Genomic DNA, 56,907 nt, shown 5'->3' on the forward strand with positions numbered 1-56,907 from the left:
GCGAAGGCGCAGACCCGGAGCCTGCGAGCGCGAAGGCGCGGTCCGAGGCCTGGGAGCGCGAAGGCGCAGACCCGGAGCCTGCGAGCGCGAAGGCGCGGTCCGAGGCCTGGGAGCGCGAAGGCGCAGACCCGGAGCCTGCGAGCGCGAAGGCGCAGACCCGGGGCGGCCCTGGAACGCCTGGAACGCGTGGCCCGCGGGCGCGGGCGACCGAGATCCGGGGGCGACCTCTGACCATCCGGGCGCGACCCCCGACCATCCGGGGAAGCCCGGCGGCCGCTCGCCCGGACCGCATGCCCTCCTTCATCCGTTCCTGGGGGCTCGGTGCCGGTGGTGCGTCTGTCTGCGCCGCCCGCCCGTACCTGTAAGAAATCTACGACCGGTGGCTGTCCAGATAGGCCTCCATGCGCTCGGCCGGCGCCGGGCGGGCCAGGACGAAGCCCTGGCCGTAGTGGCAGCCGGCCTGGCGGGCGCGATCGATCTGGTCCTGGGATTCGAGGCCCTTGGCGACGATCTCGAGGCCGAGCCGGCGGCCGAGGCTGACCACGACGTCGATCACCGCCGGGGTCGTGCCCTGCTCGGCGGGCTGGTTGATCAGCGACTGGTCCAGCTTGAGCATGTCGACCGGGAGCCGGCGCAGGTGGGCGAGCGAGGCGTGGCCGGCGCCGAAGTCGTCGAGGGCGGCGCGGACGCCGAGCTTGCGCAGGCCCGCGAGCGAGGCGACGATCGCCGGCACGTCCTCGGCGATCCACGTCTCCTGCACCTCGACGACCAGGCGTTCTGGTTCGATGGCGTGCCGGCGGAGGATCTCGGCGACGCGTTCGGGGAAGCGGGCGGTGAGCAGTTCGCGCGGGGCGACGTTCACCGAGAGCCAGAAGTCCTTGCCGCCGGCTCCCCATCCGGCGAGGTGGCGGCAGGCCTGGTCGAGCACCCACTCGTCGAGCTCGGCCGCGCAGCCGACCGCGCGGGCGATCGGCAGCAGCTCCGCCGGCAGGATCGTGCCGAGCTTCGGGTGACGCCAGCGCAGCAGGGCTTCGACGCCGACCGGCTGGGCGTCACGCAGCGAGACGACCGGCTGGAAGACCACGTCGAGCTCGCCACGGTCGGCGGCGTCGAGCAGCTCGCGTTCGAGGTCCATGCGCCGATGCAGCTGGATCTCGACGTCGGTGTCGTACCACTCGACGCGGTCCTTGCCGAGCTGGCGGGCGCGGCTGCGGGCCAGGTCGGCGTGGCGCAGGACCTCCTCGGAATCCTTGCCGCCGGTGAGTTCGGCCAGGCCGACGCTGGTGTGCAGCTCGACGATCATGCCGGGCAGCTCGTACGGCTCCATCACCGACGTGACGATCCGGGTGGCCAGCGCGTACGCCAGAACCGCGCCGTCCGGGGTGAGCACGGCGAACTCGTCACCGCCCAGCCGCGCCGCCACGTCGTCCTCGCCGAGCAGGCTCTTGATCCGGCGGCCCACCTCGATGAGCACGGCGTCGCCCGTCTCCCGGCCGCGGCTGTCGTTGATCTCGGCGAGGCCGTGCAGGTCGATGACGAGCAGGGTGCCCTGCTGGCCCGCGCGCCGCCGGAACTCGAGCAGGTCCCGCATGAGGGCCCGGCGGTTGGCGAGCCCGGTGAGCTGGTCGGTGTACGACAGGCGGTGCAGCGTGCGTTCCAGGTGACGCCGCTCGCCCACGTCGCGGACGTGCACGACCAGCGCGGCGACCTCGGGGACCGAGCGCTGGTCGGCCACCGTGGACTCGGTGTCCCGCCAGATGCCGTGGCCGTCCCGGAGGCGAGCGTTGATCAAGGCGGGCGGCCCGTCGGCGTGCTCGCCGGCGATCAGCGCCTCGATGCCGGCCCGGGCACCCGGTACGTCGTCGGGGTGGATCAGCTCCAGGAATGTCCGCCCGACCACCTGCGACTCCGCGAGTCCGAAGAGGCGCGCGGCGGCCGGCGACTGCCACCGGATGGTCAGGTGGTCGTCGAGCACGAGCGTGAGGTCGGTGGCGCCGGCGACGAGCGACCGGAAGTGCGCCTCCTTGACCCGCAGCTGGGCGGTGTAGCGGCGGATGTCGCTGACCACGAGCAGCTCGCGCATCGTCAGCACGGCCACCATCGAAACGCCGAGGACGATCGCGGTGTTGTCGAAGGAGCCGACCGCGATCAGGTGGATCAGGGCGGCCACCACGCCGACCCCGGCCGGGACTGCGAGCAGGGGATAACTCGACAAATACTGGTCCGGCTCCTTGAGCTCGAGGCGTTCCGGCAGGTTACGCCGGGAGCCGCCGTCGGCCGCCAGGGTGAGCCCGGCGGCGATGACCAGGCCGAAGAGCGGCTGAAGCCAACTCTCGCTGCCGGAGATCTTCAGGTTGACCACCGTGCAGAGCGCGCAGATCACGATCATCACGCCGAACCCGCAGCGCAGCGCGGCCGGCCGGTGCAGCCGGGCCCGGAGCACGATGACGGTGACGATCGAGACGCCGGCCGCGGCCAGGAGCGTGCTGGCCAGGCCCTCCCAGGGTGAGCGGTGCATCGGGGTCATCAGGTACGCCGCGAAGCCGAGGCTGACGCCGAGCCCCAGCCCGTCGAAAGCGCGCCGCAGCCGCACGGCGACCGTGGCCGCGGCACCGGGCAGCATCATGGTGCCGAGCACGGCGAAAGCGCCGGTGACACCGACCCCGCCCGCGGCCCAGATGCCCGCGCCCGGCGGATCAAACAGCAGGACGCCGCAGGTCAGCGCGGTGGCCACGGCGGACATGCCGAGGAAACCGGCGCCGCGGCAGGCGGCGAAGGCGCCCTCGTCGTGGTGGATGGCCAGGGCGGTGTGCCACAGCACGGCGGTGGCGAAGAGCGCCACGATCCCGACGCCGGCGAGCAGCGCGGGAAGCGGTGGCACCAGCCCGGCGACACCGGCGGCCAGCACGAGGCCACCGGCTGTCGGGGCGAGCAGGAACGTCACCCGGGTGCCGGCCCGGGTGGCGAGGCGTGCGGGGGGCGGCACAGCCACGTCGGCGGGATCCTCTACGGACGGTGTGGGGGTGGAGCACGGGAGCGGCACAGGGGACGCAGCTTCCACAGCGGACAACGATCGTCCCCCGGACAGGTTACGTGCGGCCTGTCGTGCTTCGCATCCGCGGATCGTCGGGTATGGGGTCGCCGCGCCCGGCGCGCCGGTCGAGGGCTTCCGGGGGGTCACCGCCCGGCGCGTCTCACCCTCCGGCGACCGACGGCAGGACCTGGATCTCCGCCCCGGCCGCCACCGGTGTCTCCAATCCACCCGAACGACGGCAGTCCTCACCGTCCACGTAGACGTTCACATAGCGCCGCAGCACCCCGCTCTCGTCCCGGATGCGCCGCTCGAGCCGGGGCCACCGCTCTGCCACCTCCTCGAGCACGGCCCGCAGGCTGCCCTCCGCCGTCACCTCGAGCCGAGCCGCCCCGCCCGCCTCGGCGCGCAGCACGCCGGGAACCAGCACCGTGGGCATCAGACCTGCACCGCCCGCACGCACAGCACGTCCGGCAGGTGAGCGGCCACCGTCGACCAGGTCTCCCCCTCGTCACGGCTGGCGAACACCTCTCCGGCCCGGGTGCCGAAGTAGACCCCGGCGGGCGAAGCGTTGTCCGCGCACATCGCATCGCGCAGCACGACCGGGTAGTAACGCCCGTCCGGCAGTCCCGCGTGCAGCGGCTGCCAGGTGCCGCCGGCGTCCGTCGACCGGAAGACCTGGCACGTCAGGTCGACCGGGTGGCGTTCCCCGTCGCTGGTCAGCGGGAAGCTCCAGACCGTGCCGCCGCGGGAGGGATGCGCCACCATCGCGAAGCCGAAGTCGGTGGGCAGGGTGTCCGCGATCGACTGCCAGGAGTCACCCCCGTCGGTCGAGCGGTAAACCCCGTGGTGGTTCTGGGCGTAGTAGTGGTCGGGATTCGCGGCGTCGCGGGCGACCTTGTGCACGCACTGGCCGAACTCGGGCCATGGATCGGGCAGGAAATAGGCCTTGATGCCCTGGTTCGCCGGCGCCCAGCTCGTGCCGCCGTCGGAGGTGCGGTAGACGCCGCCGGTCGACATCGCGACCAGGATCCGCTCGGGGTCCTCGGGATGCGGCAGGACGGTGTGCACGGCCTGCCCGCCGAACCCGGCTCCCCAGTCCGGCCGGTGCGGGTGGTCCCACAGCCCCCGGACCAGCTCATAGGTGCGGCCGCCGTCCTCCGAGCGCCACAACGCGGACGGCTGGGTGCCCGCGTAGACCACTCCGGGCTGGCCGGGGCCGGCGGGGACGATCTGCCACACCCGCTCGACCGCCGCCCCGGCGTCCGCCGGGAAGGCGAGCGGCGCTGTGTCGGGCTCCTGCCAGGTTTCGCCGAGGTCGTCGCTGACGGCCACGCTGGGGCCGAAATGGGAGCTGTGGACGCCGGCGAGCAGGCGCGGAGCCGGCCCGCGGGTGTCGAACGCGGTGGCGTACACGGCTTGCCCGGGAAAATGCGCAGAGCTGACCTGCCAGCTCTGCCTGTCGTCGTGACTGATGGCCAGGAACAGGCCCTTCTGGGTGCCGATGGCGAGCAGTTCGGTCATGCCGAGCAGTATGGCCGCCGGGTCCGACAAAAAGCGGGGGTACGGCGGGTGCGAGGATGACGATCGTGAGTCGAAAGCCCGTCCTGCGCGTCCGCAAGCCCGGCGCCCTCGTCGTCGCGGCCCTGATCGCGCTGTTCGGCACGGTGCCCTTCGCCGGCGCCCGCTGGCAGCTCGCGCCGATCCTGCTGATCCCGCTGGCCATCCTGGTCTGGGCGTGGCGGGCCGGCACCGACGTCGATGCGGAAGGGCTCCGGGTCAGGGCGCTGGCCGGCTCGACGTTCGTGCCCTGGTCGCGGGTGGCCGAGCTGGCGCCGGACCCGCGCGGGCGGATCTCGGCGCTGCTCACCGACGGCAACGTGCTCCGCCTGACCGGCGTCACCACCTCGAACCTGCAAGCCGTGCTCCGGGCCGGTGGCCAGGAGGTCAATAACCCTCCGACACCTGATTGATCAGCGGCTCCCCCGCCGCGTACCGCCGGATCTGCGCCCCGGCCAGCCCGTACGCCCGCGGCAGCAGCCCTTCGACGGACCCGGCGGTGTGCGGGGTGAGGAAGGCGCCGGGCAGCTGCCACAGCGGGTGACCGGCGGGCAGCGGCTCGGGGTCGGTGACGTCGAGGGCCGCCTCGATCCGCCCGGACGCCACCTCGGCGACCAGCGCATCGGTGTCCACGACCGGCCCGCGGGCGACGTTGATCAGCAACGCTCCGTCGGGCATCGCGGCGAGGAACGCCGCGTCCACCAGCCCGCGGGTCTCATCGGTGAGCGGCACCACGACGACGACCACTTCCGCGTACGGGAGCAGCCGGGCCAGCTCGTCCACGCCGTGCACGTCCTCGTCCGGGCGGGCCGTACGCGCGACCCGGGTGACCGACACGCCGAACGGCGCCATGTGTTCCTCGATGGCCCGGCCGATCGACCCCGCCCCCACGATGAGCACCCGCTTGCCGGTCAGCTCGGGGGTCGGCGTGTACTGCTTGATCGCCCAGTCCTCGCACTCCTGGGCACGGACGAAAGCGGGGAACCGCCGCAACACCCCGATGGCGGCCCCGAGAACCCATTCGGCCACGGGTTTGTCATGTACGCCCCGGGCATCGCAAAGCTGGACGCCCGCAGGGACACGCCCGGTCCACGCGTCCGCGCCGGCCGACAACAGCTGCACCACGCGTACGCCGGTGAGCTGCGACAGCTGATCCGCGGCGCGTACGGTCGCGAGGAACGGCGGCACCCAGAAGTCGACCTTCGCGGGGTCGGACGGCCAGGTCGCCGCGTCGGTGCAGACCTCCACCTCGACGCCTGCCGGCAGCTCCCCGAGCAGCTCACGGCCCGCTTCGTGAGCAATCCATACCATCACGTCACCAAACTAGTCGCGAGCCCGGAACCCCGCCGCTCCGCGGCTACCCTGGGTCTGGTGAACGAGGAGGTCCTGTGATCATGCGCCCTCGGCTGATGGAGCCCCGTCGGCCGATGGAGCCCCGTCGGCCGATAGAGCGCAGTCGGCTCAGCGTCCGCCGCCGGCTGGCCATACGCGGTGGCCGCGCTCGGGCGTGCGCCGTGGCGCTCGGCGCCGTGCTCACCTTGACCACCGCGTGCAGCTTCGGCCCGCCGGACCCGGACGTGGCCGGTGAGCCGCCCAACCTGCCGACGCCGTCGGCGTCCGCGAGCGCCTCGGGCGGCGAGCGTGAGGTGGCGGTCACCGTGCTGGCGAAGGGTCTCGAGGTGCCCTGGGGCATGGCCTTCCTCCCGGACGGGTCCGCCCTGGTCACCGAGCGCGACACCGCCCGCATCCTGCAGGTCGGCCCGGACTCGGACGCCGACGGCCTCAAGGTCGCCGAGGTCCAGCGGCTCTCCGAGGTCACCACGGGCGGCGACGGCGGCCTGCTCGGCATCGCGGTCTCCCCGAAATACCAGACCGACCAGACGGTCTACATCTACTACTCGACGCCCAACGACAACCGCGTCGCGAAGCTCAAGCTCAAGGGCAAGCCGCAGCCCATCCTCACCGGCATCCCGCACTCCCGCGACGCCGACGGCGGCCAGGTCGCGTTCGGTCCGGACGGCCAGCTCTACGTGACGACCGGCGACGGCACGACCGGCACGCAGGCGCCCGACCCGAAGAGCCTGGGCGGCAAGATCCTGCGGATCACCACGGCCGGCAAGCCCGCACCCGGCAACCCGGTGAAGAACTCCCCGGTCTGGTCGTCCGGCCACCGCAACGTGCAGGGCATCGCCTGGGACTCGGGCAAAAGGATGTACGCGACCGAGTCCGGCCAGAAGGTCACCGGCGAGCTCAACCTGATCCAGAAGGGCAAGAACTACGGCTGGCCCAGGGTCGACGGCGAGGGCACCGACCCGAAGTTCACCAATCCGCTGGTGAGCTGGCCCGCCGCGGAGTCCTCGTGCTCGGGGGTGGCGGTGCTGGAGCGCATGATCGCCACCGCCTGCCTGCAGGGCCGGCGGCTGTGGATGGTCGAGGTCACCGGCAACGGCACGATGATCGGCCAGCCTCAGGAGCTGCTGAAGGATGAGTACGGCCGGCTGCGCGCCCTCGCCGCCGCCCCGGACGGCTCGTTCTGGGTGACCACGTCCAACCAGGAGGAGGGCGGCGAACCGGCGCCGGACGACGACCGCATCATTCGGCTGGTCTTCTCGGACGGGGGAGCCGGACGTAGCTGACCGGCGTAGACCGTTTGACGACCGGCGCACGGGGGCAGGTGAGCCGTTGACCATGACAAACAAGATCTCTCGACTGACGGCTGCGGCCGGCCGGGTGTGGCAGCACCCCTGGGGCCACCGCCTCCGGATCTGGGCCGCGGTGCTCCTCGTCAGCCTCGCCGGCGTGGTGATCGGCACCATGCTGCTAGCTCAGTCCGAGATCGCCGTCGGCCCGTTCCGCGCGGACATGTCGATCAGCCCGTCCATCCAGGGCGGCACCGAGGTCGACATCCCACCGCTGGGCTCGCTGCACCTCGACAGCCACGACGGCCCCATCCACCTCAAGGTCGACCTGGGCTCGCTCGACCAGCAGCGCACCGAAGCCCTGATCGAGGACCCCACCGCCATCAGCGCGGCCGGCCAGTCCGCGGTCGACGACGTGACCAAGGGCGTGCTCCAGCTCGGCCTGCGCGCACTGGGCGCGGCCATCGGATGCGCGCTGCTGCTGTCGGCGCTGATCTTCCGCAACGTCCGCCGGGTCGCTTCGGCCGGCGTACTCGCCCTGGTCGTCACCGGCGGCAGCCTCGGTCTCGCCGCGGGCACGATCCGCCCCGACTCGATCAGCGAGCCACGCTACGAGGGGCTGCTGGTGAACGCCCCGGCGGTGGTCGGTGACGCCCGCCGCATCGCCGACAACTACGGCCGCTACGCCGATCAGCTCGCGCAGCTGGTCAGCAACGTGAGCCGCATCTACACCACCGTCTCCACCTTGCCCGTCGAGCCGTCCGGCAACACGACCCGCATCCTGCACGTCTCCGACCTGCACCTGAACCCCGCGTCCTGGAACGTCATCAAGACGGTGGTGAAGTCCTGGGACATCGACGCGGTCGTGGACACCGGCGACATCGTCGACTGGGGCAGCAGCGCCGAGACCAACTACGTCAACTCCATCGGCCAGATCGGCGTCCCATACATCTACGTGCGCGGCAACCACGACTCCTCGGCCATCCAGGCAGCGGTCGCCCGGCAACGGAACGCCGTCGTCCTGGACAACTCGATCACGACGATCAACGGCCTCACCATCGCGGGCATCGGCGACCCGGAATTCACACCGGACAAGAGCGAAACCCCGCCGGCGGCCGACGACGCCAGCCCCGCGGGCACTCCCCTCCTCGCCAGCGGCCAGCGCCTCGCCACCACCATCGGCCAATCGAAGACCAAGGTGGGCGTCGCCCTCGTCCACGACCCGGCCATGGCCCCACCCCTGTCGGGCGTCGTACCGGTGGTCCTGGCCGGCCACACCCACAAGCGCGAGGTCAGCCTCCTGTCCCCGCCGCCCCCCACCATCGACGGCGCCTCGGCCTCCCCCACTCCGTCCGCCCCGCCGGCCAAGCCGCTGGAGAAGACGCGCCTGCTGGTCGAGGGCTCCACGGGCGGCGCCGGCCTCCGCGGCCTGGAGAAGGAGGCCCCCACCCCCCTCCAGCTCTCAGTCCTGTACTTCGACGAGAACCAGACGCTCAAGGCGTACGACGACATCCAACTGGGCGGCACGGGCGAGTCGAACGTGGAGATGCAGCGAAAAGTCATCGGCCTCGAGCCGGAACCGACGACGGCGCCCTCGGTCTTCAACGGCGTCACGCCGGGCATCGTCCCGAGCCGCTGAAAAGGTCATAGGTACGGCCACAGCCCCGCACCGCCGCAGCCCGGCAAGCCCGTGCCGTGCCCGACCCTGTGCCGCCCGCATCCGGGCTGACCTGCCAGGCCAGCCCGCTGCGCCCTGCCCGCTGGAGCCTCAGCCCCCACCGAGCCACCGCGCCGACCAAGCCACCGCCTCGACGGAGCCCACCGCACCGACCGAGCCGGGCAGACCCACATGCCGACCTGCCACGCCCCGCCGACAAACGAAGCCGACGCCCGCCGCGGGTTCCTCACCGCATCATGGCGACCTCGTCCGGGCCCGGGAACCGCACCGACGGCAGCGAAGCGGCAGCCACCCGGGCGCCTGCGCCGAGCCGGGGCAAGCATCCTGGTCGTCCCGCACTACTCCGATCCGGCAGCGGCCCAGACGTAATGCCGGAGCGTCACATCGCTCCCGTCCGGAGCGAGCCAGCCCGCTCGGGTGCTGTGCGTGTACTGCCAGCCGCTCGCTCCGTAGAAGGCGACTGCCCCTGACCGGCGCTGGTCGGTGACGGTCAACGTCAGCCCCAGGTTCCGTTCGGACGCCCATTCCCGTGCATGAGTCACCAAGGCGCTTGCGATCGATCGGCGACGCGCGGCCGGAATGACATAGAGCCTCGACAACTCGGCCACCGGCTGGTCGCCGTCGTGGGCTGAGGCCACTCGCTGAAGCACGACATGGCCCGCGACCACGCCCGAGGGGTGTTCGGCGACCCACGCGTGCAGGAGCCCGGGTGGCGTGAGCCATCGCCTGGGGTCGTGGGGCCAGTTCAACGGGTACGAGTCAGCCTCGTACGTGTGGCGCAGCGCCGTGACGCACGCGTCCATATCGGCCGGCCTGCGTCCGCGGATGATTACTTGGCCCACCGCACCATCATCGCGCCGGGTCGCGCAACCTGATCAGCCAGTGCGTCGGGCGACCCTCAGCTCGGTCATGTAACGCTTGACCACCTGTCCGCCGTGGACCCCGTCGATGAGCCCCGCGATGCAGTCCAGCAGCCCACTCCTCCGAGCGTCCGGCAGAGCGCGATGACCCGAGTACGTCATCAGCACATCAACGTACTCAGCTGTGGAGTAACGCTGCTCCCACTCGTACCGATGGAAGGTTGCCGGCCCGAACCGCCCGGACCGGACCAGTTCCGTGTCGTCCTCAGGGATGCTGCCAGCCCCTTCGAGCCGCAGGCCGGGCGGCGTGGCCGGGTCGAATCTCTCGTAGCAGCCCTGCGCCGCGGCGAAGAACGCTTCGGTGCCGCCGGCGATGTGGTGGGTGCTCACGGTCGCCAGGATGCCGCCGGGGCGGAGGGCGTCGGCCGACTTGACCACGCGGACGGCCGGGTCTATCCAGTGAAAGGCCGTCGCCGCGATGACCGCGTCGAACGGCTGGTCCGGCAGCGGCCAGTCCTCGAAGGCGGCCGTGATCACCTCGACGGAGTCGTACGGGGCCAGGTTGCGGCGGGCCACCGCTGCCATGTCGGGGCCGAGCTCCACCGCGACTACGCGGTAGCCGCGCTCGGCCAGCGACACAGTCGCTTTGCCGGTGCCACAGCCGATCTCCAGAATCCTGGCACCGGGCCGGGCGCCCGCGGCGGCCAGGTCGTCGAACAGTTGCTGCGGGTATCGCGGGCGGGCTCGGTCGTACCGTTCGGCGTCCTCGTTGAAGGTGGTCCGCAGTCTCACGTAGTCGCCGCTGTCGGTCACTCAGCGAGAGTAGGGCGCGGGCTGACGATCACACGAATGAGCGCGCCCACCGGCCCGTCTGTGGCGGGGCTCGTCGCCCGGTCACGGCTGCCGGCGCAGAGGACGCGCGGCACTGCCGCCCCGGCGGAGGAAGCACGACACCGCCGCCCCAGCGGAGGAAGCACGACACCGCCGCCCCGGTGGGAAGCGGCGGCCCCGGCGAAACTCCGGATCAGCTCAAGCGGGCGAAGATCGGCGCGGGCCAGGGGGACGCGCGAATCAGCTCCCGGGCGGTCTGGGCGCCGGCCCGGGCCGCGGGCAGAGACGCTGCCGAGGTCAGCTCAAGCGGGCGAGGATCAGCTCCCGGACGGTCTTGGCGTCGGCCTGCCCGCGGGTTGTCTTCATGACCGCGCCGACCAGCGCGCCCGCTGCTGCCACCTTGCCGTCGCGGACCTTGGCGGCGATGTCCGGGTTGGCGGCGATGGCTTCGTCGACCGCGGTCTGGAGGGCGCCGGTGTCCGAGACCACTTCGAGGCCTCGGGCGCTCATGACCTGGGCCGGATCGCCCTCGCCGGCGACGACGCCTTCGAGGACCGTACGGGCGAGCTTGTCGTTGAGCTTGCCCTCGTCGACCAGGGCCTGGAGCTGCGCCACCTGCGCCGGAGTGGCACCGACGTCGGCCAGGTCGACGCCGGTCTCGTTGGCTCGGCGGGCGAGTTCGCCCATCCACCACTTGCGGGCGCCGGCCGGGCTGGCGCCGGCGGCGATGGTCTCCTCGATGAGTTCGACCGCGCCGGCGTTGGCCACCGACTGCATGTCGAGCTCGCTGATGCCCCAGTCCTCGCGGAGGCGGGCGCGCTTGGCGCTCGGGCGCTCCGGCAGGGCGGCCCTGAGCTCGGCGACCCAGGCGGGGTCCGGGGCGATCGGGACCAGGTCGGGCTCGGGGAAGTAGCGGTAGTCCGTGGCCTCCTCCTTGGAGCGGCCGGGACGGGTGTCGCCGGTGACCTCCTGGAAGTGGCGGGTCTCCTGGATGATCTTGCCGCCCTCGTCGAGGATGCCGGCCTGGCGGATGATCTCGGAGCGGACCGCCCGCTCGACCGAGCGGAGGGAGTTGACGTTCTTGGTCTCGGTGCGGGTGCCCCACTCCTCGCCGGGCTTGTTGAGCGAGGTGTTGACGTCGCACCGGAGCGAGCCCTGCTCCATGCGGACGTCGGAGACGCCGAGCGAGCGGATGATGTCGCGAAGCTCCGTCACGTACGCGCGGGCGACCTCGGGGGCCTTCGCGCCGATGCCCGGGACCGGCTTGGTGACGATCTCGACGAGCGGGATGCCGGCGCGGTTGTAGTCCACGAGCGACTCGGTCGCGCCGTGGATGCGGCCGGTGGCGCCGCCGACGTGCAGCGTCTTGCCGGTGTCCTCCTCGAGGTGGACCCGCTCGATGCCGATGCGGACGGTCTCGCCGTCGATCTCGACGTCGACGAAGCCGTCGGTGCACAGCGGCTCGTCGTACTGGGAGGTCTGGAAGTTCTTCGGCATGTCCGGGTAGAAGTAGTTCTTCCGGGCCATGCGACACCACGACGCGATGTCGCAGTTGAGCGCGAGGCCGATCCGGATAGTCGCTTCGATGCCGGCGCGGTTGGCGACCGGCAGCGCGCCGGGCAGGCCCAGGCAGACCGGGCAGACCTGGGTGTTGGGTTCCGCGCCGAACTCCGTCGGGCAGCCGCAGAACATCTTCGTGTTCGTGCCGAGCTCGACGTGCGTCTCGAGGCCGATCACCGGCTCGTAGCGGGCGGTCGCGTCCTCGTACGAGGGCAGCACAGTCGTACTCATGCGGTGAACTCCAGGTGGCAGAGACATCCTGACGGGGACAAGCCTATTACGGTCCGACGGCGTCCGGCCGGGCGCGCGGCCCGGCCGGAGCGCCGGTCAGAGCTCGGGTGGGGTGAGGGTGCCGACCGCCGACTCCAGCGCCGCGGCCACCCGGTACATCCGGTCGTCCGCCATCGTCGGCGCCATGACCTGGAAGCCGACCGGCAGGCCGTCGGCCAGTCCGCACGGCACCGAGATGGCCGGGCCGCCGTACAGGTTGGTCGGGATCGTGAAGAGGTCGGCGAGGTACATCTGGTACGGGTCCGAGGTGCGCGACCCGAACGGGAACGCCACGAACGGCGTCGTCGGCGAGATCAGCACGTCCACCCGCTCGAACGCCGACGTGAAGTCCCGGGTGATGAGCGTGCGGACCTTCTGCGCCTGGCCGTAGTACGCGTCGTAGTAGCCGCTGGAGAGCGCGTACGTGCCGAGGATGATGCGCCGCTTGACCTCAGGGCCGAAGCCCTCGTCGCGGGTCAGCGACATGACCTCCTCGAGCGAGCGGCGGCCGTCGTCGCCGGAGCGCAGGCCGTAGCGGACGCCGTCGAAGCGGGCCAGGTTGGACGAGGCCTCGCTGGGCGCGATCAGGTAGTAGGCCGGGAGGGCGTACTCGAAGTGGGGGCACGAGACCTCGACCACCTCGGCACCGAGCTTGACGAGGGCCTCGACCGACTCGCGGAAGGCGGCGGCCACGCCGGGCTCGGCGCCGTCGCCCGCGAACTCCTTGACCAGGCCGAGCTTCACGCCGGTCAGGTCGCCGGTCGCACCCAGGCGGGCGGCGGCGACGACGTCCGGCACGGGCTGCGGGATCGACGTCGAGTCACGCACGTCGTGGCCGGCGATGACGGCGTGCAGCAGAGCCGCGTCCTCCACCGTACGGGCGCAGGGGCCCGGGGTGTCCAGCGAGGACGAGAAGGCGATGAGGCCGTAGCGGGAGGTGCCGCCGTACGTCGGCTTGGCACCGACCGTGCCGGTGACCGCGCCGGGCTGACGGATCGAGCCGCCGGTGTCGGTGCCGATGGCCAGCGGTGACTCGTACGCCGCCAGCGACGCCGCGCTGCCACCACCGGAACCGCCGGGGATGCGCCCGAGGTCCCACGGGTTGTTGGTGGCCCCGTACGCCGAGTATTCGGTGGAGGAGCCCATCGCGAACTCGTCCATGTTGGTCTTGCCGAGCATGACCGTGCCCGCGGCGCGGAGGCGCTCGACGATCGTCGCGTCGTACGGGGGCCGCCAGCCCTCGAGGATCTTGGAGGCAGCGGTGGTGGGAACGCCCTTGGTCGCGATGACGTCCTTGACCGCGACGGGCACACCGGCCAGCGGCCCGAGCTCCTCGCCCTTGCCACGGCGCGCGTCGACGTCGGCGGCGGCGGCGAGCGCGCCCTCGCGGTCGACGTGCAGGAACGCGTGGACGCGCTCGTCGACGGCGGCGATCCGGTCGAGGTGCGCGGTGGCGACCTCCACGGCGGAGACCTCGCCCGTGGCGATGAGGCCGGCGATCTGCGCCGCCGTCATCCTGGTGACGTCACTCACGGGGCTCATTCCTCCTCGTCCAGGATGCGGGGCACGCGGAACCGGCCCTCGGCGGCGTCGGGCGCGCCGGACAGAGCCGCGTCCTGGGTGAGTCCGGGCGTCACGACATCGTCGCGGTAGACGTTCGTCAGCGGCACGGAGTGCGAGGTGGGCGGGATGTCCTCGGCGGCGACGTCACCGATCCGGGCGACCGACTGGAGGATGACGTCGAGCTGGCCGGCGAACTTGTCCAGCTCCTCCTCGGTCACGGCGAGCCGCGACAGGCGCGCGAGATGCGCGACCTCTTCGCGGGAGATGGCGGCCATCGTGCCCCCTGGTTTCCGTCGGTGATGCTGACCGGAGAAGTCTATTTGCCCCCGCGAGCGGTTTGTCGGGCGGCACCCCGGTCTGTGGATAACGCGCGGCGAGGGTGTGGTCTGTGGAAAACCGGCCGAGGTCTCGCCGCTCGTGCCACGGTTCTCAGGTGGTCGCGAGGGGCTCTCGCCCGGGACGCAGCGGACGATACCGCGCGAGCCACTCGTCGAAGTCCTCCGCCGGCATCGGGCGGGCATGGAACCAGCCCTGGGCGGCGTGGCAGCCGTCGGCCGAGAGGAGGCGCCACGTGCGCTCGTCCTCGACGCCCTCGGCCACTACGCGGAGCCCGAGCGAGCCGGCCAGCGCGATCACCGAGCGGACGATCGCGGCGTCGCCCGCGTGGGCGGCCATGCCCAGCACGAACGATCTGTCGATCTTCACCTCGGACAGCGGCAGCCGCCGGAGGTGTTGGAGTGAGGAGTAGCCGGTGCCGAAGTCGTCCAGCGAGATCGCCACCCCGATCCGGTCCAGCCGGGTGATCGTGTCGAGGACCCGGTGCGGGTCCGCCATCAGCGCGCTCTCGGTGATCTCCAGCTGGAGGAGGTCGGCCGGCACGGCGTACCGGAGAAGGAGGTCTTGGATCTCCTCGGCGATGTCCGTCGCATGCAGGTCTCGCACGCTGACGTTGACGGAGGCCCGGACGGCGCGGCCGCCGTCCCGCCAGGCGGCGAGCCGGGCGATCACCTCGCGCAGCACCCGGCTGGTGAGCAGGCGCATGACCGGCGTCGGCTCGACCACGCGCAGCAGCTCCTCGGGACCGACGATGCCGCGCTCGGGATGCCGCCACCGCAGCAGCGCCTCGACGCCCACCACCTCGCCCGTCGCGATGGCGATCTGCGGCTGGTAGTAGAGCATCAGGCCCTGGGCCGGCTCCTGCCGCAGCGCGTGCCGCAGGTCGGCGAGGAGCGTGAGGTCGGGCGTGTGGTGCTCGGCATCGCGCGTGTAGACGGCCACCTGGGCGCCGCGCTGCTTCGCGTCGTACATCGCGGCCTCGGCCTGCCGCAGCAGCGAGGCGCCGTCACCGCCGCGTTCCGACTGCACGGCGATGCCGATGGACGCGCTCACGTCGATCGTCAGGCCGTCGAGCGCGAACGGTGAATCGAGCGCGTCGGCCAGGTGCGCGGCGATCCGGCGGGCCGATCCCGGCCCGTCGACCCGGGTCGCCAGCACCGCGAATTCGTCACCCCCGAGCCGCACCACAAGATCATGCGGGGGTACGACCGCAGCCAGCCGCTGCGCCACCTGGACGAGCAGCCGGTCACCGTGGGCGTGCCCGAGCGCGTCATTGACCGTACGGAAACGGTCGAGATCCAGGAGCAGCAGCGCGAGCCGCCGCTCGGGCCGATGCGCACCCGGCCCGGCGTCCCGTTCGGCGACCGACGCCTGGAGCGCGCGCCGGTTCGGCAGCCCGGTGAGCGCGTCGACGCGTGCGGCCCGCTCGTACTCGCCCGCCGACCGCACCATGCGGTGCACGGCGTGCAGAGCCAGCAGGACCAACGGTACGAGCGCGAGCCCTACCTGCGCGGCCGCCAGCACGACGGGCCCGAGCAGCAGAAGCGCGGCCGTGGCGAACAGTTCGAGCCCCCACCGCTGCACCTGCCGCGGCTTCCGGTCGCCGCGGAGGACCCGGGCGGCGAGCGCGTCGAGCCCGTACCGGCAGCCGATCCAGGCGGCCGCGGCGGCCACCGTGACCAGCGCATCGTCCCAGTCCGGCTCGGTGTCGAGGCGCAGCCCGGCCAGTCCGGCGACGAGTGCGGCCCCGGCGAGCGCGACCGCGTGCTGGACGGCGAGGTGCAGGGCCCGCCGGGACGACTGACGCATCCGTACGCCGGCGACCGCCATGGCGGCCAGCTGCACCGCCAGCGCGGGCACGAGGCCCCACGCCAGCGCGACGCCGAAGGTGAAGCAGATCGACGGCAGGATGATCGAGCTGGCCCGCCGGTTCGCGACCACGTACGGGCGGGCGTCGACGGCGAGCGCCAGGGCCGCCATCACCCAGAAGGCGGTCGGCAGCACGGCGAAGGTGTCGGGAAAGAGTGCCCACAGTGTGGCGTCGACCACCACGGCCCCACCGACGGCGGCGACGGCACCCCGGCGGGCCACTACGGCCCGGCGGACCCCCGGCATGGAGCTGCGCTGCTGTGCGGCACCCATGCGACCTCCATGATGGCGTCGACCGACCGAGTCCTCCTCACCCTAGATCCATATCGACAGAACTACGCTAAACAGACTTGCCGTTATCAAATTGGCATAAGTCTCAGAAGCGGCATCTCCCTCGGATTCACCCGTTGGAGCTCCCATTCCCTTCACGACCTTCCCCGGCCGGCTATTCGGGCTTGTCCTTGCCGGGCTCCTCGGCCATCTCCGCCACCGCCCGGGCCGCGTCCGGGCCCTCGGCCAGCAGCACCCCGAACCCGTCCTCGTCCAACACCGGCACCTTCAGCTGCAACGCCTTGTCGTACTTGCTGCCGGGGTTGTCCCCCACCACCACGAACGCCGTCTTCTTGGACACCGAACCGCTGACCTTGCCGCCCCGCGACGTCACCGCCTCGGTCGCCGCGTCGCGCGAGTACGACGCGAGGGTCCCGGTCACCACGACGGTCAGCCCTTCCAGCGGCCGCGGCCCCTCGTCCTTGCGCTCGTCCGCCATCTGCACCCCGGCCTCGCGCCACTTCGTGACGATGTCGCGGTGCCAGTCGACGGCGAACCACTCCCGGAGGCTCTCGGCGATCGTCGGGCCGACGCCCTCCACGGCGGACAGCTCCTCGACCTGTCCCTCGGTCACCGCCGTCTCGATGGCGTCCATCGTGCCGAAATGCCGCGCCAGCGCCTGGGCGGCGGTCGGGCCGACGTGGCGGATCGAGAGGGCGACGAGCACCCGCCACAGCGGCCGGTGCTTCACCTCCTCGAGGTTCTCGAGCAGCTTGGTCGCGTTGCTGCCGAGGGTGCCGTCCTTGTTGACGAAGAACGGTGCCCGCTGCAGATCCTCGGCGGTGATCCCGAACAGGTCGCCCTCGTCGCTGATGATCTGCGACTCGAGCAGCGCCTGCGCCGCCTTGTAGCCGAGCACCTCGATGTCGAACGCGCCCCGCCCGGCCAGGTGGAACACCCGCTCCCGCAGCTGGGCCGGGCACGAGCGCGTGTTCGGGCAGCGGATGTCGACGTCGCTCTCCTTGGCGGGAGCCAGCTTGGTGCCGCACGCGGGGCACTCGGTCGGCATCACGAACTGCCGGGCGTCGTCGGGCCGCAGGTCCATCACCGGGCCGAGCACCTCGGGGATGACGTCGCCGGCCTTGCGCAGCACGACGGTGTCCCCGATCCACACGCCCTTGCGCTCCACCTCCCGCGCGTTGTGCAGCGTCGCCAGCGCCACGGTCGAACCCGCGACACGCACCGGCTCCAGCACCGCGAACGGCGTGACCCGCCCGGTCCGCCCGACATTGACGTCGATGTCGAGCAGCTTGGTGGTGACCTCCTCGGGGGGATATTTGTACGCGATGGCCCAGCGCGGCGCCCGGCTGGTGGAGCCGAGCCGCCCCTGGATCGCCACGGAGTCCACCTTGATGACCACACCGTCGATCTCGTGCTCGACGTCGTGGCGGTGCTCGGCGTAGTAGGCGATGTACTCGCGCACGCCCGCCATGTCGTCGACGAGCTTCCACCGCTCGCTGGTCGGCAGTCCCCACGCCTTCAAGGCTTCGTACGCATGCGACTGCGACTGCGGCGTGAACCCCTCGCGCGCCCCGATCCCGTGCACGACCATGCGCAGCCCGCGGGTGGCGGTGATCCGGGGATCCTTCTGCCGCAGGCTGCCGGCGGCGGCGTTGCGCGGGTTGGCGAACGGCGCCTTGCCCTGCTCCACCAGGGTCGCGTTGAGGTCGGCGAACGCGGAGGCGGGAAAGTAGATCTCCCCGCGCACCTCAAGCAGGTCGGGCGGGTTGTCGCCGGCGAGCCGCTCGGGGATCTCACGGATGGTGCGGACGTTCGGCGTGACGTCCTCACCGGTGCGCCCGTCGCCCCGCGTCGCACCGCGGACGAGCCGGCCCTTCTCGTACGTGAGGTTGATCGCCAGGCCGTCGACCTTGAGCTCGCAGATGAACTGGACCGGCCCGCCGGCGTCGCGAACCGTCCGCTCGGCCCACGCGCCGAGCTCGGCATCGTCGAAGACGTTGTCGAGCGACATCATCCGCTCGGCGTGCTCGACCGGCGTGAACTGGGTGGAGAACGTGCCGCCGACGTTCTGGGTCGGCGAATCCGGAGTGCGCAGCGCCGGAAACTCCTCCTCCAGCGCCTCCAGCTCGCGAAGCAGCTTGTCGAACTCGGCGTCCGAGATCGTCGGCGAGTCGAGCACGTAGTAGCGATATTGGTGGCCGCGCACCTCGTCACTCAGCTCGGCATGGCGCGAACTGGCCTCCGGCGTCGGCTCGGCACCGGCGGCAGCAACCTGCGCGGCGGTGGGTTGCCCGGCGACGAGCTCCTCGGCCGCCGCGACCTCGGCGGGCGACTCGGCAACTGGACTCTGCTTCTCGGGCACCGGTGACCTCCGTGTTCGTGTTTCAGGAGGCACGTTAGTCGGCCCCTACGACAAAACTCGCCGACCCGCAGACGGCGGTTCTTCGAGCGTCTGCCGCACCGCTCCGGCTCGCAACCCGCCGCCTTCGCCGGCCTTGCTCAGCCCCTCATCCACCCGCTCCCGGTCGCGCACGCTGGAAGTCCACGGGTACGGTCTGCCGATGGCTGACTGGCGGTGGTGGCTGCTCGTGGCGCTGGCGGCCGGAGCAGCGGCCGGGCTGGCGCGGAGGCGCTCACGAGGCACCCGGCCGTCGCGGGGCGACATCTGGTGGGCCGACGTGCCGTTCGCCCGCGGCCAGGGAGCCAAACTCCGGCCTTGCCTGGTGCTCCTGAACCACCGCAACGGCATCGTGGTGCTGAAGATCACGAGCCAGGACAAGGGTCACCGCCGCGACCACGTCCGCATCCCGACCCGCTCGTGGGACGCGCGGGCCGAGCACGACTCGTACCTGAATCTGGGCGAACCGATCCTGGTCGGCCCCACGGCATTCCGGCGCCGGGCGGGCCGGGCGGCGTTGTCCACCCGGCGGCAGGTCGCGGCGTGGCGGGGGCTTTCGCGGGCGGACCTCACGCGGCTGGCGACGAGCCGGCCCCGGCGAGCCCGAGGCGACGCAACCCGCCGACGCGGCGCGCGCTGAGAGGACGGCCGCTGAAAGGACATGGCCGTGGAGAGGTGGTCCGCGCCGGCCGCCGCTAAGAGGAGGTACGCGCTGAGCCAAGCGCGCTGGGAGACCCGGCCGGCGAGGTGATCGGCCGCCCACCGCAGGCAGCCGACTCAGAGCAGGCGGCCGGCGACGACGAGCAGCCGCTCAGGGCAGGCGGCCGGCGACGACGAGCAGCCGCTCGGGGCTGGCGGCCGGCTGAAAGCGACCGGCCGCCGAGAGCAGGCGGCCGGTGAGCGGAAGCCGCCGTCCGAGAGGATGCGCGCCGAAGGAACGGTCAGCGCCTCATCGGTTCACCAGACCAGGCAGAACGGGTGGCCGACCGGATCCGCGTACACCCGGAACTTCTCGCCGCCGCCGTCCAATCGCTTGGCGCCCGCTGCGAGGGCTCGCTGCTCCGCCTTCTCGATGTCGTCCACCCGGACGTCGAGGTGGAACTGCTGGGGACGGTCGTGGCCGGGCCACTGCGGAGGGAGCAGGTCGGGGGCCTTCTGGAAGGCGAGGCTGGGTGCGTCCGAGTCGGTGCGGATCGTCACCCAGTCGTCGTCCTCGTGGATGACGTGCATGCCGAGCAACTGGGTGTAGAAGCCGGCCAGGGCTCGAGGATCGGGGCAGTCGATGACGACGGTGTCGAGACGTCCAATCATGACTGCATGATGCCTGCCGGGTCCGACGGAAAAGCCCCGAACGATCAGACTTTCCGCCCGCCGACGGACGCTCCGGGCCGCCGATCCACTTCGGATCAGACCTCGGCGAGCCGTCGGCCGGCGTCGCGGCAGGCTTTCAGCACTGCGCGTACGTATGCCGGAGCGGCACCGGCGAGTCCGCATGCCGGGGTCACCACCACCTGTTCCGGGAGTCTCGCCGCCGGGAATCCGAGCTTGCTCCACAGTCCGCGTACCCGCTCCGCCACCTGGGCCGACGTCAGCGCGCCACCCCCGGACGGCGGCCGCGTCGGCACCGCGCCGGCGAAGAGGCCGAGCCCGGCCTCGATCGCTTCGCCCAGCGGGTCGAGATCCTTGAGGAACGCCAGGTCCAGCGAGACGGCGGCGGCCCGTGCATCCCGGAGAACCTGCAACGGTACGCCCGGAGCACAGCTGTGCACGATCACCGGCACCCCGACGGCCTCGACCACGGTCCGCAGCCCGGTCGCCGCGTCCGGGCCGTCGACGGCCCGGTAGGCGCTCAGCCCGCTCTCGGTCGGCACCTGTCCGGCGAGAACCGCCGGCAGCGAAGGCTCGTCGAGCTGCAGCAGCACACTGGCGCCCGGCAGCCGCTTCCGCACATCGGCGACGTGACGGCGCAGCCCCTCGGCGAGCGAGTCGGTGACATCACGCACGGCGCCGGGGTCGCGCAGCATCCGGCCACCGATGGGCAGGTCGAGGTTGGCGGCCAGCGTCCACGGCCCGGGCGCCTGCACCTTGACCGGCCCGGTGTAGCGGTCACCCTGCGCGGTCAGCTGGTCGAGGTCGCGCTCCAGCAGGTCCGCGGTCCGCCGCAGGTCCCGCCCGGGGCGAGGCGCCATCTGCCATCTGCCGGCGTAGAGCTGCACGGGAAGCTCGACGAGAAATCCCGCACCCCGCCCGATCATGTCGGCACCGGGGCCCCGCTCGGGCAGTTCCGGCAGGTGCGGCAGCTCCGGCAACTCGCCCAGGATCAGCCGCTGCGCCTCGGCGACGTCCGTGCCGGGCAGCGAGCCGATGCCGGTGGCGGCCCCGGCGGGCCACGGAAAATCAGCCACCATGCCCCGCCCCGGAAACGACGCCAGCAGCCCCCGCCGCCCCCGAGCCGGCAGCGGCCGCCGACGGCGAGACGGAGACAACGGCCGGCCCCGAGGCGTCGGCAGGCCCGGAAGCGGCAGCCGGACCGGAGTCGGCAGCCGAGCCGTCCCGCAGGCCCGCGCTGATCGTTGCGGAGCCCAGCACGATGTCGCCGCCCGGATCCCGGCGGTACGCAACGATCGCCTGACCAGCGGCAACGCCCCGCGCCGGCGTGCGGAGGCGGGCGGTCAGCCCGTCGGCGCCCACCGTCACCTCCGCCTCCACCACCTCGCCGTGCGCGCGCAACTGCACGTCGCACTCGACCGAGGTCTCCTCGATGTGCCAGATGGGACGCTCGGCCGTGACCGTATCCACGGCCAGGTCCTCCCGGGGCCCCACGGTGACCGTGTTGGTCTTCGGTGTGATGGACAGGACATAGCGGGGACGGCCGTCGGGGGCCGGCACACGCAGGTCGAGACCCTTGCGCTGACCCACCGTGTACCCATAAGCGCCCGCGTGCCGACCCAGCACCGCGCCGGTGCGGCTGTCGACGATGTCGCCGGGGGTCTCGCCGAGGCGGTCGGCGAGGAAGCCGCGGGTGTCACCGTCGGCGATGAAGCAGATGTCGTGCGAGTCGGGCTTGTCCGCGACGGCGAGACCGCGGGCGGCCGCCTCCTCGCGCACCTGGGCCTTCGTCGAGTCGCCCAGGGGGAAGATCGCCCGGTCGAGCTGGGCGCGGGTCAGCACGGCCAGCACGTACGACTGGTCCTTGGCCAGGTCGACGCTGCGCCGCAGGAGGCCGTCGGGGCCGAGGCGGGCGTGGTGGCCGGTGACCACGGCGTCGAAGCCGAGGGCGATCGCCCGGTCCAGGACCGCCGCGAACTTGATCTTCTCGTTGCAGCGAAGGCAGGGGTTCGGCGTGCGGCCGGCCGCGTATTCGGCGACGAAGTCGTCCACGACGTCCTCGTGGAACTGCTCGGCCATGTCCCACACGTAGAACGGGATTCCGATGACGTCGGCGGCGCGGCGCGCGTCGCGGGAGTCCTCAAGGGTGCAGCAGCCCCTCGCCCCGGTCCGGAAGGTCTGGGGATTCCGCGACAGCGCCAGGTGCACGCCGGTCACGTCATGGCCGGCATCCCGGGCGCGCGCGGCAGCGACGGCGGAGTCGACACCGCCGGACATTGCTGCAAGCACTCGCACGCCCGCAAGCCTATCCGCCGCCACCGACAATTCCCGACCGGCCGGGGGCCCGGGCGACGGGAGGGGAGATCTACGCCGAACGCGGCGTCTTCCACGCGGTCGCCCGGCGGGCCCGTTCGACCGCGCCCGGCAGGGAGGCCAGCAGCTCGTCCACGTCCTTCTCCGTCGACGTGTGCCCCAGCGTGAAGCGCAGCGACGACCGCGCCCGGTCGTCGTCGGCGCCCATCGCCAGCAGGACGTGCGAGGGCTGGGCGACTCCCGCCGAGCAAGCCGACCCGGTCGAGCACGAGATGCCCTGGGCGTCGAGCAGCAGGAGCAACGCGTCACCCTCGCACCCGGGAAAGGAGAAATGCGCGTTTCCCGGCAGCCGGTCGGCCGGGTCACCGTTGTAAACCGCATCGGGTACGGCCAGACGCACGCGCGCCACCAGGTCGTCGCGCAGGGTTGCGACGCGGGCCGCGTACTCCTGCTGGTTCTTGACCGCCGCCTCGACCGCTACGGCGAAGGCCACCACTCCCGGGGTGTCCAGGGTGCCGGAGCGTACGTCGCGTTCCTGGCCGCCGCCGTGCAGCAGCGGTGTGGCGGCCACGTCGCGTCCCAGCAGCAGCGCGCCCACGCCGACCGGGCCGCCGAGCTTGTGGCCGCTGACGGTCATCGCCGCCACCCCGCTCGCCGCGAAGTCGACGGGGATCTGGCCGACGGCCTGCACGGCGTCGGTGTGGAAGGGGATGCCGGCGGCCGCGGCGAGCGCCGCCAGCTCGGTGACCGGCTGGACGGTGCCGACCTCGTTGTTGGCCCATTGGACGCTGACGACCGTGATCTCGTCGCCGTGGGTGTCGATGGCCGCGGCGAGCGTTGCCGGGTCGACCCGGCCGGCCTCGTCGACCGGCAGCCAGCCGACGATCGCATCCTCGTGGGTGCCGAGCCAGTCGACGGAGTCCATGACGGCGTGATGCTCGACCGCCGAGGCGACGACCCGGTTCCGTCGCGGGTCCGCGGTGCGGCGCGCCCAGTAGACGCCCTTCGTGGCCAGGTTGTCGCTCTCGGTCCCACCGCTGGTGAAGATCACCTCGGACGGGCGCGCCCCGAGCACCGCGGCGATCCGCTCACGGGACTCCTCGACCAGCCGGCGGGCACTGCGGCCGGCAGCGTGCAGGGACGACGGGTTGCCGAGCTGCCGGGCCGCTGCGACGTACGCGTCGAGCGCCTCGGCGAGCATCGGCGTGGTCGCCGCGTGATCCAGGTAGGCCATCGCATGAAGCTTATGCCTTGAGCCGTCAACCCATACGCCGCGCCCGGCAAAGGTGGCCGTCCGCCGGTACGACGAACGGCCCGGCGCAAGCGCGCCGGGCCGTTCGTCGAGGATCCGAGCAGGGATCACTTGCGCTTGCGGATCTCCTCGTCGGCCTGCGGCACGATCTTGAAGAGGTCGCCGACCACGCCGAAGTCGGCCAGCTCGAAGATCGGGGCCTCGGGGTCCTTGTTGACCGCGACGATCGTCTTCGAGGTCTGCATGCCGGCCCGGTGCTGGATCGCGCCGGAGATGCCCAGGGCGACGTACAGCTGCGGGGAGACCGTCTTGCCGGTCTGGCCGACCTGGAACTGGTGCGGGTAGTAGCCGGAGTCGACGGCCGCGCGGGACGCGCCGACCGCGCCGCCGAGCAGGTCGGCCATCTCCTCGACCAGCTTGAAGTTGTCGGCGTTGCCGACGCCGCGACCGCCGGAGACGACGATGGAGGCCTCGGTGAGCTCGGGGCGGGAGCCCTTCTGCTCGGTGACGCGCTCCACGACCTTGGTCAGCTTGTCCGCCTCGGTCGCGGTGACCGTCAGCTGCTCGATCTGCGGGGTCGCCGGGGCCGGGGCCGGGGTCAGCGAGTTGGGGCGGATGGTGACGATCGGCAGCCCGCGGGTGACCTTGGACTTGACGATCGCGGAGCCGGCGAAGACGACCTGCGTGGCGGTGCCGTCGGCGGCCACCTCCACCGCGTCGGTGAGCAGGCCGTTGTCCAGCTTGACCGCGAGGCGGCCGGCGATCTCCTTGCCCTCCTGGGTGGCGGCGAGCAGGACGGCCGCGGGCTGCACCCGCTTGACCAGCTCGGCGACCGCGGTGGCCTTCGGCGCTACGAGGTAGTTCTCGACGTCCTCACCGGCGGCGACGTAGATCTTCGCCGCGCCGAACTCGGCCAGCTTGGCGGTGAGCTCGCCCGCGTCGCCGAAGACGACCGCGGACACGTCGCCCAGCGTGCGGGCGATCGTCAGCATCTCGAGCGTGACCTTCTTGACGCCGGCAGCCTGCGAGGCCTCGACGACGACCAGTACTTCAGCCATGGTGGGGCCCCTTCTCAGACGAACTTCTCGGTGGCGAGGAACTCGACGAGCTGTACGCCGCCGTTGCCCTCGTCGGTGACCTTGGTGCCGGCGCTGCGCGGCGGGCGCTTGGCGAACTCGACCACGGTCGAGGTGGCGCCGGCGAAGCCGACCTCGTCGGCCGGTACGCCCAGGTCGGCGAGCGACAGGCTCTGCACCGGCTTCTTCTTGGCCGCCATGATGCCCTTGAAGGAGGGGTAGCGCGGCTCGTTGATGGTGTCCCAGACGCTGACGACGGCCGGGGTGGCCGCGGTGACGACCTCGTAGCCCTCGTCCGTCTGGCGCTCGGCGGTCAGCTGCGAGCCGTCGACGGTGAGCTTGCGGGCGCCGGTGAGGGCCGCGATGCCGAGGCGCTCGGCCAGCATGTGCGGCATGACCTGGACCCGGCCGTCGGTCGACTCGGCACCGCAGAGGATGAGGTCCGCGTTCAGCGTGCCGAGGGCGGCGGCGAGGACCTTGGAGGTGGCGACGGCGCACGAACCGTGCAGGGCGTCGTCCTGCACGTGGACCGCCTTGTCCGGGCCCATCGACAGGGCCTTGCGGATCGACTCGGTGGCGCGCTCGGGGCCCATCGTCAGGACGGTCACCTCGCCACCGTGCGCCTCCTTGATCTTCAGCGCCTCCTCGATGGCGTACTCGTCCATCTCGTTGATGACGTTGTTCGCCGAGCCGCGCTCGACCGTGTTGTCGCTCGCGCTCAGGGTGCGCTCGGCACCGGAGTCGGGCACCTGCTTGACCAGTACGACGATGTTCATCGCGCTTCGACGACCCTCCTGTTTATGGACGCACGCCTGCAGCCGGTTCGCGTTTACCCTCGAATGTTACCCACCGGTAGCTTAGGCGTCCCCCGCCACTGTGAGTGACTCACCTCACCACCGGTGTCGCGACATGTCCGGCCAACACACTCTTCGCGGTGCTGATCAAGCCCGCTTGACCCCCATCCTGCCCCACGGCGGGCGCTCGTCGAGCCCGGGGAGCCGTCCTTGTCCACCGCCACGGTCGATAATCGGTCCGTGCTCACCCAGTGGTTCAACCCCCAGAAGACCCCGATGGCCGGAGAGAAGCCCGACTACCGGTTCTCGCTGGCCAACGAGCGCACCTTCCTCGCCTGGATCAGAACCGCACTCGCCCTGATCGCGGGCGGCCTGGCGTGCGCACAGTTCCTGCCCCCGCTGCCGATCGATCATCTGCGGGAGGTCATCTCGGTGGCGCTGCTCCTGCTCGGCGGCGTGGTCGCGGTGCGGGCGGTGGACCACTGGGCACGTACCGAAAGAGCCATGCGCCTGGGCACCGACCTGCCGCGCTCCCGCTTCCCCGCCGTCCTGGCACTGACCGTGGCGGTCGGGGCCGTCCTCCTGGTCGTGGCGGTGCTGATCAAGGCATGGCAGTGAGCGACCCCGGCGCCTCCGCGGAGCGCACCCGGCTGGCCTGGCGGCGTACCGGATTGTCGGCGACCGCCGTCGCCCTGCTGACCGCGCGGCCCGCCTTCGCGCCCGGCGCCCCACTCGCGGTGATCCTGGGCGCGGGACTCGCGATGGCCGGCTGGGCCGCCCTGATCGGTCTCGCCTACCGGCGGGCGCACGGGCTGATCGCCTGGCCTCCGCGCCCCGGCCGCCGCACGGTGACCGCATATGCGGTGATCACCGCCGGGTTCGCCGTTCTGGGTACGGTGCTTGTCACGCTCTGATCGTCGCCGTTCGGGATGCGGCGCGTCATCATTGCCACATGGTCCGGTTGTTCGTCTTCCTGGCTGCGGTGCAGCTCGTACTCCTGGTGCTCGCGCTCATCGGCTCGCTGTCCGCCGATCGGGTACGCAACATGCCACGCGCGCTGTGGGTCCTGGTGATCCTCGCCGTCCCCCTGCTGGGCCCTGCCGCGTACTTCGTCTGGGGCCGTCCGCTACCGCCTCCCCGGGAGGGCACCCCGATCCGCCGGACCGGCCCGCGCCCGGCCTCCCCCGACGACGATCCCGAGTTCCTCCGCTCGATGAACACCGAGCAGTCCCGCCGCGACCGCGAGCTGCTCGCCCAGTGGGAGCGCGAGCTGGAGAAGAACGACGACAACTAAGCCAGGTTCGAGGACCGGGGGTAGGCGTCCGCCGGGTCGGTGAGCACGTTGACCAGGTAGGGCACTCCGGAGTCGAACGCGCGCGCGAGGGCCGGGCCGAGGTCGGCGGGCTTCTCGACGGTCTCGCCGGCACCGCCCAGCGCCTTGACCACGTCGTCGTAGCGCAGGCCGGGCTGCAGGTCGGCGGCGACGTCGTAGCCGTACATGGCCTGCATCGGGTGCTTCTCCAGGCCCCAGATGCCGTTGTTGCCGACGACGATGACGACGGGCAGGTTCTGCCGGACCAGCGACTCGGCGTCCATCAGGGAGAATCCCGCCGCGCCGTCGCCCATGAGGACGCAGATCTGCCGGTCGGGGTAGGTCACCCTGGCACCCATCGCATAGCCCATGCCGGTGCCGAGGCAGCCGTACGGGCCCGGGTCGAGCCAGGTACCGGGGCGGGCGGGCTCGAGGTAGCGGCCCGCGTACGAGACGAAGTCGCCGCCGTCGCCGATCGTGACGGCGTCGGGGGCGAGGACCTTGCGCAGTTCGCCGTACACGCGGGCGGGCCGGATCGGGTCGCTGTCGGCGGCCATGGCCTCGGCGTCGCGGGCCTTGCCGGCGTCCTCGGCGGACCGCAGACCGCTCACCCATTCGCTGTGGTCGGTGCGCTTGCCCTGGTGGTTCGCGATGGCGGCGAGGATCGTCCGCAGATCGCCGGCGGGCGACACGGCGGCCTGCACGTGGGTGGCCCGCTGACCGGGCGCGTCGACGATGTGCACCACCTGCGCCGGGTCGAACTCGCCGAAGTTGAGCCGGAAGTCCAGCGGGGTGCCGATGACCGCGACGACGTCGGCCTCGCCGAGCGCGGGGCGGCGCGCCTTGGCGAAGGCGAGCGGGTGGCCGGGCGGCAGCGCGCCGCGGCCCATGCCGTTGGCGAAGACGGGGATCTGCAGCGCCTCGGCGGCGGCGCGCAGCTCGTCGATGGCGGCGCCGCCCCAGACGTCCGAGCCGGCGATGATCACGGGCCGTTCGGCCTCGGCGAGCAGGGCGGCGGCGCGGGCCACCTCGTCGGGGTCGGGCTCGATGACCGGAACGGCCGGGCTCGCGGGCGCCTCGACGTCCGCGGTGGAGAAGAGCACCTCGAGCGGCAGGTCCAGGAACGCCGGGCCGCGGTGCGCGGTGAGCGCGGCGGTGAGGGCCCTGCCCACCTCGGCCGGCACCGCGTCGGTGCCGGCGACCGTGGCGGCGTACTTGGTGACGGGTGCGACCAGCGGGATGTGGTCGATCTCCTGCAGGCTGCCGGAGCCCCAGCGGAAGGCCGGCGCCCTCCCGCCCATCACCAGCACCGGTGAGGCGTTGAAGAAGGCGCTGGTCAGGCCGGAGATGCCGTTGGTGACACCGGGGCCGGCCGTGAGCACGGCGAGGCCGGGGCGGCGCTGCAGCTTGGCGACCGCCTCCGCGGCGAAGACGGCGGACTGCTCGTGGCGCACGTCGTAGATCGGGAAGCCGGCCTTGTGCGCGGCGTCGTAGATGGGGAAGACGTGCCCGCCGGAGAGGGTGAACATCTCCTTGACCCCGTACGCCCGCAGCGCCGCCAGTGCGAGATCCCCGCCGTGTCCCTCGATCGTCTCAGCCATGCCGAGCACGCTACCGGCCGGTCCGGCGAACGTGAACCGGACTCACTCCAGCAGGTGCCGGAGATCCTGGATCATCTCGCGCGCGCTCGACTGGATCGGCACCCCGGCGCTCGCGCTGTACGCCAGCAGCAGCGCGGCGACCGGCGCGCTGATGAGCAGGATCACGCTCAGCAAGACCTGCACCGCCCGCAGTGCCCGGCCGGTGCGCCGCGGCGGGCGACGTGCCGCCGGGGCGGTGGGCGGGGGCGCCTGCCACTCCGCGGTGCGGGACGGCCGCTTCTTCAGGGCCGGCGGCGGCGACACCGGCCGCGACGACACACCCCGGGCGGGAGACACCGGGCGTGCCGGCGACACCGGCTGGACGGGCGGTGACACCGGATGCACGGCGGCGACCGTCGCGTCCGGATCCTGCACCCAGTGGTGTTCCGCGTCGGGCCACGGGTCCACGGCCGGCGGGATGGCGCCGGTCAGCTCGCTCCGCGGTGTGCGTACCGTCTCCATGTCGTCGATCGAGACCGGGGCCGCCGGCGGGCCGCCGGCGCGCGAGACCAGGCGCATCTCGGCCGTCGGCCCGGGAGCCGCGGGCTCGGACGCCAGCAGCGCGGCGTCGGCCAGGATGCTGCCCTCGGCGACCACCAGCTCCGGCTGCTCGATCACCACCGGGGCCTCGCCCAGGGCCCGGTGCAGCAGGGTCGCGACCAGCGGGATCCGGCTCGCGCCGCCGACCAGGAACACGCCGGCCAGCCGTCCCTCGGGCAGCTCCGCCCAGCGCAGCAGGTCGCGGGTCACCTGCACGGTCTGGTCGAGCACCGGGCGGGCGAGCTCCTCCAGCTCCTCGCGGGTGACGTGCAGCTCGAGGTCGAGCAGCGGCACCATCACGTCCGCCGACTGGGTGCGCGAGAGCCGCTCCTTGGCGATCCGGGCGTCGTCCCACAGCTGCCGCTGGGCGCGGCGGTCCTCCAGCGTCGCCGGCTCGGTGAGCCGCTTCCAGGCCGCCGGGTCCTGCTTCGCGCAGATCGCACCCAGGTGCTCCACCAGGGCGGCGTCGACGTCCAGCCCGCCGATGTCGTCACGGCCGTCCACGGCCAGGACCTCGAAACCCTCGGCCGTACGCGCGACCACGCTGGCGTCGAAGGTGCCGGCGCCGAAGTCGTGCACGACGACGACCGAGCCGATGGGTACGTCCCGGCCCAGCACCTCGGCGAAGTACGTGGCGGCGGCGACCGGCTCGGCGACCAGGCGCGCACCCTCCAGCCCGGCCCGGGCGGCGGCCTCGGCGAGCAGGCCGCGGCGCGTGGCGCCCCAGGTGGCGGGGCAGGTCAGGGTCACGTCGGGGCGTACGGGGCCGACCGCGCGGTGCCACTCCTCGGCCACCCGGACCAGGACGGCGGCGACGAGGTCGACCACCGGCAGCTCCTGGTCGCCGAGCAGGACGAGGCCGTCGTCGATCCGGCGCTTCGGGTTGGGCTCGAAGCGGGCCGGGTCCCGGCGGGCGCTGTGCACGGCGTCGCGGCCGACGACGAGCAGGCCGCCGGGTTCGGCGTACACCGCCGAGGGCAGCAGCGGGGAACCGTCGACGAGGATCGGCCGGGCCCGGCCGTCGGGCCACCGGGCGACCGCGACGGTGTTCGAGGTGCCGAAGTCGACGCCGAGCGAGTGCCGACCCTGGTCGATGGACATGGGCGCCAGTGTAGGCGCTCGGCCGGCGGAGTTGATCAGCGCGGACGGGGATCAGACACGCTGCCACCGCAGGTCGCCGTTGCGGTCCGGGTCGCACCGTACGACGCGGCCGCCACGGGTGATGCCGATCGCACCCTTGTCGTCGCAGGGCTCGCCCACCACCGGGGCCGCGTCGGTCTCGTCGGGCGGCAGGGGCGGCAACATCGAGATGGGCGACGGCGGCTCGGACGACGTCTTCGCGGTCGGCCGCCCGGGAAGCGCGGCGGCGGGCGCCGTCGTCGCGGCAGCACGCGAGCGCCGCGGCCCCGGCGAGCTGGGCCGCACCGGACGGGCGCTGCTCGAGGCGTACGCCTTGCCGTGCCTGCGCGGCGCCCGGGACGACCCGCGGGGCTCCGGCATGGTGGGCGCCGGCACGACGATCGGCGGGCCGGCGACCGGCTCGGCGGCCCGCGGAACCGGGGACGCCGCCCGGCCGTGATCGCCGAAGGTGACGACCCCGATGACCGCGCAGAGCAGCGCCTGCCCGGTCACGAGGGCCACCGCGACGATCACGGTGCGGCGCACCGACGTCCCCCGCAGCCCCGGCATGGTCACAGAGGGGAACTTTATGGCAACAGATCGATATCCGCGAGATCCCCGCGCGCTCAGCGTCCGGTGAATCCGGGCTTGCGCTTCTCCACGAAGGCCTTGGTGCCCTCGATCCGGTCGTCGGTGGCGAACAGGCCGGCGAAGAGGTGGCTCTCCAGCGCGAGACCGGAGGCGAGATCCATGCTCAGGCCGCCGTCGATCGCCTGCTTGGCGGCGCGCAGGGCCAGTGCGGGGCCGTTGACGTACGGCTGGACGAGCTCCACCGCGGCGGCGTACACGTCGGCGGCGGGCACGACCCGGTCGGCCAGTCCGATCCGCAGCGCCTCCTCGGCGTCCACCATCCGGCCGGAGAAGACCAGATCCTTGGCCTTGGCCGGGCCGATGAGCCGTGCCAGCCGCTGGGTGCCGCCGGCGCCGGGGATGATGCCGAGCTTGATCTCCGGCTGGCCGAGCTTCGCGTCGTCGGCCACCACGCGCCAGTCGCAGGCCAGGGCGAGCTCGCAGCCGCCGCCCAGGGCGTATCCCGTGATCGCCGCCACGACCGGCTTGGGGATGCGCGCCACCGAGTCGAACGCGCTGGAGAGGGCGGCCGCTCGTACGGTCATCTCCTGGAACGTCGTGGTCGTGAACTCGGTGATGTCGGCGCCGGCGGCGAACACCTTCTCCCCGCCGTAAACGATCACGGCCCGGACCTCGTCCGACGCGGCCGCCTCCTGCGCGGCCGCCCGCAGCTCCTCCTGCACCTGGGTGTTGAGGGCGTTCATCGGGGGTCGCCGGAGCCGGATCGTGCCGACGCCGTCGCCGATCTCCAGCTTCACGAACTCGCTCACGCGGACTGCCTCCTGATCGATCGTTCAAGTGCCGACAGCGTAAGGCCTGCGGCGCTGGGTAAGTACCATTGCACGCGCGGAGGGAGGGATCATGGTCACCTACTACCGGGACCGGGACGTTCAGGTCACGTCGGCCGGGGTGCGGATCGGCGCCCGCGACTACCGGTTGGGCGATTTCGCCCGGGTCTGGCACGAGCGTGGGCGACGGCAGTGGAAGGCGGTCGCGGGGCGCGGCGCCCTCGGCCTCGCCATGGTGACCCCCCTCGTCGTCGGCGCGCTGGGCGTGGTCGTCGCCCTGGTCATCGACGGGTCCGTCGCCACCACGATCGCCCTGGTCGGCGGCAGCATCCTGGTCGGCCTGGCCGCCGCGCCGCTGGCCGACGTGCTGCTCGAGTTCGTCGACCGTTCGTACGACCGCGGCAGCCGCCGGCTGGAGATCTGGGCCGACGTGCGCGGCAACCGCACACTGCTCGTCCGCACCGAGGACGCGCAGCGCTTCGGTCAGATCTATCGGGCGTTGCAGCGAGCCCTCGACCACAGCGCCGTGGCCCGGTGAAGTCGGCCCGCGCCCTGGCGGGCCTGCTCGCCACCTCCGGCGTCCTGCACTTCGTGCATCCCCGCCCCTTCGACGGCATCGTGCCGCGGTCCCTGCCCGGCGGCCCGCGCACATGGACGTATCTCAGCGGCGCCGCGGAGCTGGCCGTCGCCGCGGCGGTAGCGCATCCCCGCAGCCGGCGGCTCGGCGGGCTCGCCGCTGCCGGACTCTTCGCCGCCGTGTTCCCCGCGAACGTCCGGATGGCCGTCGACTGGCGGCACGCCTCACCGGCCCGGCGGGCGGTCGCGTACGGCCGCCTGCCGCTCCAGGTTCCCCTCGTGCTGTGGGGCCTGCGGGTGGCGCGTCAGGCGTAGCGGGCGTAGAGCGCGTCGATGTCGGCGCGGGCCGGCAGGGAGTTCGACGCCCCCACCTGGCGTACGCACGCGGCGCCGGCGGCGTTGGCCCAGCGCACCGCGGCCACCAGGTCACGCCCCTCGCCCCAGGCCACCGCCAGCGCGCCGGTGAAGGCGTCGCCGGCCGCGGTGCTGTCGGCCACTTCCACGGGGAACGCCGGGATGCGTTCGTCGGTGCCGTCGCGGTCGGCGTACCAGGAGCCGTTGCCACCGAGCGTGAGCACGACCCGCGGCACGAGGGCGAGCAGGGCGGGCACGTCCGGTTCCGGAGTGCCGGTGATCGCCGTCGCCTCGCCCTCGTTGACGACGAGCAGGTCGACGACCTCGAGCAGGTCTTGCGCCAGGGCACGGGCCGGGGCCGCGTTGAGGATCACCTTGGTGCCGCCGGCCCGCGCGGCCCGCGCCGCGGCGAGGACGGTGTCGGCCGGAATCTCCTGCTGGCAGAGCAGCACGTCGCTGTCCGCGATGACCGCGGTCTCGGCGGCGCTCAGGCCGGCGAAGGTGTTGTTGGCGCCGGGGCTCACCAGGATGGAATTCTCGCCCGCGCGGTCGACCATGATGACCGCCACACCGGACGAGCCGTAGCTGGTCCGGAGATTCTCGGTGTCCACTCCGGAGGCGTTGAGCCGGGCCTTGATCGTGACGCCGAACGCGTCGGAGCCGATCGCGCCGAGCATCGTGCAGGCGCCGCCCGCGCGGGCCGCGGCGATGGCCTGGTTGGCACCCTTGCCGCCCGGGGTCATCACGAAGTCGTCGCCGAGCACCGTCTCGCCCGGGCGGGGCAGCCGCTCGGCCAGACCGACGAGATCCATGTTGGCGCTGCCCGCGACGACGATTCGCGGCGACGACTCGGCCATGCGGTGCTCCTCAGGCCGCCCGGGCCGTGTACCGGTCCCCGGTGCGCTGCACCACGAGCGGCAGGCCGAACGTCTTGGTCAGGTTGTCGGCGGTCAGCGTCTCCCCGAGCAGACCCGCGGCGACGACCGTGCCCTCGCGCAGCAGCATCGCGTGGGTGAAGCCCGGCGGGATCTCCTCGACGTGGTGCGTCACCAGCACCATCGCCGGGGCGTCCGGATCCTCGGCCAGCTCGGCCAGCCGGGCCAGCAGATCCTCGCGGCCGCCGAGGTCGAGGCCGGCGGTCGGCTCGTCGAGCAGCATCAGCTCGGGATCCGTCATCAGCGCACGGGCGATCTGGGTGCGCTTGCGCTCACCCTCGGACAGGGTGCCGAACTCGCGGTCGAGCAGCGCTCCCATGCCGAGCTGGTGGAGCAGCGCCCGGGCCCGCCTCTCGTCCTGCGGGTCGTAGCTCTCGCGCCACCGCCCGACGACCGACCACGCGGCGGTGACCACGACGTCGAGCACCCGCTCGGCGGGGGGCACCCGGTCGGCGAGCTGACCGGTGGTGATGCCGACCCGGGTACGCAGCTCGTTGATGTCCGTACGCCCGAGCCGCTCGCCCAGCACCCACGCCTCGCCGCGCGACGGGTGCATCCGCGCGGAGGCCAGGTTGAGCAGCGTGGTCTTGCCGGCACCGTTCGGGCCCAGGATCACCCACCGCTCGTCCAGCTCGACCTGCCAGGACAGGCCCCGCAGCAGGAAGTTGCCGCCGCGGATGACGCTCACCCGGTCGAAGGAGATGACGGTGTCGTCGTCGGGGGGTGTGGGGGTCTCTGCCTCGGGCACGCGTCCATCCAACCACGCACGCCGGTAGCCGCCCGACGGCCCGCCGGGCTCAGCCGGTGGTGGAGCCGAAGACCTCGTCGCGTACGGCGTCCAGCGCGGTCAGCAGCGCCCCGTTCAGGACGGGTTCGACGGCCACCTCGCTGATCACCACCCGCGGCGCGACCAGGGTGATCGACGCGACCTCCGCCTCGACCCGCTCGGCGAGCGCCGTGCCGCCGGCCTGGCTCACCTCGCCGGCCAGCACCACCAGCGGGGGGTCGAGCACGACGCAGGTGGCCGCGACGCCGAGCGCGAGCCGCCGGGCCAGCTCGTCCAGCACCGGCTCGCCGGCCGCCCCGGCCTCGGCCGCCTCCCGGACCACATCGGCCGAATCGTTGCCCTTGAAGCCGTACTGCCGGCCGATCGCCTTGGCCGCGTCCGAGGCGACGAGGGTCTGGAAGGCGCCCTTCACGCCGCGCTTCGACGCGTTGTGCGGCACCTCCGCGCCGGCCACGGGCAGGTAGCCGATCTCGCCCGCGGCGCCGGTGCTGCCCTGGTGGAGCCGGCCACCGATGACCGTGGCGAGGCCGACGCCGCGGCCGACCCAGATGAGCACGAAGTCGTCGACGCCCTTCGCGGCGCCGGTGTGCTGCTCCGCGACAGCGGCCAGGTTGACGTCGTTGCCGAAGACGACCGGGATGCTGAGGTCCTTGCGCAGTTCGGCCAGCAGGCCGCGGTGCCACCGCGGCAGGTCGAAGGCGAAGGAGACCTCGCTGGTCTTCGGGTCGACGAGGCCGGGGGTGCCGAGCACGACGCGGCGGATCGAGGCGAGGTCGGTACCCGCCTCGGTGGCGGCCTGCATCACGGCGCCGTGGACCGCGCGTACGGGATCGTCGCTGTCCTGGGTGGATTGCTCGCTGCGGCCGACGATCTCGCCGGTGATGTCGGCGCACGCCGCGATGACCCGATCGGGCAGCACCTCGACGCCGATGACGTGCGCGCTGCCGGGGCTGACCGCGTAGAGCTGGGCGTTGGGCCCACGACCGCCGGCCTGCTCCCCCACGCGCCGCACCAGTCCGCGCTCCTCGAGCCGCTCGACCAGCTGCGAGGCGGTGACCTTGCTCAGGCCGGTCAGCTCGCCGAGCTGCGCCCGGGTCAGCGGCCCCCTGGCGAGCAGCAGTTCCAGCGCGGCGCGGTCGTTGAGCGCACGCAGCAACCGGGGGGTGCCCGGGAGGCGGGTGGCGGCCATAACTACGTCCCCTATTATTTAGGCTTGTTTCCTATAGCGGTGTTCGCCCACATCGCGTAGCCGCAGCGTAACGGGCGGCTTGCATACTGACCGCGTCGCGTGTCCGATCGACACTCAGCGATCATGGCAGTTTGCCGCGTTGTAAAACAGTGGCTGAACCGAGGAAGGAAACCATGGCGATCGACCCGGGACTCCGTCGCCTCGCGCTCGGCACCCTACTTGCGGCTTTTACGGGGAGTTCAGCGCCGGACTGGGCCGGCGCCCTGCTCGCGGAGGGCCTCGCCGGCCACACCCTTTTCGGGACGAACGTCACCGATGGCGATCAAGTCGCCCGGCTCACGGCCGGTCTCCGGACGGTACGGCCGGACGCGCTGATCGCGATCGACGAGGAGGGCGGCGACGTCACCCGGCTCGCGCACCGCACCGGCAGCCCGTACCCGGGAAACGCCGCCCTGGGTGCCGTCGACGATCCGGACCTCACCCGGCGCATCTACGCCGCGATCGGCGCCGACCTGGCCGCCGCCGGCATCAACCTGGACCTCGCGCCGACCGTCGACGTCAACACCGCCGAGGACAACCCCGTCATCGGTACGCGGTCCTTCGGAGCCGAGCCCTCCCTCGTGGCCCGCCACGCGGCCGCCGCGATCGAGGGGTTGCAGTCCGCGGGCGTCGCCGCATGCGCGAAACACTTCCCCGGCCACGGCGCCACGACCACCGACTCGCATCTGGCACTGCCGACGGTCGACGTACCGATGGAGACTCTGCGCGAACGCGACCTGCCGCCGTTCGCCGCAGCGATCGCCGCCGGGGCCCGGTCGATCATGACCGCTCACATCCGGGTGCCGCCCCTGACCGGGGACGCCCCGGCCACCTTCAGCCCCGCGGCCCTGCACGACCTGCTCCGGCGCGAGTACGGCTTCCGAGGCGCGATCGTGACCGACGCCTTGGAGATGAGGGGCGCCCAGGGAGTGGCGGGCGGCATCGGACCCGCCGCGGTGAGCGCGCTGGCAGCCGGTGCCGACCTGCTCTGCATCGGTGCCCGCGTCGATCACGAGCTGGTGGAGCTGGTGGCCGCAGAGATCGTGACCGCGGTGGGCGACGGGCGCCTCGCACGGCGGCGGCTGGAGGACGCGGCGGACCGTACGGCGCAGCTCGCGGCCGGGACTCACCGCCCGTCGCAGCCGCCCGCGCACGACGCGGACCTGGGGTATGCGGCCGCCCGGCGCGCGGTCCGGATCGAGGGCTCGCTCGGGGACGTGAAGGACCCGCTCGTCGTGCAGCTCGCGTCGGGGCACTCGATCGCCGAGGGACGGGTGCCGTGGGGGCTCACGCCGCACCTGAACGGCACGGAGTCCGTCACCGTCGTGGCCGCGGAGACCGCGCCGGAGCTCCTTGCGGAACGGGCCGGGTCTCGCCCGATCGTGGTCGTCGGGCGACACACCCACCGCAGCGAGCCGGCGCGGGCGCTGATCTCGGCCCTGGCGGCGCGCCATACTGTTGCCGTGGTGGAGATGGGCTGGCCGTCGATGTGGCGGCCCGCCGGGGCACGAGCCTTCTTGATCACGTACGGCGCCAGCCACGCCAACGGCCGCGCGGCGGCGGAGGCGCTGGGGCTGGTGCGCTGACCCCACCCACGAGCTGAGGCAGCGACGGGCCGCCACCCGCCGCTGCCTCTTTCGATGTGCTCCACGTCTCTCTTGAACGCGTTCAATTCTGGTCCTACAGTGAGCGGGACAGCAGTTGAACGTGTTCAAGAAGGGGCGGAGGCCCGATGGACCACAAGGTCTGGATGTATCTGGCGTACCTGGTCACCAGCGTGGGGCTCACGATCTGGGTGGCGACGACGCTCTCCCGCAACGGGCTGGTGTTCCTCGAGGACGTCTTCGCCGACAGCCGCCTCGCCAAGGCGGTCAACCACCTCCTGGTGATGGGCTTCTACCTGCTCAACCTCGGCTACGTGGCGGTGGCGATGCGCTCCGGCGCCCGGATCCCGGACGCCGCGCGGGCCCTGGAGACGCTGTCCTACAAGATCGGTTTCGTGCTGCTCGTGCTCGGGGTGCTGCACGTGCTGAACGTCTTCTTCCTGGGGCGGTACCGGCGCGGCCGGCTCCGGCAGCAGCAGACGATGCCGCCGCTGCCGCCGGCCGGGCGGCTGCCGATGGTCCCGCCCGGACCCGGCCCGCTCGGCCCCTTCGGCGGCGCGGGCGCAGCCCCCGGCGGCCCGGCACCCACCGGCCCGAACCCCGGCGCCCCAGCCCACGGCGGCGCGGCCCACGGACCGGTTCCGCCGCCGGCGCGGGCATGAGCGTGGACGTCGATCCGGCCGGGTTCGGGGCCGGCCGGGTCGGGTCCCTCACCGTGCTCTTCGACGAGGGCTGCCCGATCTGCCGGGCCGCCCACCGGTGGCTCGAGGGCCGGGCTCAGCTCGTACCGTTGATGTTCGTGCCGGCCGGATCCGCGGAGGCCCGGATGCGCTTCCCCGGGCTGGACCACTCCGCGACGCTGCGGGATCTCACGGTCATCGCGGACAACGGCCTGGTGTACGTCTCCGACGGCGCCTGGCTGGCCTGCCTCTGGGCGCTGGCGGACTACCGCGGCATGGCGGAGCGGCTGAGCACCCCGGCCCTGCTGCCGGCGGCCCGGCGGTTCATCGCCGCGGCGGCTGCCGTGCGGCAGTCCACGCGCGCGGAAGACTACGGTGACGGGTGTGACGACCGCTGCCGCTGACTCCGCCGCCGAGGATCCCGAGGCCCAGCGCCCCCGCCGGGCCCGGGGCGAGCAGACGCGGCAGCTGATCCTCGAGACGGCGCTGCGGCTGTTCCGGGAGCGGGGCTACACCGAGACCACCATGCGGGCCATCGCCAAGGAGGCCGGGGTCGCGGTCGGGAACGCGTACTACTACTTCGACTCCAAGGAACACCTGATCCAGGGGTTCTACGACCGCAACCAGGCAGCGCATCGGGCCACGGCCGCGCCGGTGCTGGAGCGCGAGAAGGACTTCGCCGCGCGGTTGCGGGGGGCGCTGCATGCCGGGATCGACGTCAACGAGCCGTACCACTCGTTCGCCGCCACGTTCTTCAAGACCGCTGCGGAGCCGTCGTCGCCGCTGAGCCCCTTCTCGCGGGAGTCCTCGCCGGCGCGGGAAGCCGCCATCGCGATCTTCCGGGACGTGGTCGAGGGGTCGTCGGCGAAGATCGATCCGGAGCTGCGCAAGGAGCTGCCCGAGCTGTTGTGGCTGGGCTGGATGGGCGTGGTGCTCTTCTGGGTGTACGACCGCTCGCCCGGCCAGCGGCGCACCCGCCGGCTCATCGACGGCATCGTGCCGCTCATCGACCGGCTGGTCGGGCTGTCCCGGCTGCGCGTGCTGCGCCCGGCGCTGCGGCAGGTGCTGGCGCTTGTCGACTCCATCCGGAGTGACGACTGATCACGCTACGCAGCGCTCGTCCAATAACTTAGAGTAGTGTTACTGTCGCCACAGGGCGGGCGGATCGCCGCTTAACTCCTGATCGTGCCCGTCCAGGCGAATCCGTCGCCCGATATGGGCCCGGCCGAACGGCTATTTCCCGTACGCTGCGCTTCCGCTGTCCAGTGATTATCACGTAGCGTCATGTCCGCAGGTGGATCTGGGGAATGCCGCCGCGGGACGCCGGACTTCGGGACCAGTCGGGCGCTTCGGCGGTGGTACAGATGGTGAGCCGGGCGCCCCGGAAGCTTCGGGAGCGGCCGAAGGGAACAAGCGCCCGGCTCACACTGCGTTACTCACGCCGCCGCGCGGAACCGGCGCAGCCGCAGGCTGTTCGCCACCACGAAGACCGAGCTGAGCGCCATCGCCGCACCCGCGATCATCGGGTTGAGCAGGCCGGCCGCCGCCAGCGGCAGCGCCGCCACGTTGTAGGCGAACGCCCAGAACAGATTTCCGTGGATGATCTGCACCGTGCGGCGGGCCAGGCGTACGGCGTCGACCGCCGCCGTGAGGTCGTCGCGCATCAGCGTCAGGTCGGACGCCTCGATCGCCACGTCGGTGCCCGCGCCCATCGCCACGCCGAGGTCGGCCTGGGCCAGCGCGGCCGCGTCGTTCACGCCGTCGCCCACCATCGCCACCGAGCGGCCGCTCGCCTGCAGGTGCTTGACGACGTCGACCTTGCCTGCCGGCAGCACGCCCGCGATCACCTCGGTGATCCCCACCTCCGCGGCGACCCGGTCCGCCACCGGCCGGGCATCGCCGGTGACCAGGACCGGGTTCAGGCCCAGGCGGCGCAGGCGGGCGATGGCGGACGCGCTGGTCGGGCGTACCGCATCGGTCAGCGCCAGCCGCCCGCGCAGCGTGCCGTCGGCGCGGACCTCGACCCACGTCTGGGCGGTGTCGCCGGCGCCCCGGGAGATCTCGACCTTCACGTCGCCGACCGTGCCGCGGACTCCGACACCCGCCGTGGCGTGGAAGTCCGTGACCGGCGGAAGCGGCCCGCGCTCGGCCGCCGCCCGGGCGATCGCGCGGCCCAGCGGATGCTCCGACGCGGCCTCGACCGCACCCGCGAGCCGCAGCACCTCGTCGGCGTCCTGACCGGGCTCCGGCACGACCTCCGCGACCGTCATCACGCCGGTCGTCACGGTGCCGGTCTTGTCCAGCACGACGGTGTCGATGCGCCGCGTCGACTCCAGTGCCTGCACGCCGCGGATGAGGATGCCGAGCTGGGCACCGCGGCCCGTGCCGACCAGCAGGGCCGTCGGCGTGGCCAGGCCGAGGGCGCAAGGGCAGGCGATGATGAGTACGGCCACAGCAGCCGTGAACGCCGCCGCGGTCCCCCGCCCGGACCCGAGCCAGAAGCCCAGCGTCGCGGCCGCCAGGGTGATGACCACGGGCACGAACACGCCGGAGATCCGGTCGGCGAGGCGCTGCACGGCCGCCTTGCCGTCCTGCGCCTCCTCGACCAGCCGGGCCATCTGGGCGAGCTGCGTGTCGGCACCGACCCGGGTGGCCCGCACGACGAGCCGGCCGCCGGCGTTGACCGTGCCGCCGGTGACGCCGTCGCCTGCGGTCACCTCCACGGGCACCGACTCGCCGGTGATCAGGCTCCGGTCGAGCGCGGAGGAGCCGTCGACCACTTCGCCGTCCGTCGCCACCTTCTCGCCCGGCCGTACCAGGAAGAGGTCGCCGACCTGGAGTTGGCCGACCGGGATCTCCCGGCCGTCGGGGAGCGTCACCGACCGGGCGCCGAGCTCGAGCAACGACCGCAGGGCATCGCCGGCGCGCCGCTTCGCCCGCGCCTCTGCGTAGCGGCCGGCGAGCAGGAACGTGGTCACGCCCGCCGCGGCCTCGAGGTAGATCGCGTCACCCTCGGTTCCCGCCCGCAGCTCGAACGGATGCGTCATGCCCGGCATGCCGGCGTCGCCGAGGAACAGCGCCCACAGCGACCACAGGAACGCGGCGAGGGTGCCCAGCGAGACCAGGGTGTCCATGCTCGCGGCGCCGTGCCGCAGGTTGACGACGGCGGAGCGGTGGAACGGCCACCCCCCGTACGCGACGACCGGCGCGGCGAGGGTCAGCGACAGCCACTGCCAGTAGTCGAACTGCCAGGCCGGAACCATGGCGAGGACCACAACCGGCACGGTGAGCACGGCGGAGACGAGCAGCCGGGTCCGCAGCGGATCGGCCGGCGGCTCCTGCGGCGCCGGCTCGGTCCGCGGCTCGGTGGCGGTGTAGCCGGTCTTCTCCACCACGGCGATCAGGTCGGCGGCCGTGAGGCCGGCCGGGACCGTGGCGCGTGCCTTCTCGGTCGCGTAGTTGACGGTGGCGGTGACGCCTTCGAGCCGGTTCAGCTTCTTCTCGATGCGGTTGGCGCAGGCCGCACAGGTCATGCCGCCGATCTCGAGCTCGATCTGCCGGGTCATACGGACCATCATATACCCCTCGGGGGTACCCGGAAGATAGGGTGCGCGTCATGGACACGCTTCGCCGGGCCCGCGGCGGCACCTCCGTGATCTTCGCCGTGCACGGCGCGGTGACCGGCACCTTCGCCGCCCGCGTGCCCTGGATCGCCGACCACGTCGGCACCGGCGCGGGCGGACTCGGCGTGGCCCTGCTGATGCCCGGTGTCGGCGCCCTGCTCGCGATGCCGCTCTCCGGCCGGCTCGCCCACCGGTACGACCTGCGCAGCCTCACCCGCGTCCTGATCCTGTTCTGGTGCGCCGCCCTCGTCCTGCCGTCGCTGCCCACCTCCCTCGTGGTGCTGTGCCTGGTGCTGATCGCGTACGGCGCGACGGCCGGCATCGCCGACGTTGCCATGAACGCGCAGGCCGTGATCATCGAGGAGCGGTACGGCCGCTCGGTCATGTCCAGCTTCCACGGCTTCTGGAGCGTCGGCGGCCTGGCGGGCTCGGCGGTCGCCGCCCTGGCCGCCCGGGCGGGTCTGGACGCCCGGATCCACTTCCTCGTCACGGCGGCGGCCCTGGCGGTCGTCGCGCTGGCCGCCTCCGCCCGGCTCCTGCCCCACCGGCCGGAGCCCGAGATCGACGCCCCGCCCGCCTTCGCTCTCCCGTCGCGCGCGGTGCTGCCGATCGGCCTGGTGGCGTTGTGCGCGGTGTTCGCCGAGGGTGCAGGCCTGGACTGGTCCGCGGTGTACGTCCGCGACGTCGTCGGCGACGCGGCGAGCACGGCCGCGCTGACCGTGTCGGTGTTCTCGGTGAGCATGGCGCTGGCCCGCTTCGCCGGCGACCGGGTCATCCACCGCCTCGGTCCGGTCGCGACGGTGCGCCTCGCGGGTGCCGCTGCCAGCGCCGGCGCCCTGATCGTGGTGCTGGGCGAGCGGACGGTGCCGGTGATCCTGGGCTTCGGGCTGATGGGCGCGGGAATCGCCGTCGTGGTGCCGCTGGTCTTCGCGACGGCCGGGCGCATCGGCGAGCACCCCGGGCGCAGCCTGGCCGGCGTGGCGGGCATCGCGTACGGCAGCGGCCTGGTCGCCCCGGGGATCATCGGCGGCATCGCCCACCTGACGTCGCTGACGGTCTCGTTCGTCATGGTCACGGCGCTCACGGTCGCGATGGGGCTCGCCGCGAGGGTGCTGCGGCCGGCCCCGGTCCGCGCCGTCCCGCAGGAGTAACCGCGCCCGGAATCGGGGATCGCGGCCCGATGCCCTTCTAAGTTGGAGCGATGAGGGCAACGGCGATCGACAGGTCGGTGGCGCAGGCCGTCGACGAGGGGCACGGCAGACCCATCCTCGTGATCCACGGCGGCATGGGCGACAGCTCGGCCTGGTCCCGGGTCACCGACCGGCTCAGGGACCGCTTCCGGACCGTACGGCTGCACCGCCGCCAGTACCGGCTGGACCTGCCCCGCCCGATCTCCATGGCGGACGAGGTGGAGCACGTGACCGCGATCGCCGCCGAACTCGACCACCCGGTCCTGGTCGGGCACTCCTCGGGCGGGGTGCTCGCCCTGGAGGCCCTGCTCGCCGAGCCGGAGTCGTACGCCGGAGCCGTCCTCTACGAGCCCCCGGTCGTGATCGGCGAGCCCCTCGACGCCGACCGGGCGCGCGCGGCCCTCGCCGACGGGAAGCCGGGCAAGGCGCTGACCATCTTCCTGCGGGAGGTGGTGGGCGTGTCACCGGCGACCGCGAGCGTGGCGGGACTCGTCATGGGCCACACGCACTACCGGGACCGGGTGATCAGGCAGCTCGACGACAGCGACGCGATCGATGCGCTCGGGAACCGCCTGCCGCTCTACGCGAAGCTGGAGGTGCCGATGCTGCTGATCGGCGGCGACCGCTCGCCACGGCATCTGGCGGAGCGCCTGGACGCGCTGGAGCGGGCGCTGCCCCGGACGCGGCGCCTGCTGATGCACGGGCAGGGGCACAACGCGGAACGGCAGGCCCCGGAGCGGCTGGCCGCGGCGATCGCCAAGTTCGTCGACGAGGACGTGGCCGGAAGCTGACCGGGCCGGACCGGCTCAGCGCCGGCCCGGCCTGCTTGCTCTCACCCCGCGGCGGACGTCTTCACCAGCGTGCGGATCTGCCGCAACAGCACCGACAGCGCCGCGAGATCGGCCGGCGTCTCGTCCACGTTGCCCATGGCGTTGCCCGCCCGGGCGATGGATGCCGCGTTGACCTGCTCCCACTCCGAGACCCGGTCCTCCGGCGACTCCTCCGGAGAGGTGGACTGCAGCACCTCCGCGGTGAGCGCCGCGAGCGCCGCGTACAGGTCGTAGCGCAGCGCCATGCGGGCGAGCGTCTGCCAGCGGTCGCCGCGCGGCAGGCGGGAGATGTGGGACAGCAGCAGATCGATGTGGAACCGCTCCGAGAGAACGAAGTAGACGTCCGCCACCTCGGTCGCGGCCCGGCCCGTGGCCTTGGCGGTCTCCAGGATGTCCAGGACGCCGAAGCCGTACACGACCCGGGCCACCGCGCGGGCCAGATCCTCGGGGATGCCGCGCTCGACCAGGCTCTCGACGAACGTCTCGACCTCGCGCCGCTCCCCGCCCACGACGACCTGTTGCAGCTGCGGGAGCAGGGCACTGACGCCGGGGCGCAGGTGCTCGATCTCGCCGGCCACGTCGATCGGCGAGCGGCGGTTGCTGACCAGCCAGCGGACCGCGCGGTCGAGCAGGCGCCGGATCTCCAGGTAGACCAGCGTCTGCGAGGTGGTCGGCACCTCGTTGTCGAGCCGCTCCGCCGCCTCCCAGATGTCGCGCAGGCCGAACACGTCCCGGATGACCACGTACGCCCGGATGACGTCCGCCGCCGAGGCGCCGCTCTCCTCCATGGCGCGGAAGACGAACGACGTGCCGCCCCGGTTGACCACCTCGTTGACCAGGGCGGTCGAGATGATCTCGCGGCGCAGCCGGTGACCGGCCATCCGCGCACTGAACCGCTCGCGCAGCGGCGTCGGGAAGTAGCGGGCGAGGACCCCGTTGGTCCACTCCTCGTCGACGATGGCGTCGGCCAGGACCTGGCGTTCCAGCGAGATCTTCACGTACGCGAGCAGCACCGCGAACTCCGGCGCCGTGAGCCCCTCGCCGGCCTCGTACCGGGCGGCGAGTTCCTTGTCGGTGGGCAGCGCCTCCAGCTCGCGGTTGAGCTGGCCCGCCTGTTCCATCTCGGTGAGCATCCGGCGGTGCACGGGCAGCAGCGAGTGGGCCTGCTGCCGCGCGTTGCCGAGCGCCGTGGCCTGCTCGTAGTTGTCCCGCAGCACCAGCGCCGCGACCTCGTCGGTCATCGCCGCCAGCAGCTCGTCGCGGTCGGGGACGGTCAGCTCGCCGTCGGTCACCGCCCCGCCGAGCAGAATCTTGATGTTGACCTCGTGGTCGGAGCAGTCCACGCCGGCCGTGTTGTCGATGAAGTCGGTGAAGATGCGGCCGCCGGCCCCGTTGCCCTCGTCGTCGCGGGGACCGCCACCGCGGGCGTACTCGATGCGCCCGCGCTGGGTGAGGCCCAGGTTGCCGCCCTCGCCCACCACCTTGGCCCGCAGATCGCGGCCGTTGACCCGGATGGCATCGTTGGCCTTGTCGCCGACGTCGGCGTGGGTCTCCGACGCGGCCTTCACGTATGTGCCGATGCCGCCGTTCCACAACAGGTCGACGGGCGCCACCAGAATGGCGCGCATCAGCTCCGGCGGGCTCACGGCCGCCGCGTCGCCCAGGCCGAGCGCCGCGCGCACCTGCGGCGACACCGGGATGGACTTGGCCGTCCGCGGGTAGACGCCACCGCCCTCGCTGATCAGTGCCGCGTCGTAATCGGCCCACGACGAGCGTGGCAGGTCGAAGAGCCGGCGCCGCTCCTCGAACGAGGTCGCCGGGTCCGGGTCGGGGTCGAGGAAGATGTGCCGGTGGTCGAACGCGGCCACCAGCCGGATGTGCCGGCTGAGGAGCATGCCGTTGCCGAACACGTCGCCGGACATGTCGCCGACGCCGACCACGGTGAAGTCTTCCGTCTGGGTGTCGGTGCCCAGGTCGCGGAAGTGCTTCTTGACCGACTCCCACGCGCCGCGCGCGGTGATGCCCATCTTCTTGTGGTCGTAGCCGGCCGAGCCGCCCGAGGCGAACGCGTCGCCGAGCCAGAACTCCTTGGCCACCGAGATCTCGTTGGCGATGTCGGAGAACGTCGCGGTGCCCTTGTCCGCCGCCACCACCAGGTAGGGGTCGTCGGGGTCGTGCCGCACGACGTCGGAGGGCGGGACGATCTTGCCGCTGAGGATGTTGTCCGTGACGTCCAGCAGCGCGGTGATGAAGAGCCGGTAGCACTCCACCGCCTCGTCGCGGTCGCCCGGCTTCTGCTTGAGCACGAAGCCGCCCTTGGCGCCCACCGGCACGATGACCGCGTTCTTGACCATCTGAGCCTTGACCAGGCCCAGGATCTCGGTGCGGAAGTCCTCACGCCGGTCGGACCAGCGCAGGCCGCCGCGGGCGACCGCGCCGAAGCGCAGGTGCACGCCCTCGAACCGCGGCGAGTAGACGAAGATCTCGAACTTCGGGCGCGGCTGCGGCAGGTCCGGGATCGCCTGCGGGTCCAGCTTGAACGCGACGTAGGACTTGGGTCGCCCATGGCTGTCGCGCTGGAAGAAGCTGGTGCGCAGGGTCGCCTGCATGAGCGTCAGGTACGACCGCAGAATGCGATCCTGGTCCAGGCTCTCCACATCGTCGAGCAGGCCGGTGATCTGCTCGACCAGCTCGGCCGTGCGGCGCTCGCGCTCCTCCTCGCCGATCTCCAGCTGCGGCGAGAACCGCGCCTCGAAGAGCTGCACGAGCAGGCGGGCGATCTCCGGGTACGCGATGAAGGTCGACTCCACGTACCGCTGGGAGAAGACGATGCCGGTCTGCCGCTGATATTTCGCGTACGCCCGGAGCACCACGACCTGCCGCCAGGTCAGCCCGGCGCGCAGCACCAGCTCGTTGAAGCCGTCGACCTCCGCCTCGTTCTGCCAGGCGGCGGCGAAGGCGTTCTCGACCTGCGGGCGTACCTCGGAGAGCTCGCGGTGCGAAGCGGGCGGCAGCAGGCCGAAGTCGTACAGGTAGACCGTGCCGTCGGTGCGGCGTACCTCGTAGGGCCGCTCGTCGACGACCTTCGCGCCCAGGGAGTGCAGCACGGGCAGGACCGCCGAGAGCATCATGGGCTCGCCGTACCGGAAGACCTTGAACCGCACATCGTGGTCGTCGGGCTCCGAGCAGCCGTCCCGGTTGACCCGCCGCTTGCGGTACAGGTGCATCTCCAGCTGGCCCGACTCCTCGAGCAGCTCCAGCTTGGCGATGTCCTGCACCGCCTCGTACGGCGTGTGGCCGTCCTTGTAGCTGTCGGGGAACGCGGCCGAGTAGCGGTGGAACAGCTCCTTGGCCGGCTCCTCGCCGAGCTTGCGCTCCAGCACCAGCGAGAAGTCGTCGTCCCACATGCGGGTCGCGTCGGCCAGCATCTCGGCGAGCGCGTTCGGGTCCACGGCGCCCGGCGGATCGGCCGGGTCGGTCCGCACGATGAAGTGCACGCGGGCCAGCATCCGCTCGGTGACCCGGGTCGTGTAGTCGACGCCGACGCCGTTCAGCTCGCGCAGCAGGATCTCCTGCATGGCCTGGCGGTTGCCGGTGGTGAAGCGGTCCCGCGGCAGGTAGATCAGGCAGGAGATGAAGCGGCCGTAGCCGTCGCGGCGCAGGAACAGCCGCAGCTGACGGCGGCCCGCCATGCGCAGCACGCCGATGACGGCCTCGTACAGGTCGTCGGTCTTGATCTGGAAGAGCTCGTCACGCGGGTAGGTCTCGAGGATCTGCAGCAGGTCCTTGCCGGAGTGCCCGCGCGGGGACAGGCCGGAGCGGTCGAGCACCTCCATGACCTTGCGGCGCACCACCGGCAGCTCGCGCACGCTGGTGCGGTAGGCGGAGCTGGAGAACAACCCCAGGAAGCGGCGCTCGCCGCACACCTCACCCTGGTCGTTGAAGACCTTCACACCGATGTAGTCGAGGTATGCCGAGCGGTGCACGGTGGCCCGCGAATTGGCCTTGGTGATCACGAGCAGGCGCTTCTCCAGGGCGCGCTGGTGGGCCTCGGGCGCCATCGACGAGAGCTTGCGGGGCCGGCTCTGATCGCCGCGCATGATGCCGAGCCCGCTGCCGGGCACCGCCGAGAGCGTGTCCCGGTCCTCGCTGAGCTGGTATTCCCGGTAGCCGAGGAACGTGAAGTGGTCGTGTGCGAGCCACTTGAGCAGCTCGATCGAGTCGGTGACGTCCTTGTCGGGCACCGGCAGTTTGCGCTCGGAACCGCGCGCCGCGGCCAGCTCGTCGGCGATGACGAGGGCTCGCTGGCGCATCCGCGGCCAGTCCTCGACCGCGTCTCGCACGTCGGTGAGGATGCGGCGCAGCTCGTTGTGCAGCTGCTCGCGCGCCGCCTCCGTGCGTACGGGATCGATCTCGACCCGGATCCAGCTCTCCACCAGGTCGCCGTCGATCGCGTCGTCGGGCTCGACGTCGGCCTCCACCTGGGCGAGCGCGCCGAGCGGCTCGCGGCGCACCACGATGAGCGGGTGCACCAGCAGGTGGACCTGGAGCTGGTGGGCGGTGAGCAGGGCGGTCACCGAGTCGACGAGGAACGGCATGTCGTCGGTGACGATCGAGATCACGGTGTGCGGCTGGCCCTCGCACGGGGCGCTGATGTCGAGCTTCAGCTCGCCCGGCAGCCGGGTGGCGGCCAGCTCGCGGTGCTTCTGGGCGGCCTCGAACATCTCCGCGGGCGTGTAGCCCACCAGCTCCTCGTCCGGCGCGAAGCGCCAGAACCGGCCGACCAGCGCCGCGGTGGCGTGGTCCTCACCCGCGCGGGCCACCGCGTCGGCGACCAGGCGCTCGGCGTTCGGCAACGGCTCGTCCAGCTCGTCGTCGGACGTACCCAGACGGCCCGTCAGGGCAAGTCCCGGGCCAGGCCCGAAATCGAGCTCGGGATCGGATTCGGTAGCTGCCTCGTCGGTCACAGGCATGGCAGACGGCTCCCCTCACCCACGACATTGTGGGTTCGACGTGTCGGCACCAGCCTAGAGCCTGGCTCCGACGGGCCGGGCGCACCCGGGGTGCTCCGGGCGACGATCCGACAACGAATTCGATACATCTCACGCAGGCCGGGTCATCGGAACGAGCGGAGGGAGGTTACCGTTCCGTACGTTTCCAGTTTCGTACCCGGGGAGGGGCTTTCCATGCACCCGAGCGGACGCGCTCGCCGAGCTGTCGCCGCACTGGCCGGCCTCGCGCTCACCGCCTCCGGCCTGGCGGCCTGCTCGGGTTCGGACGGGCCCGGCAAGACCCTCGACGCGTTCCTCGACGGCTGGCGCGGCGGCGACCTGAGCAAGGTCGGCTTCGTGACGGCGGCCGGCGGCAAGATTTCCGCCAACGACGTGTACGCCCAGCTCCAGGGCCTCGCCGGGGACCTCGCCAAGTCGTCCGTGCTGCTGTCGAAGCAGAGCGACCCCAAGGAGACGGGCGACATCGCGTCGGCACCCATCAAGATCGACTGGACGCTGCCCGGCGGCGCCGCGTGGTCGTACGAGAGCACCGTCCGGCTCACCCAGAAGAATTCCGACGGCTGGCGCGTGGTGTGGGAGCCGGCCGTGGTGAACAGCGAGCTGACCGAGGGCGACCGCCTCGAGCTGCGCCGCAAGAGCGCCGACCGGGCCGACATCCTCGGCCCCGACGGCAAGCCGCTCGTCACCAAGCGCGCCGTCACGGTGGTCGGCGTCAGCCCCGAACGCATCGAGGACCGGGACAAACTCCTCGACTCCCTGATCGACGTGCTGAAGAAGGTCGACGTCACCATCGACCGGAAGGACCTCACCACGCGCATCGAGGGCTCCAAGCCGGACGCCTTCGTCGACGTCGTCACCCTGCGCCAGGCCGACTACGCGAAGGTGGCCGGCAAGGTACGCGCCCTGACCGGCACGGTCACCCAGGAGGGGGAGCGCGAGCTGGCCCCGACCCGGCCGTTCGCCCGCGCCACCATCGGCACCGTCGACCTCGCCACCCGCGAGGACCTGGACGCCAACCCGGAGACGCTGGCCCGCGGCGACGAGGTCGGCCACAGCGGGCTGCAGGAGCGCTACGACGTACAGCTGCGCGGCACCCCCGGGCAGTCCGTGGTGATCGCCCGCAAGACGCCCGACGACAAGGTCGAGGACGCCCAGATCTTCAGCATCGAGCCGGTCGCCGGCAAGCCGATCAAGACGACGCTGGACCTGCGTACCCAGAACGCCGCGGACCGGGCGGTCGCCGGGGAGAAGCAGCCCAGCGCCCTGGTCGCCGTCCGGATCAGCGACTCGTCGGTGGTGGCCGTGGCCAACGGGCCCTCCGGCGGCGGGGTCGACACCGCCCTGACCGGCCAGGTCGCGCCGGGCTCGACCTTCAAGATGGTGTCCGCGCTGGGCCTGCTGGACAAGAAGGCGGTCACCCTCGACGGGAAGGTCGACTGCCCGAAGACCAAGAACGTCAGCGGCCGGACGTTCAAGAACGCCCACGACATGGTGCTGGGCTCGGTGCCGTTCCGTACGGATTTCGCCAAGTCCTGCAACACCGCCTTCGTGAACCTGGCCCCCAAGCTCGGCGCCGACGGCCTCCAGGACGCGGCGGCGAAGCTCGGTCTCGGCGCCAAGTGGGACCTGGGCGCCGACTCGTTCAGCGGCAAGATCTCCCCGGCCGACAGCCCGACCGAGCTGGCGGCGGCGACCTTCGGCCAGGGCGCCACGGCGGTGAGCCCGCTGGCGATGGCGGGCGCGACGGCGGCCGTGGCCCGCGGGCAGTTCAAGCAGCCCCGGCTCGTGCTCGACCCGGCGCCTGCCAACCCGGTCGCGGACGGCGAGAAGCTCGCGGACGAGTCGGTCAAGCCGCTGCGGACGATGATGCGCGAGGTGGTCACCCGTGGCACGGGCACGGCGCTGCGCGACGTGCCGGGCGACCCGGTGTACGGCAAGACCGGCACGGCCGAGTTCGCGGACGGCTCCAAGGAGACGCACGCCTGGTTCGTGGGCTGGCAGGGCGACATCGCGTTCGCGGTGATGGTGCAGAAGGGCGGCGCGGGCGCCGAGGCGGCGGTCCCGATCGTCGAGCGCTTCCTCACCGGCCTGCGCAAGTGAGCGCCGGCGCTCAGGTGATGTCGGCGGGGGTCTCCGGGCCGAGCTCGAACGCGGGGCGCTGAGCCGGCAGGGAGAAGTCCTCCACGTGCCGCGGCCGCAGCATGCCGGGCATGGTCGCGGGAAGCGGGTCGGAGTCGAGCAGCGGCGCCGAGCCGAGCGGCCGCAGCGGCGGCTCGGCCGCGCCCTCCAGGTCTTCCCCGTCCTCCACGACTTCCGCGTCGACCGGATCGTCGAGGTCGTCGTCCACGTCGACCGGCTCACCCTGGACGACGGCCACCTCGACCGGCTCCGGGAGGTCGTCGGCGGAGGAATCCGCGTCGGCAGGCTCGACGGGCCGGGCTTCCACCTCGGCTGACTGCTCGACGGCCAGCAGGGTCGTGGCCGGCACCGCGGTCTGCTCCGGATCCCCGACGCCGGCGGAGACACCGGCCGCCACCGCGGCAACATCAGCGAAGGTCGCTGCGGGGGCCAGCTTGCCCGGCGCCCCGGGAGCGAGCAGGTCGGCCCGGGCCGCGACCAGGTCCGGGCGTACGTCCACCGTGTGCGCGGACTTCAGCCCTGCCACGATCGCGGCCGTGATGTCCTCCGCGTACGAGCCGTCGGGGTCGTAGTCGGGGTCGAAGACGGTGATCTCCACGCCCAGGCAGTGCGGGGATTCGACAAGCCCTGCCAGCAGCAGCTCCAGCTCCGGGAAGGCGATGCCGCCGGGCTCGGGCGCGTCGACGGCGGGCATGACCGCCGGGTCGAGCACGTCCACGTCGAGGTGCACCCAGTAACCCGCACAGTCGACGAGCTGCTCGCGCGCCCACTGGGCACTGCGGGCCGCACCTTCCACCCGCAGGGTGGGCACCGGACGGGTCACGATGCCGGCCGCCTGGAGGTCGAGGCGGTATTCGTCCTGGGCCCGGATGCCCATCACGACCACGTCGATGTCGCGGTAGTACGGTCGCCGGCCCTCCATCGCCGCCAGGTCGGCCTGGCCGCGGCCGGTCACCAGCGCCAGGTCCTCCCCCGCGGCGGCGCCGACGTACGAGGCGTTGCCGGGGTGGCGGAAGTCGGAGTGCCCGTCGACGAAGACGAGCCCGATGCGGCCGCCGACCGCCTCGCCGAGGCGGTGCATCGCGAGCGCCGAGCCGAGCACGATCGAACAGTCGCCGCCCAGCACGACCGGGAACTCGCCGTGGTCGATGATCGCGCCGATGCGGTCGGCCAACCGGCGCGAGTACAGCGCGATCTCGGCGGCGTGGCACACGCCGTCGCCGGGGCGCCAGTCGCCCGGGTCGTAGCGCGGCGGCGTCAGGCAGCCGGCGTCCCGGGCGTTGAGCCGGCGCAGCAGGCCCTGGTCGCGCAGGGCTCCAGGCGCCTTGGCGCAGCCCGGCACCGACGTCTCGGTCGGCGGGCGCAGACCGAGGTTGGACGGTGCGTCGAGCACGGCTATGCGGCGCATGGAGCCCCCGTCCCTTGCCTAGAAGAGCGCGCGGGCGAGCGCGCGGCGGGCGCTCGCGACGGCCGGGTCGTCGGGTCCGGCCACGGCGAACAGCGACAGCAGGTGCTTGCGCACGGCGTCCCGGTCGTCCCCGGCGGACCGCTTCACGGCGGCGACCAGCCGCTCGTAGGCCTCCGGGGCCTGTCCGCTGAGGACCTCGATGTCGGCGGCGAGCCGCTGCGCCTCGAGGTCGTCGGGATCTGCGGCGGCCCGGGCCAGCACGGCGCCCGCGTCCACGCCGGTGACCCGGCGGTAGAGCTCGACCTGGGCGAGGCCCGACTCGGCCGCGTGATCCTGCGGCGACTCTGCGAGGATCTTCTTGTACGCCGCCTCGGCCGCGTCGAGGTCCCCGCTCATCAGGGCGTCGTCGGCCGCGTCCATCCGGGGGTCCTCGGGCGCGGCGACCTGGACGCCGCCGGCCTTGAGCACCGCGTCGACGTAGCGCCGCACCTCCACCTCGGGCAGGACGCCCGTGAAGCCCTCGACGAGCTGGCCGCCGACCACCGCGACCACCATCGGGATGCCCTGGACGCGCAGCGCCTGCGCGAGCCGCGGGTTGGCGTCCACGTCGACCTTGCCGAGCACCCAGCTGCCGCCACCCTCGGCGGCGAGCTTCTCCAGGACCGGGGAGAGCTGCTTGCACGGCTCGCACCACTCGGCCCAGAAGTCGAGGATGACCGGGGTCGACATGGACAGCTGCAGCACCGTCGTCTGGAAGTTCGCTTCGGTCACGTCGATCACCGCGGCGGGGACGCCGCCCGGGCCGGCGGATGCCGGGGACGCGGCCGCGGCGGGCCCGGCCGGGCCGGCACCGGAGGCGGCCGGGCCCGAGGGCGCCGGCTTGCTCGCGGGGCGCAGCGCGCCGAGGTCGACCGCGCCGCGGGTGAAGATCGACGGAGTGGTCCGTGGGTCGCTCATGGTTACCTAGTCTCGCACGCACTCCGGCCTGTCCGCCGCGCCGCCGGGCAGGCGATATCGGACGTCACAGGCCCGGCGGCGGCGAGCCCGGATCAGAAGCGGGCGGGCTCCCGGTAGATGCCCCATTCCTCCTTGAGTACGCCGCAGATCTCGCCCAGCGTCGCCTCGGCCCGGGCGGCGTCGAGCATCGCGGGGATCATGTTCTCGTCGGTACGGGCGGCCTCGACCAGGCGCGTCAGCGCCTGCTGGACGCGTACCGGATCGCGGTGGGCCTTGCGCTCGCCCAGCTCGCGCTTCTGGGCGACCTCGACCTCGTGCGACACCCGGAGGATCTCCAGATCCTTGGCGACCGTGCCGGTGTGCACGTTGACCCCGACGATCCTCTTGTCGCCCTTCTCCAGGGCCTGCTGGTAGGTGAAGGCCGCCTCGGCGATGTTGGCGGTGAACCAGCCGTCCTCGATGCCACGCAGGATGCCCGAGGTCATCGTGCCGTCGTGGCCGAGGTCGCGGATGCGGGCGAAGATCTCCTCGGCCTCCGCCTCGATCCGGTCGGTGAGCGCCTCGACGTACCAGGAGCCGCCCAGCGGATCGGCCACATTGGTCACCCCGGTCTCCTCCATGAGGACCTGCTGGGTCCGCAGGGCGATCTCGGCGGACTCGTCGGTGGGCAGGGCCAGCGTCTCGTCGAGGGCGTTGGTGTGCAGCGAGTTCGTGCCGCCGAGCACCGCGGCGAGGGCCTCGACCGCCGTACGCACGACGTTGTTGACCGGCTGCTGCGCGGTGAGCGACACCCCGGCGGTCTGCGTGTGGAACTTGAGCCAGAGCGCCTTCTCGCTGGTGGCGCCGTACTCGTCGCGTAGGTGCCGGGCCCAGATGCGGCGGGCGGCGCGGAACTTGGCGATCTCCTCGAAGAAGTCGACGTGCGCGTCGAAGAAGAAGCTCAGCCCGGGCGCGAAGGTGTTGACGTCGAGGCCGCGGGACAGGCCCAGCTCGACGTACCCGAAGCCGTCGGCGAGCGTGTACGCGAGCTCCTGCGCGGCCGTCGCCCCGGCCTCGCGGATGTGGTAGCCGGAGACCGACAGCGGCTTGTACTTGGGGATCTCGCGGGCGCAGTACTCCATCAGGTCGCCGATCAGGCGCAGGTGCGGCTCGGGGGCGAAGAGCCACTCCTTCTGCGCGATGTACTCCTTGAAGATGTCCGTCTGCAGCGTGCCGTCGAGCTTGCTGAGGTCGGCACCCTGGCGCTCGGCCGCGACGAGGTACATGACGAAGACCGGCACGGCCGGGCCCGAGATCGTCATGCTCGTCGTGACGTCCTGCAGCTTGATGCCGTCGAAAAGCACGTCCATGTCGGCGGCGGAGTCGATGGCGACGCCGCAGTGGCCGACCTCGCCCAGCGACTGGGGGTCGTCGGAGTCGCGGCCCATCAGCGTCGGCATGTCGAACGCGACGCTGAGCCCGCCGCCGCCCGCGGCCAGGATCATCTTGTAGCGCTCGTTGGTCTGCTGCGCGTTGCCGAAGCCCGCGAACTGGCGAATGGTCCAGGTTCGTCCGCGGTATCCGGTGGGATAGAGACCCCGGGTGTACGGGAACTCGCCCGGCCACCCGATGCGCTCGAAGTCCGCGACGGTGTCACCGGGCGCCGGTCCGTAGACCGGATCGACGCTCGTACCCGAGAGCGTCGTGAAGTCAGCGTCCCGTTTGCGGGCGTCGTCGTAGCGCTTCTGCCAGCGCTCGCGACCGGCGGCGATGTCGGCTGCGTCCATGGCGCACATCGTATGCGCAAAAGCTGAACGATCGCTAAGCCCGGGTGAAAGCTATGACGTTTTCAGGATCTACCCAGCGGCAGCTACCGATCGGTAGATCTAAGTGCGTGGCTACCGCCGCGAACCCCGACGGTCAGGAGACCCCGTTGAAACGATCTCTCGCCGCAGCCGGCTCCGCCCTGCTCCTGGGCGGACTGCTGGCAGGTGCCGACGCCTCCGCCGCGCTCGCGGCCCCGGACCCGCTCTCCCCGTCAGCCCACCGCGCCGCCGTGCAGGCGAGTGCGGGTGACGCGTTCGCGGTGCTGGCGACGGCGAAGGACGCCGACGGGACCACGCACGTGCGCTACGGCCGTACCTATCAGGGCCTGCGGGTCCTCGGCGGCGACTTCATCCTGCACGGTGCGAGGAACGGGGCCTTGCGCAGCGCGTCGGTGGGCCTGGCCGCGCCGCTTTCGCTGAGCACCACCCCGCAGCGCAGCGCCGCCTCGGCCGCTGCTGCCGCGAAGGCGCGCTTCCCCGGCAAGGTGAGCCTGCTGAACCCGCCGGAGCTGGTCGTCGACGCGACCGCGGGCACCGGCCGGCTGGCGTACGAGACGGTGGTCGAGGGCTTCGGCACCGACGGCCAGACCCCGTCGCGGCTGCACGTGGTCACCGACGCCACCTCCGGCAAGGTGCTGAGCTCCTGGGACACCATCGAGACGGCGGCCGGCAGCGGGCGGAGCCTGTACTCCGGCACGGTCACGATCGAGACCACGCAGGCCTCCACGAGCAGCTACAGCCTCAAGGACGCCAGCCACGGCAACGGCACGACCTGCGACATGAACAACCGCACCTCCGGCACCTGCTCGCTGTTCACCGACGCCGACAACGTCTGGGGTACGGGTAGCACCAGCAGCCGCCAGTCCGCCGCCGTCGACGTGCACTACGGCGCCGCCAAGACGTACGACTACTACAACTCGACGTTCGGCCGGCGGGGCATCTTCAACAACGGCACCGGCGTGCCGTCGCGGGTGCACTACGGCAACGCGTACGTCAACGCGTTCTGGGACGGCTCGCAGATGACGTACGGCGACGGCTCCGGCAACGCCCGCCCGCTCGTCTCCCTGGACGTGGCCGCGCACGAGATGTCGCACGGCGTGACCGAGCGGACCGCCAACCTGACGTACTCCGGTGAGTCCGGCGGCCTGAACGAGGCGACCTCGGACATCTTCGCCACGATGGTCGAGTTCTCCGCCGGCAACAGCACCGACGCCGGCGACTACCAGATCGGCGAGAAGATCGACATCAACGGCAACGGGACTCCGCTGCGCTACATGTACAACCCGTCGCTGGACGGCCGGGGCAGCCAGAACTGCTGGTCGACCAGCACGAAGAACGTCGACGTGCACTACTCGTCGGGCGTCGGCAACCACTTCTTCTTCGACCTGGCCGAGGGCACCGGCGCCACCGCGTACGGCACCTCGCCGGTCTGCAACTCCGCGCCGGCCGTGACCGGCATCGGGCGCACCAAGGCGGCGGCGATCTGGTACCGGGCGCTGACCACGTACTTCACCTCCAGCACCACGTACGCGAAGGCGCGCACGTACACGCTGTCGGCCGCCACCGACCTCTACGGGCGGTGCAGCACCGAGTACAAGGCGGTGCAGAAGGCGTGGACCGCGGTCAACGTGGCGGGCACCGACGCCGCCTGCTGACCGGCTGGTTACTCTCCCGTACGTGAAGATCGTACGGATCGCGAGCCTGGTGGCCGTCATCGCCGGAGTGGTGCTGACGGCCGCCGGGCCCGCCACGGTGACCGGCCTGCTTCCCTATTTCACGATCCAGAGCAACGTCGCGTACGGCGTCTTCGCGGCCTGGACCGTCTTCCGTGACCGCCCCACCCCGCCCGCACTCAAGGGCGCGGTCACCCTCTACGTGTCGATCACCGGCCTGGTCTACCACCTCGTGCTGGCGAACCCGGCCAGCGGCTTCTCGATGGGCCCGGTGCACCGCAACCTCGCCGAGGCGATCGGCAACCAGCTGCTGCACACGGTCGTCCCGCTGATCGCCGTCGCGGACTGGCTGGTGTTCGACGAGCGCCGCCGCTTCCGCTGGCGGTACGCCGTCTACTGGCTGGCGTTCCCGCTCGCCTACCTGGCC

Annotated in this window: 46 protein-coding genes and 1 pseudogene (1 of these 47 cut by a window edge); 18 read left to right on the plus strand and 29 right to left on the minus strand. The window is 72.3% G+C overall.

Features of this window, described 5'->3' with window-relative positions; translation table 11 throughout:
* Positions 1-370: 370 nt before the first annotated feature.
* From ACIBO8_RS23725 to ACIBO8_RS23735, 3 genes are all read right to left on the minus strand, one after another.
* The gene (locus ACIBO8_RS23725; protein ID WP_396117448.1) at positions 371-2,992 is read right to left on the minus strand and encodes an EAL domain-containing protein; all 2,622 of its coding nucleotides are present in this window, start codon (positions 2,990-2,992) and stop codon (positions 371-373) included.
* Between the two features lie 202 nt (positions 2,993-3,194).
* Positions 3,195-3,470, minus strand: coding sequence for a MoaD/ThiS family protein (locus tag ACIBO8_RS23730; protein ID WP_396117449.1), 276 nt, complete (start codon positions 3,468-3,470; stop codon positions 3,195-3,197).
* A complete protein-coding gene (locus ACIBO8_RS23735) occupies positions 3,470-4,555 on the minus strand; it encodes a WD40/YVTN/BNR-like repeat-containing protein (RefSeq protein ID WP_396117450.1) in 1,086 nt (361 codons plus the stop codon). Before ACIBO8_RS23735 ends, ACIBO8_RS23730 begins: the two co-directional genes overlap by 1 nt.
* Before the next feature lie 56 nt (positions 4,556-4,611).
* Here ACIBO8_RS23735 and ACIBO8_RS23740 point away from each other — a divergent pair, with 56 nt between their 5' ends.
* Positions 4,612-5,004 carry a PH domain-containing protein gene (locus tag ACIBO8_RS23740; RefSeq protein ID WP_396117451.1) on the plus strand — a complete coding sequence of 131 codons (393 nt, stop codon included), beginning with the start codon at positions 4,612-4,614 and terminating at the stop codon, positions 5,002-5,004.
* On the opposite strand, the gene ACIBO8_RS23745 is transcribed toward ACIBO8_RS23740, so the two are convergent.
* Positions 4,979-5,905, minus strand: a complete 927-nt coding sequence (locus tag ACIBO8_RS23745) for a 2-hydroxyacid dehydrogenase (RefSeq protein WP_396117452.1) — start codon at positions 5,903-5,905, stop codon at positions 4,979-4,981. The genes ACIBO8_RS23740 and ACIBO8_RS23745 overlap by 26 nt on opposite strands.
* Positions 5,906-6,000: 95 nt before the next feature.
* Here ACIBO8_RS23745 and ACIBO8_RS23750 point away from each other — a divergent pair, with 95 nt between their 5' ends.
* Positions 6,001-7,227, plus strand: a complete 1,227-nt coding sequence (locus ACIBO8_RS23750) for a PQQ-dependent sugar dehydrogenase (protein WP_396117453.1) — start codon at positions 6,001-6,003, stop codon at positions 7,225-7,227.
* Positions 7,228-7,279: 52 nt separating this feature from the next.
* On the plus strand, positions 7,280-8,869 hold the full coding sequence (locus ACIBO8_RS23755; RefSeq protein ID WP_396117454.1) for a metallophosphoesterase: 1,590 nt from the start codon (positions 7,280-7,282) through the stop codon (positions 8,867-8,869).
* A 377-nt stretch (positions 8,870-9,246) separates the two neighbouring features.
* Here ACIBO8_RS23755 and ACIBO8_RS23760 read toward each other — a convergent pair whose 3' ends face one another.
* The 7 genes from ACIBO8_RS23760 to ligA form a co-directional block, all read right to left on the minus strand.
* Complete coding sequence (locus tag ACIBO8_RS23760) at positions 9,247-9,711, minus strand: GNAT family N-acetyltransferase (RefSeq protein WP_396117745.1); 465 nt, start codon at positions 9,709-9,711, stop codon at positions 9,247-9,249.
* Between the two features lie 72 nt (positions 9,712-9,783).
* Entirely contained in the window at positions 9,784-10,581 is a 798-nt protein-coding gene (locus tag ACIBO8_RS23765) for a class I SAM-dependent methyltransferase (protein WP_396117455.1), read from the minus strand.
* Positions 10,582-10,896: 315 nt separating this feature from the next.
* The gene (gatB, locus tag ACIBO8_RS23770; protein WP_396117456.1) at positions 10,897-12,390 is read right to left on the minus strand and encodes an Asp-tRNA(Asn)/Glu-tRNA(Gln) amidotransferase subunit GatB; all 1,494 of its coding nucleotides are present in this window, start codon (positions 12,388-12,390) and stop codon (positions 10,897-10,899) included.
* 96 nt (positions 12,391-12,486) lie between these two features.
* Complete coding sequence (gatA, locus tag ACIBO8_RS23775) at positions 12,487-13,944, minus strand: Asp-tRNA(Asn)/Glu-tRNA(Gln) amidotransferase subunit GatA (RefSeq protein ID WP_396117746.1); 1,458 nt, start codon at positions 13,942-13,944, stop codon at positions 12,487-12,489.
* A 23-nt stretch (positions 13,945-13,967) separates the two neighbouring features.
* Positions 13,968-14,267, minus strand: a complete 300-nt coding sequence (gene gatC / locus ACIBO8_RS23780) for an Asp-tRNA(Asn)/Glu-tRNA(Gln) amidotransferase subunit GatC (RefSeq protein WP_396117457.1) — start codon at positions 14,265-14,267, stop codon at positions 13,968-13,970.
* A 154-nt stretch (positions 14,268-14,421) separates the two neighbouring features.
* Entirely contained in the window at positions 14,422-16,470 is a 2,049-nt protein-coding gene (locus tag ACIBO8_RS23785) for a putative bifunctional diguanylate cyclase/phosphodiesterase (RefSeq protein WP_396117458.1), read from the minus strand.
* Between the two features lie 172 nt (positions 16,471-16,642).
* Positions 16,643-18,850 (minus strand): NAD-dependent DNA ligase LigA, encoded by a 2,208-nt coding sequence (gene ligA / locus ACIBO8_RS23790; protein ID WP_396117459.1) that lies wholly within the window; start codon positions 18,848-18,850, stop codon positions 16,643-16,645.
* A gap of 199 nt (positions 18,851-19,049) precedes the next feature.
* Here ligA and ACIBO8_RS23795 point away from each other — a divergent pair, with 199 nt between their 5' ends.
* The gene (locus ACIBO8_RS23795) at positions 19,050-19,526 is read left to right on the plus strand and encodes a type II toxin-antitoxin system PemK/MazF family toxin (protein WP_396117460.1); all 477 of its coding nucleotides are present in this window, start codon (positions 19,050-19,052) and stop codon (positions 19,524-19,526) included.
* A gap of 317 nt (positions 19,527-19,843) precedes the next feature.
* Here the strand turns inward: ACIBO8_RS23795 and ACIBO8_RS23800 are convergent, their stop codons facing one another.
* The 6 genes from ACIBO8_RS23800 to ACIBO8_RS23825 all read right to left on the minus strand — a co-directional run bounded on the left by ACIBO8_RS23800 (position 19,844) and on the right by ACIBO8_RS23825 (position 25,632).
* Positions 19,844-20,197, minus strand: a complete 354-nt coding sequence (locus ACIBO8_RS23800; protein WP_396117461.1) for a VOC family protein — start codon at positions 20,195-20,197, stop codon at positions 19,844-19,846.
* Positions 20,198-20,292: 95 nt separating this feature from the next.
* Entirely contained in the window at positions 20,293-21,291 is a 999-nt protein-coding gene (locus ACIBO8_RS23805) for a methionine synthase (RefSeq protein WP_396117462.1), read from the minus strand.
* Positions 21,284-22,510, minus strand: coding sequence for a tRNA 2-thiouridine(34) synthase MnmA (gene mnmA, locus ACIBO8_RS23810; protein ID WP_396117463.1), 1,227 nt, complete (start codon positions 22,508-22,510; stop codon positions 21,284-21,286). The genes ACIBO8_RS23805 and mnmA overlap by 8 nt, the downstream gene beginning before the upstream one ends.
* A 70-nt stretch (positions 22,511-22,580) precedes the next feature.
* Positions 22,581-23,762, minus strand: coding sequence for a cysteine desulfurase family protein (locus ACIBO8_RS23815; RefSeq protein WP_396117464.1), 1,182 nt, complete (start codon positions 23,760-23,762; stop codon positions 22,581-22,583).
* 125 nt (positions 23,763-23,887) lie between these two features.
* Entirely contained in the window at positions 23,888-24,838 is a 951-nt protein-coding gene (locus ACIBO8_RS23820) for an electron transfer flavoprotein subunit alpha/FixB family protein (RefSeq protein ID WP_396117465.1), read from the minus strand.
* Positions 24,839-24,852: 14 nt separating this feature from the next.
* Positions 24,853-25,632: an electron transfer flavoprotein subunit beta/FixA family protein gene (locus ACIBO8_RS23825; protein ID WP_396117466.1), complete on the minus strand. Its 780-nt coding sequence runs from the start codon at positions 25,630-25,632 to the stop codon at positions 24,853-24,855.
* Positions 25,633-25,926: 294 nt separating this feature from the next.
* On the opposite strand from ACIBO8_RS23825, the gene ACIBO8_RS23830 reads away from it, so the two are divergent.
* The 3 genes from ACIBO8_RS23830 to ACIBO8_RS23840 are packed head-to-tail and all read left to right on the plus strand — an operon-like array spanning position 25,927 to position 26,944.
* Positions 25,927-26,268 (plus strand): YidH family protein, encoded by a 342-nt coding sequence (locus ACIBO8_RS23830; RefSeq protein WP_396117747.1) that lies wholly within the window; start codon positions 25,927-25,929, stop codon positions 26,266-26,268.
* Positions 26,259-26,564 (plus strand): DUF202 domain-containing protein, encoded by a 306-nt coding sequence (locus tag ACIBO8_RS23835; RefSeq protein ID WP_396117467.1) that lies wholly within the window; start codon positions 26,259-26,261, stop codon positions 26,562-26,564. The genes ACIBO8_RS23830 and ACIBO8_RS23835 overlap by 10 nt, the downstream gene beginning before the upstream one ends.
* A gap of 38 nt (positions 26,565-26,602) precedes the next feature.
* Positions 26,603-26,944, plus strand: a complete 342-nt coding sequence (locus ACIBO8_RS23840) for a PLD nuclease N-terminal domain-containing protein (protein WP_396117468.1) — start codon at positions 26,603-26,605, stop codon at positions 26,942-26,944.
* On the opposite strand, the gene ACIBO8_RS23845 is transcribed toward ACIBO8_RS23840, so the two are convergent.
* From ACIBO8_RS23845 to ACIBO8_RS23860, 4 genes are read right to left on the minus strand one after another with little or no spacing between them, the layout of a single operon-like run.
* Positions 26,941-28,563 carry an acetolactate synthase gene (locus ACIBO8_RS23845; protein ID WP_396117469.1) on the minus strand — a complete coding sequence of 541 codons (1,623 nt, stop codon included), beginning with the start codon at positions 28,561-28,563 and terminating at the stop codon, positions 26,941-26,943. The two genes, ACIBO8_RS23840 and ACIBO8_RS23845, sit on opposite strands and share 4 nt — an antisense overlap.
* 42 nt (positions 28,564-28,605) lie before the next feature.
* Positions 28,606-30,243 carry an Hsp70 family protein gene (locus ACIBO8_RS23850; protein WP_396117470.1) on the minus strand — a complete coding sequence of 546 codons (1,638 nt, stop codon included), beginning with the start codon at positions 30,241-30,243 and terminating at the stop codon, positions 28,606-28,608.
* 51 nt (positions 30,244-30,294) lie between these two features.
* Positions 30,295-30,837, minus strand: a complete 543-nt coding sequence (locus ACIBO8_RS23855; RefSeq protein WP_396117471.1) for a hypothetical protein — start codon at positions 30,835-30,837, stop codon at positions 30,295-30,297.
* Between the two features lie 50 nt (positions 30,838-30,887).
* Positions 30,888-31,661 (minus strand): enoyl-CoA hydratase/isomerase family protein, encoded by a 774-nt coding sequence (locus tag ACIBO8_RS23860; RefSeq protein ID WP_396117472.1) that lies wholly within the window; start codon positions 31,659-31,661, stop codon positions 30,888-30,890.
* 91 nt (positions 31,662-31,752) lie between these two features.
* Here ACIBO8_RS23860 and ACIBO8_RS23865 point away from each other — a divergent pair, with 91 nt between their 5' ends.
* Both ACIBO8_RS23865 and ACIBO8_RS23870 read left to right on the plus strand, forming a co-directional pair.
* Positions 31,753-32,217 carry a DUF6232 family protein gene (locus ACIBO8_RS23865; protein WP_396117473.1) on the plus strand — a complete coding sequence of 155 codons (465 nt, stop codon included), beginning with the start codon at positions 31,753-31,755 and terminating at the stop codon, positions 32,215-32,217.
* A complete protein-coding gene (locus ACIBO8_RS23870) occupies positions 32,214-32,570 on the plus strand; it encodes a hypothetical protein (protein WP_396117474.1) in 357 nt (118 codons plus the stop codon). The genes ACIBO8_RS23865 and ACIBO8_RS23870 overlap by 4 nt, the downstream gene beginning before the upstream one ends.
* Here ACIBO8_RS23870 and ACIBO8_RS23875 read toward each other — a convergent pair.
* Genes ACIBO8_RS23875 through ACIBO8_RS23885 form a run of 3 tightly spaced genes read right to left on the minus strand, consistent with a single transcriptional unit; the run spans position 32,561 to position 35,520 of the window.
* Positions 32,561-33,466 (minus strand): ribokinase, encoded by a 906-nt coding sequence (locus tag ACIBO8_RS23875; protein WP_396117475.1) that lies wholly within the window; start codon positions 33,464-33,466, stop codon positions 32,561-32,563. The genes ACIBO8_RS23870 and ACIBO8_RS23875 overlap by 10 nt on opposite strands.
* A gap of 10 nt (positions 33,467-33,476) precedes the next feature.
* Complete coding sequence (locus ACIBO8_RS23880; RefSeq protein WP_396117476.1) at positions 33,477-34,304, minus strand: ABC transporter ATP-binding protein; 828 nt, start codon at positions 34,302-34,304, stop codon at positions 33,477-33,479.
* A gap of 37 nt (positions 34,305-34,341) precedes the next feature.
* On the minus strand, positions 34,342-35,520 hold the full coding sequence (locus tag ACIBO8_RS23885; RefSeq protein WP_396117478.1) for an ROK family protein: 1,179 nt from the start codon (positions 35,518-35,520) through the stop codon (positions 34,342-34,344).
* Between the two features lie 173 nt (positions 35,521-35,693).
* On the opposite strand from ACIBO8_RS23885, the gene ACIBO8_RS23890 reads away from it, so the two are divergent.
* The 4 genes from ACIBO8_RS23890 to ACIBO8_RS23905 all read left to right on the plus strand — a co-directional run bounded on the left by ACIBO8_RS23890 (position 35,694) and on the right by ACIBO8_RS23905 (position 38,944).
* On the plus strand, positions 35,694-37,145 hold the full coding sequence (locus tag ACIBO8_RS23890; protein WP_396117479.1) for a glycoside hydrolase family 3 protein: 1,452 nt from the start codon (positions 35,694-35,696) through the stop codon (positions 37,143-37,145).
* Positions 37,146-37,291: 146 nt separating this feature from the next.
* Positions 37,292-37,825 (plus strand): hypothetical protein, encoded by a 534-nt coding sequence (locus ACIBO8_RS23895; protein ID WP_396117480.1) that lies wholly within the window; start codon positions 37,292-37,294, stop codon positions 37,823-37,825.
* A complete protein-coding gene (locus ACIBO8_RS23900; protein ID WP_396117481.1) occupies positions 37,822-38,247 on the plus strand; it encodes a thiol-disulfide oxidoreductase DCC family protein in 426 nt (141 codons plus the stop codon). The genes ACIBO8_RS23895 and ACIBO8_RS23900 overlap by 4 nt, the downstream gene beginning before the upstream one ends.
* Positions 38,228-38,944, plus strand: a complete 717-nt coding sequence (locus ACIBO8_RS23905; RefSeq protein WP_396117482.1) for a TetR/AcrR family transcriptional regulator — start codon at positions 38,228-38,230, stop codon at positions 38,942-38,944. Before ACIBO8_RS23900 ends, ACIBO8_RS23905 begins: the two co-directional genes overlap by 20 nt.
* A 335-nt stretch (positions 38,945-39,279) precedes the next feature.
* On the opposite strand, the gene ACIBO8_RS23910 is transcribed toward ACIBO8_RS23905, so the two are convergent.
* On the minus strand, positions 39,280-41,409 hold the full coding sequence (locus tag ACIBO8_RS23910; protein ID WP_396117484.1) for a heavy metal translocating P-type ATPase: 2,130 nt from the start codon (positions 41,407-41,409) through the stop codon (positions 39,280-39,282).
* 50 nt (positions 41,410-41,459) lie between these two features.
* On the opposite strand from ACIBO8_RS23910, the gene ACIBO8_RS23915 reads away from it, so the two are divergent.
* Entirely contained in the window at positions 41,460-42,617 is a 1,158-nt protein-coding gene (locus ACIBO8_RS23915; protein WP_396117485.1) for an MFS transporter, read from the plus strand.
* Between the two features lie 50 nt (positions 42,618-42,667).
* On the plus strand, positions 42,668-43,447 hold the full coding sequence (locus ACIBO8_RS23920; RefSeq protein ID WP_396117486.1) for an alpha/beta fold hydrolase: 780 nt from the start codon (positions 42,668-42,670) through the stop codon (positions 43,445-43,447).
* A gap of 41 nt (positions 43,448-43,488) precedes the next feature.
* Here the strand turns inward: ACIBO8_RS23920 and ACIBO8_RS23925 are convergent, their stop codons facing one another.
* On the minus strand, positions 43,489-48,459 hold the full coding sequence (locus tag ACIBO8_RS23925; RefSeq protein ID WP_396117487.1) for an NAD-glutamate dehydrogenase: 4,971 nt from the start codon (positions 48,457-48,459) through the stop codon (positions 43,489-43,491).
* Positions 48,460-48,672: 213 nt separating this feature from the next.
* Between ACIBO8_RS23925 and ACIBO8_RS23930 the strand changes: the two genes are divergently transcribed.
* Positions 48,673-50,598 (plus strand): penicillin-binding transpeptidase domain-containing protein, encoded by a 1,926-nt coding sequence (locus ACIBO8_RS23930; protein WP_396117488.1) that lies wholly within the window; start codon positions 48,673-48,675, stop codon positions 50,596-50,598.
* A gap of 331 nt (positions 50,599-50,929) precedes the next feature.
* Here the strand turns inward: ACIBO8_RS23930 and ACIBO8_RS23935 are convergent.
* From ACIBO8_RS23935 to ACIBO8_RS23945, 3 genes and pseudogenes are all read right to left on the minus strand, one after another.
* Positions 50,930-52,045, minus strand: a pseudogene (locus ACIBO8_RS23935) (arginase family protein); the annotation flags it as partial.
* Between the two features lie 18 nt (positions 52,046-52,063).
* Complete coding sequence (locus ACIBO8_RS23940) at positions 52,064-53,002, minus strand: tetratricopeptide repeat protein (protein WP_396117489.1); 939 nt, start codon at positions 53,000-53,002, stop codon at positions 52,064-52,066.
* Between the two features lie 92 nt (positions 53,003-53,094).
* Positions 53,095-54,768, minus strand: a complete 1,674-nt coding sequence (locus ACIBO8_RS23945) for a methylmalonyl-CoA mutase (RefSeq protein ID WP_396117490.1) — start codon at positions 54,766-54,768, stop codon at positions 53,095-53,097.
* Between the two features lie 146 nt (positions 54,769-54,914).
* Between ACIBO8_RS23945 and ACIBO8_RS23950 the strand changes: the two genes are divergently transcribed.
* Positions 54,915-56,462, plus strand: coding sequence for a M4 family metallopeptidase (locus ACIBO8_RS23950; RefSeq protein ID WP_396117491.1), 1,548 nt, complete (start codon positions 54,915-54,917; stop codon positions 56,460-56,462).
* A 22-nt stretch (positions 56,463-56,484) separates the two neighbouring features.
* Positions 56,485-56,907, plus strand: partial view of a Pr6Pr family membrane protein gene (locus ACIBO8_RS23955; protein ID WP_396117492.1) — the 5' portion only. The gene runs 195 nt beyond the window's last position; 423 of the gene's 618 nt are visible here — the first part of the coding sequence; the start codon lies at positions 56,485-56,487; its stop codon lies beyond the right edge, outside the window.

It is taken from the genome of Actinoplanes sp. NPDC049681, from assembly GCF_044465265.1.
In the GTDB taxonomy this organism is placed as follows: domain Bacteria; phylum Actinomycetota; class Actinomycetes; order Mycobacteriales; family Micromonosporaceae; genus Actinoplanes.

What these genes read in the sequence shown, in the direction of transcription:
- ACIBO8_RS23730 (WP_396117449.1), bottom strand. Translation starts at nt 3,470, where the DNA reads ATGCCCACGGTGCTGGTTCCCGGCGTGCTGCGCGCCGAGGCGGGCGGG.
- ACIBO8_RS23735 (WP_396117450.1), bottom strand. Translation starts at nt 4,555, where the DNA reads ATGACCGAACTGCTCGCCATCGGCACCCAGAAGGGCCTGTTCCTGGCC.
- ACIBO8_RS23740 (WP_396117451.1), top strand. Translation starts at nt 4,612, where the DNA reads ATGACGATCGTGAGTCGAAAGCCCGTCCTGCGCGTCCGCAAGCCCGGC.
- ACIBO8_RS23750 (WP_396117453.1), top strand. Translation starts at nt 6,001, where the DNA reads ATGGAGCCCCGTCGGCCGATGGAGCCCCGTCGGCCGATAGAGCGCAGT.
- ACIBO8_RS23755 (WP_396117454.1), top strand. Translation starts at nt 7,280, where the DNA reads ATGACAAACAAGATCTCTCGACTGACGGCTGCGGCCGGCCGGGTGTGG.
- ACIBO8_RS23760 (WP_396117745.1), bottom strand. Translation starts at nt 9,711, where the DNA reads ATGGACGCGTGCGTCACGGCGCTGCGCCACACGTACGAGGCTGACTCG.
- gatB (WP_396117456.1), bottom strand. Translation starts at nt 12,390, where the DNA reads ATGAGTACGACTGTGCTGCCCTCGTACGAGGACGCGACCGCCCGCTAC.
- gatA (WP_396117746.1), bottom strand. Translation starts at nt 13,944, where the DNA reads ATGACGGCGGCGCAGATCGCCGGCCTCATCGCCACGGGCGAGGTCTCC.
- gatC (WP_396117457.1), bottom strand. Translation starts at nt 14,267, where the DNA reads ATGGCCGCCATCTCCCGCGAAGAGGTCGCGCATCTCGCGCGCCTGTCG.
- ACIBO8_RS23785 (WP_396117458.1), bottom strand. Translation starts at nt 16,470, where the DNA reads ATGGGTGCCGCACAGCAGCGCAGCTCCATGCCGGGGGTCCGCCGGGCC.
- ACIBO8_RS23795 (WP_396117460.1), top strand. Translation starts at nt 19,050, where the DNA reads ATGGCTGACTGGCGGTGGTGGCTGCTCGTGGCGCTGGCGGCCGGAGCA.
- ACIBO8_RS23800 (WP_396117461.1), bottom strand. Translation starts at nt 20,197, where the DNA reads ATGATTGGACGTCTCGACACCGTCGTCATCGACTGCCCCGATCCTCGA.
- ACIBO8_RS23815 (WP_396117464.1), bottom strand. Translation starts at nt 23,762, where the DNA reads ATGGCCTACCTGGATCACGCGGCGACCACGCCGATGCTCGCCGAGGCG.
- ACIBO8_RS23820 (WP_396117465.1), bottom strand. Translation starts at nt 24,838, where the DNA reads ATGGCTGAAGTACTGGTCGTCGTCGAGGCCTCGCAGGCTGCCGGCGTC.
- ACIBO8_RS23825 (WP_396117466.1), bottom strand. Translation starts at nt 25,632, where the DNA reads ATGAACATCGTCGTACTGGTCAAGCAGGTGCCCGACTCCGGTGCCGAG.
- ACIBO8_RS23830 (WP_396117747.1), top strand. Translation starts at nt 25,927, where the DNA reads ATGGCCGGAGAGAAGCCCGACTACCGGTTCTCGCTGGCCAACGAGCGC.
- ACIBO8_RS23835 (WP_396117467.1), top strand. Translation starts at nt 26,259, where the DNA reads ATGGCAGTGAGCGACCCCGGCGCCTCCGCGGAGCGCACCCGGCTGGCC.
- ACIBO8_RS23840 (WP_396117468.1), top strand. Translation starts at nt 26,603, where the DNA reads ATGGTCCGGTTGTTCGTCTTCCTGGCTGCGGTGCAGCTCGTACTCCTG.
- ACIBO8_RS23845 (WP_396117469.1), bottom strand. Translation starts at nt 28,563, where the DNA reads ATGGCTGAGACGATCGAGGGACACGGCGGGGATCTCGCACTGGCGGCG.
- ACIBO8_RS23850 (WP_396117470.1), bottom strand. Translation starts at nt 30,243, where the DNA reads ATGTCCATCGACCAGGGTCGGCACTCGCTCGGCGTCGACTTCGGCACC.
- ACIBO8_RS23865 (WP_396117473.1), top strand. Translation starts at nt 31,753, where the DNA reads ATGGTCACCTACTACCGGGACCGGGACGTTCAGGTCACGTCGGCCGGG.
- ACIBO8_RS23875 (WP_396117475.1), bottom strand. Translation starts at nt 33,466, where the DNA reads ATGGCCGAGTCGTCGCCGCGAATCGTCGTCGCGGGCAGCGCCAACATG.
- ACIBO8_RS23885 (WP_396117478.1), bottom strand. Translation starts at nt 35,520, where the DNA reads ATGGCCGCCACCCGCCTCCCGGGCACCCCCCGGTTGCTGCGTGCGCTC.
- ACIBO8_RS23890 (WP_396117479.1), top strand. Translation starts at nt 35,694, where the DNA reads ATGGCGATCGACCCGGGACTCCGTCGCCTCGCGCTCGGCACCCTACTT.
- ACIBO8_RS23895 (WP_396117480.1), top strand. Translation starts at nt 37,292, where the DNA reads ATGGACCACAAGGTCTGGATGTATCTGGCGTACCTGGTCACCAGCGTG.
- ACIBO8_RS23900 (WP_396117481.1), top strand. Translation starts at nt 37,822, where the DNA reads ATGAGCGTGGACGTCGATCCGGCCGGGTTCGGGGCCGGCCGGGTCGGG.
- ACIBO8_RS23910 (WP_396117484.1), bottom strand. Translation starts at nt 41,409, where the DNA reads ATGACCCGGCAGATCGAGCTCGAGATCGGCGGCATGACCTGTGCGGCC.
- ACIBO8_RS23915 (WP_396117485.1), top strand. Translation starts at nt 41,460, where the DNA reads ATGGACACGCTTCGCCGGGCCCGCGGCGGCACCTCCGTGATCTTCGCC.
- ACIBO8_RS23920 (WP_396117486.1), top strand. Translation starts at nt 42,668, where the DNA reads ATGAGGGCAACGGCGATCGACAGGTCGGTGGCGCAGGCCGTCGACGAG.
- ACIBO8_RS23925 (WP_396117487.1), bottom strand. Translation starts at nt 48,459, where the DNA reads ATGCCTGTGACCGACGAGGCAGCTACCGAATCCGATCCCGAGCTCGAT.
- ACIBO8_RS23930 (WP_396117488.1), top strand. Translation starts at nt 48,673, where the DNA reads ATGCACCCGAGCGGACGCGCTCGCCGAGCTGTCGCCGCACTGGCCGGC.
- ACIBO8_RS23940 (WP_396117489.1), bottom strand. Translation starts at nt 53,002, where the DNA reads ATGAGCGACCCACGGACCACTCCGTCGATCTTCACCCGCGGCGCGGTC.
- ACIBO8_RS23945 (WP_396117490.1), bottom strand. Translation starts at nt 54,768, where the DNA reads ATGGACGCAGCCGACATCGCCGCCGGTCGCGAGCGCTGGCAGAAGCGC.